The organism is Pedobacter sp. AC190 (assembly GCF_979258025.1).
Genome location: NZ_OZ409824.1, coordinates 1 through 57671, shown reverse-complemented (window position 1 = coordinate 57671; position 57671 = coordinate 1). Strand labels below are relative to the sequence as shown.

The window sequence follows — 57671 nt, the reverse complement described above, 5'->3', positions numbered from 1 at the left end:
TAATTCTGCTTGTTTTCTCTTCAATTACGCCTCGCATTACCTGCACTCCATAAAGCATAATAAACATAAACATAAGTACACCTGCAACAAATGCAATTATGGTGCTGGCGCCTGCACTACTGTTTTCTTCCTTACCAGTATCGCCTATTTTTTTAGTATCGATCTTAACATTGCTTTTTAGGTTATCTAAATCAGTTTGCGAAATGCCCGATTTTTTTAGTTTATAATCTCGAATTAAATCTTCAATCGAATCTGAAATTCTTCCATCTAAAGATAAGCCAGCTTGTTTCGTTCCAATTAGTTCGATGCCAGCTGGTTTATCAATATCAAAGTCGGGGAGATACAAAATGTAATCGTAATCGCTTTTCTTCAGGGTTTTCTTTAAGCTTTCGAAAGAATCATTAACATAAACATAAGTTACGTTTTTGTTCGAAGTTAGTTTTTCTGTTAAAGTTTTGTTTTGGTTTACAACAGCAACCTTGTCTGTTTTATCGTTAATCCCCTTAATCGAAAAATAGATAATTAAACCATAAAAGCCTGCAATAATTAAAGGTGTTAAAAAAGTCATAATAATGAACGATTTCTTTTTAACTCTCGATAAGTATTCTCTTCGTATAATTAGTAAAATTTTGTTCATAATTTATTTTTTTACACGCTCAATAAAAATATCATTCATACTCGGAATTACCTCAGCCAAGCGATTAATTCGAACTTTGGGTAGCATTTCGCTTAATACATCGTTAGCGGTATAACCTTCCTTAAGCTTAAATTTCAAGCATTTTCCGTCTTTTACATCGCTTGTTTCCAATACATCAAATAATGCATTATTCGTAAAGTCTGTGTCGCCAGCATATTCTATAACATACGTATTATTTCTGTACGATGCTTTAATGTCATCAACTGCACCATCCAAAATCTTTTTCGATTTATCGATCAATGCAATATTGTCGCAAAGTTCCTCAACACTTTCCATGCGGTGGGTAGAAAATATAAAAGTTGTGCCTTTAGCGTTTAACTCAAGAATTTCATTTTTGATTAAATCGGCATTTACAGGGTCAAAACCAGAGAAAGGCTCGTCCAAAATAATTAATTCGGGATTATGTAAAACTGTGGCAACAAATTGAACTTTTTGTTGCATCCCTTTACTTAAATCTTCAACCTTTTTATTCCACCAGGTTGCCATATCTAATTTTTCGAACCAAAATTTTATACGTTTTGTAGCTTCAGATGTGCTTAAGCCTTTTAATTTAGATAGATATAAAACTTGCTCACCAATTTCCATCTTTTTATATAAGCCACGTTCTTCGGGCAAATAACCAATTTGGTTAATGTGATTAGAGTTAAGTTTTTGTCCGTTAAAAATAACTTCTCCGCTATCTGGGGCAGTAATTTGAGTAATAATTCTTATTAACGATGTTTTACCAGCTCCATTCGGGCCTAATAACCCAAAAATTTTGCCCTGTTCAACTTCCAGGCTCACATCATCAAGCGCACGGTGGGTTGCATATTGTTTAACAATATTTTTTACACTCAGCATAGTTAAAGTCTTTAATCTATTAGTCGCAAAAAGTATCCAAAGGTTACAAAAGGTAAAATGTTTTTTGAAAAGCAAATACAGAAGCATTTTGGTTACGATAGTCCTGCTGTACATTTTGGCCTTCGTACCTCAGGGCCGCCATTTCCATCAGGTTTATTTAACCCCAAACATTGCTTTTTATTAAAAAAATAATGTAGTAGCCATTTCAGATTTTTAACTAACGAAACATTTTTGTAGAATTTATTTCGTGTAATAAAAAAATACACAATAATATTATAACTGCTTGATTTTTAATTGTTTAAATATTTTTGCTTTATTGTTAAATATCTGTTTGTCAGGTTTTTGTGTTCTTGGTTTTGTATTATATACATTATCATTTATTTTCATTTTATTAATTGGCTGGCAGAAACAGAAAAACTTCCATTTATCAAACAGGATATGCTATTTTTTGAATTATACTTAAAGTTTAAAAGATTTTAGCTCAATTAATTACAGCTTTTTTATCATAAAGTTATATATGCTGCAGAATGTAAATAATCTTAACCAGAATAGCATTGGCGGAACTTACACCATAGCCGACAGCTTTCGTATAAGCTACAACGCTTTAGTTAGTTTGATAATTCCTGGCAAGAATAGCTTTTTAAGAAAAATTTTTTCTCGTACTGAACAGGAACAACCTGCTAAAATTGTTTCTATGAAATACACCAACTTCTGTAAATCGGAACAAGAGTTGATTGAAAGATATGGGGGAATTGCTTTTGATAAACAAATTGATGTTGCAGAATTAATTGGTGCAAATAGCTGGAGTTTGGATATGATTAATTGTGAAATTAGTTTTGGAAATAACCTGGTTATTCCTTTTCAGATTTTAGGCTCATTTTCGCGTTCATCGCAAAGTTGGCTTTGGGCTTGGGCAAATACTAAAGCCGAAATGGCAACTGATTCTTTAAACCATGCACTAAAGCTTAAAAAGTATGGTGAAGATAATAATATCGACTTTTTAAAGATTGATCATTTTGAAGCTTCGAATATAGATTTACATTTAATTGGTTTAACAGCATCAGGAATGATGAAATCGAGTGGATATTACATTGCAGATTACGGTAAGGGTGCGATGGTTTTTACATTAAAAAGTGATGCAATTGATAAGATTGCTAAAAACGAGCATGAAAGAATTTTAAGTGTTTTTCCTCAGTTAATATCCGATTTTGATGTTAACCATAAAGCTGCATTTAAATATTATTTAGAAGAAAAAGGTTATAAAGTTTCAATAGAGAAGTATAAAATAACAGGTGTAAAGGGCATAAACCAAATTACCGCAGAGTTTGATAAAGATAGTATATTAACCAATTTGAACAGCTAAAAGCCCATATGAGAAACCAAAAAAACCGATGCTTTCGTATCGGTTTTTTTGGTTTAAATCATAATCTTCTAGAGTGGATATTCTCTAGCTAAATTTCTTATTCAAAATATTCTTTCATTCTATCGAAAAAGCTTTTTTCGTTTTTACCTGGCTGAGGTTTAAAGTTGGCAGAATCACGAAGTTTTTCTAAAATAGTGCGCTCTTCACTGCTTAAAGCCTTCGGTGTCCAAACATTAATATGAATAATTTCATCGCCTCTATGGTAAGAATTTACTTCTGGCAAACCTTTTCCTTTTAAGCGTAAAAGTTTTCCGCTTTGTGTACCTGGGTCTATTTTAATTTTTGCTTTACCATCAATTGTTGGTACTTCAATACTTATGCCTAAAGCAGCATCTGCAAAACTCAAGTGTAAATCGTAAACTATATTATTTCCTTCGCGTTTTAATGTATCGTGAGCAGTTTCTTCAATTAAAATAATTAAATCTCCAGGAACGCCACCATTAGGTGCTGCATTACCTTTACCACTCATACTTAATTGCATGCCTTCGCTTACCCCTGCAGGAATGTTAATTGTAATGGTTTCTTCCCCACGAACAACTCCATCGCCATGGCAAACATTACATTTTGCAGTAATTTGCTGGCCGCTACCATTACAAGTAGGGCAGGTAGATGCCGTTTGCATCTGGCCTAAAATTGTATTGGTAACTCTTCTAACCTGGCCACTACCTCCACAAGTACCACAAGTACTTACCGATGATTTATCTTTAGCTCCAGTTCCATCGCAAGTTTTGCAGGAAATAAGTTTGTTAACTTTTATTTTTTTCTCGGCTCCGTGAGCAATTTCTTCTAACGTTAATTTAACTTTTATACGAAGGTTAGAGCCTTTAGCTACACGGCGTCCGCCACGTTGCTGGCCACCACCGCCACCACCAAAAAAGCTTTCGAAAGGATTATGACCACCAAAAATATCTCCAAAATTACTGAAAATATCATCCATGTTCATGTTGCCGCCGCCATAACCTCCTGATGCACTGCTGCCAACACCTGCATGACCAAATTGATCATAACGTTGTTTTTTCTCAGGATTACTTAAAACTTCGTAAGCTTCTGCAGCTTCCTTAAACATATCTTCTGCAGCTTTATCTCCTGGGTTTTTATCAGGGTGATATTTGATAGCCATTTTACGATATGCCTTCTTAATTTCATCTGCAGGGGCGCTTTTGGTAACGCCTAATACATCATAATAGTCTCTTTTACTCATCTTTTTTATAAAATGATTGAATTTTGAATGGTAGTATTTAAGAATGTTTTCCCATTCCCTAATTCATTCCTTTCATTACTCAATAATTATTTTTATGCTCCAACTACAACTTTAGCAAAGCGGATAACATTATCATTTAACGTATAACCTTTTTCAACTTCATCAATTACTTTTCCTTTTAGCGCATCCGTAGGAGCAGGAATATTGGTAATTGCTTCGTGGAAATCAGTATCAAAATCTTTGTTAATGCTTTCTACATCTTTTAAGCCTTTTTGAGCTAATGTATTCTTTAATTTATGGCTAACCAATAAAATACCTTCTTTAACAGGTGCAACATCTGCAGCCGTTTCCATTGCTTTTAATGCACGATCGAAATCATCTAAAACTGGAAGAAGCGAAACGATTACATCTTTACCAGCAGTTTGTAATAATTCTACGCGTTCTTTTTGAGTACGACGTTTATAGTTGTCAAACTCGGCATATAAGCGTAAATATTTATCATTAAGTTGTTGAACTTCAGCTTGTAATTTTTCTTCGGCAGTTTGCTCTTCAACTTGCTCTACATTTTCTTGATTATCAGTGTTTTCTGGAGTTTGAGCCTCCAGATTTTCTGATGCATTTTCAGTATTCATTATATTTTCTTCTGTAACGTTATTTTTCTTCTTATTAAACATAATATTAGGCTGAATTTTTTGTGTTAATCGCAACTACTTTGCCATAAAGCGAAATCAGCCAAGCTGGCAGATTTATATAGATTTATCTGAACAGATTGGCTGATTGACTGACAATAAATTTACGATTGGAGATTTACGATTTTAGATTGGCATCTATAACTCGTAATTTGTTAATCTAAAATCGTAAATCCAATTAGGCTATTTGTGCATCTTCATGAACAACCCCGCTTTCGCATTTAATAATGCGTGATGGAAAAGTTCTGATAATGTGGTAATCGTGTGTAGCCATTAAAACAGCGGTTCCATTTAGGCTAATTTGTTTTAATAGGGTTACAATTTCTTCTGATGTTTCTGGATCTAAATTTCCTGTAGGTTCATCAGCAAGAATAATTTCTGGATCGTTTAGTAGTGCTCTGGCGATTACAATACGTTGCTGCTCACCACCCGAAATTTCGTGAGGCATTTTCTTAATTTTTGAACGCAAACCTACTTTATCCAATACATCTTTTATGCGCTCGTTAATAAGTTTTTCGTCTTTCCAACCTGTAGCTTTTAAAACAAATTCGAGGTTTTTTTCTATAGTACGATCGGTTAATAGTTGAAAATCCTGAAAAACAACACCTAATTTACGACGTAAGAAAGGTACTTGGCTTTCTTTCATGTCCTTTAAGTCGAAACCAGCGATATTTCCGTTTCCACTTCCAATATGTAAATCGCCATATAAAATTTTAAGCAAACTACTTTTACCCGAACCAGTTTGACCAATTAAGAAAACAAATTCGCCTTTTTCTATGTGTAAGTTTACGCTTGAAAGTACTAGGTGTTTTTGTTGAAATACATCAACATTGCTTAAATGAATTACGTTTTCTGCCATTTTATATTTCTAATTTAGCAATCTGCCCAAAAGGCAAATCTTTTACCATTTGCATAATATAGTCTAGTTTATCGCCTAAGCCTAATTTATCAAGAGATTTATCTGGCCTGTCTACCCTAAAATATGCAAGTAATGTAAACTTGTCATCTCTAAGCTGAACATAATCTGGAATTTTGGCGATGCCTTTTACTTTAATGATATACATTGAGTCCAAAAATAGCTATTTATGCTGAAAGCTGAAAGGCAAAAAATTAGCGAGTTAAGAAAATCCAGCCAGAGTAGGTTTCAAAATCCTCATTAAAATAAACGGTATAGTAGTAAACGGCAGACGGCAAATCTTTGCCTTCAAATTTACCATCCCACGGTTTATATACTCCGTTGCTTTGGTAAACTAAGTTGCCATAGCGATTTGTTATTTTCACTCGGGTATTGGTAAAAGCTTCGGTTGCGGGTATAGTCCAGTAATCGTTTATTCCATCGCCATTTGGCGAAAAAGAATTTGGTATAACTATTTTAGGGTAAACTTTTACTAAAACATCATCTGTACTATTTAAGCAACCTGCGTTCGATTGGGCATGTAAAGTGTAGGTAATATCGAATGGAGGGGTTGCTTTCGGATTAAGTTTTGTCGGGTCATCCAAATAATCGTTTGGAGTCCAAAAATAGCTTACATCATCTCCTGTTACTTTACCGTTTAATATTACAGAATAACCATTTAAAGCTTTTAAATCTGCTCCAGCATCAGCTACTGCATTTTTTAAAATTATAACCTTAACGGTTGCCGTTTCTGAACAAATACCATTTGAAGCTGTTACCGTATAGGTAGTAGTTTCTTTCGGATTAGCAATCGGGTTGGCAATTTCTGAAGAAGATAAACTTTCGCTTGGGAGCCATTTATAACTAATTCCACCAGAAGCAAATAATGTAATTGGATTATTTTCGCAAGTTTCAACAGAAGTAAAACTGGTGGTTAAGAAAGGTTCGAGAACCACCAATGTAGTTGTAGAGGTGCTTGCACAGCCATTTAAAGTTGCAGTTACAGTATAATCTCCAGCCATATCGAATTGTGTATTACTAATAATTGGATTTTTATCTGTAGATGTAAACCCATTTGGACCTGTCCATTTAAAAGTTGTACCCTCAGTAGCCGAGAGTTGAACGCTAGAGCCAATACAAGTTGGACTATTATTACTCGCAATTGTATTAAATTTTGCAGTAACGGTAATCGTTAAAGGATCAGAAGCTACACGGCAATTTACTGAATTGATATTTTGTCTTTCTGCGGTAATTAATCGATATTGATAAGATCCAATTGCTGCTCCAGTAAGATTAACAGTGGTTTGCGTAGTGTTTTGCCCTGGAATATCAGTCCAAATGTTACCAGTTAATGATTGCCATTGATAAACAGCATCGACATAAGTAGATGCAGTAATGTTTGCAGCTAAAGCATAGTTTCCTGAATTACCTTCACACACACTAATATTTGAAGGCACATTATTTACAGATGAGGTAATAATAGGACCGCAAGCTCTGAATGTTATATCATCTAAAGCGATATCATTTCCAATTCCACCAGGACCACTATTTGAAATTTTTAAAACTAAATCTGTTTGGTTGGTTGTTGTAAAAGTGGTTGCATATTGAATCCATTTTGGCGTTGGGCCATCTTCAATGTCATTTGTGTTATACTTGCCCACTGGTGCCCCTGCCGTAGTTTCAATAGTAAAAGTGATATTAGGTTTTTTGCCCGAATAATTTAACAGGTTAATAATCCATGCAGCAAATTCGTAAGTTGTTCCTGGGCAAAGACCTGATATATTTGTTTGATAAAAAATACCAGGGTTTTCAGAAGCATTTACAACCATCATATAGCCATTCGGATCGTTTGGTGTATGGTTAGGTATTTGATGCCAACCATTACCAATTTGATTATGCATACCATTGGTGCTTTTGGCTATGGTATATTCGCCATCATCAGGACTATCCTGAACATACAAATAATTTGTATTTGCCGTACTTAAAGGAGCTGCGAAATTAGATGTTCCAGAGCCAAAATTTATATTTATAACAGGGTCGCCTAGTGCGCCATTACAAACCTGTTGCGAAAATGTAATTGTTGAGAGAAATACCAGAAAACTCGAGAGTAAGACTTTGAGCAGATTACACATTTTGGGGAGCATTTTTATCACAATATCTTAATAAAAAATTAAAATGACCGCAACTGTCTTATTTATTGGTTATAAAACGTTTAAAAAATCAACAGTATTTACGTTATCGGCATAATCCCAAAGTTTTGGATGCTGGCTTTGGCCAAAGTCAAAAGTATTTATGCCTAAATTAGCTTTAGTAATAACGCACTGAATTTGCGCTGCTTTATCTTTCAATTTGTCTTCCACATCTGTAAGATTTTTATATTCTTCATAAAAAAGAGCAGCCAAGGGCGATGTCAAGCTTTCATCTTCTTTTAACAGCAAAAAGCCATTATCAAAGTGCTTAACCATATTAACCAGGTAAATAGATTTATTGTAATCGTAATTGTTGTTATACTTAAAATGATTGATTATTGGTTGATAGCTTTCTATTCCTTCATAAAATTTAGCAATATCGTAGCCTTCAGGGAAATAAATTTTTGATACATTTCTACAACCTAAGCCAAAGTAATCAAAAATATCTGCTCCTAAATTTTGAATATCTTCAAAACTTTCGTTTCCTGTTAAAACTGCAACACTATTTCTGTTTTTTCTGATAATGTTTGGAACCTTACTGAAATAGTAATCGAAATAACGAGATGAATTATTACTTCCAGTTGCAATAACCGCATCGAAGTCTTTAAGACGTTCTACATATTCAATATTATTTTGTAATGCAGGTTCTAAAATAATCAGCTCCGAAAGAATTGCTGTAATCAGTTTATCATCGGCCGATGAAAGTTTAATTAGAGCGATATTTCCTGTTGCTAAAACACTTAAAACATCATGCAAGCCAACCATTGGTATGTTGCCAGCTAGGATTAAACCAACTTTTTTGGGGGTTGAACTAAACTCTACTGATTGAAACCAAATATCGATATCTTCTTCATTTAACATCTCCGAAAAAGATAAAATTGATTTTTTTATATTCTCGGTAGTAAACCATGCATTACTACTTTCTGCTCCATGAAATGCATTTTCTAGTATGTCAGTAGGGTTGGTAAGGTTTTTGCCAAGCTTTTTAAAGGCAATTATTACTTTTTCTTGAGTTAATGCTGACATATTTAGAATTATTATTAATTGATTATATCTTATATTTGCAGCGCAAAGGTAAACTAAGCAAAAGAATTAGACGAAGACATGGCGATTAAAATAACAGATGAGTGTATAAATTGTGGGGCTTGCGAACCAGAATGCCCAAATAATGCAATTTATGATGCCGGTACTGCATGGCGTTTTTCTGATGGTACAAATTTAGAAGGCGTTATAGATTTTGGTAATCAACAAATTGAAGCTGATGCATCGCAAGAGGCAGTTTCTGATGAAGTTTATTACATCGTATCGGATAAGTGTACAGAATGCAAAGGATTTCATGACGAACCCCAATGTGCTGCGGTTTGCCCGGTAGATTGTTGCGTAGATGATGAAGACATTCGCGAAACTGAAGAAGAGTTATTAACTAAAAAAGCTTGGTTGCACCAGGAAGGTTAGTTATTTTCAGTTATGGATAACCATACTGAGCGGAATAAAGATTATATGTTAAAAAAGTTCTAATGAAAATTAGAACTTTTTTTTGGTATTAATTTAAATATTAACAAAGTTTTATCAAATAATTGGTTGCCTAACCAACTAGTCTAGCTCCGATTTGTTTGGAATAATTAAAACAGGGCAAGCCGACTTTCTGGCAACGTGTTCGGCAACGCTGCCCATTAAGAAATGATACAAGCCTGTTCTGCCATAGGTTCCAATTACAATTAAGTCTGAACCCCATTCATCAGATTGTTGAATAATTCCATGTGCAGCGCTATCAACAACGCTTAAATAATCAGTTTTAATACCGTTGCTGTATTTAGATTCTATTTCCTTTAATAAAATATGGCTGTTTTCTTCACTATTATCGTAAGTTTCTAAAAATACGGGCGCTAAGGTTAAATCAGGATTTACATTTGCAGGTATTGGCTCAACAATATTTACCAATGCCACTTCTGCACCAAATTTTTCGGCAATTTCGTAACCTGCCTTTGCGGCCTTTTCTGAACAGGTACTATTATCTACAGCTATTAATATTTTTTTTAAATTCATGTTGAGCAGATTTAAATGTGATCATCATAAAAATAACAAATTTGTGCGCAAAATGTTAGCGGGTAGATGTAATTTATTAGTTTTATGCAATAATTCAACTGAGCAAAAAATGGAAAATCAATATGGCATTTGCAGGGTAGCTATTGCACCGTTAAGAGCAGAAGCGTCTGATAAGGCTGAAATCGTATCTCAATTATTATTTGGAGACCATATAGAGGTAATTCAAAAAGAAGAGCGATGGTGGCTAATTCAAAATGGTTACGATGGTTACGAAGGCTGGATCGATTTCCGACAGCTGGCACCAATTTCTCAAAGCCAATTTGCTGATATGCACGATTGTAGATTGTTTGCTCCGAAAAACTACAATAACATTTTAAAAGCTGAAGATGGTAGTTTATACCATTTAAGCACGGGAAGTAATTTACCGTTTTACAAAGATGGTTATTGCTATGTTGGAGCAGAGAAATTCGAAGTTACTTTCGAACCTCATAACAGTACAAATGCCGATTTTAAAGCTGAAATTACCTCAACTAGTAAGTTTTTTCAAAACATACCTTATTTGTGGGGCGGTAGAAATATTTTTGGTCTAGATTGTTCTGGCTTTGTACAAACAGTTTTTAAACTGTTAAACATTAAGCTAAATCGCGATGCCTCGCAACAAGCAGAGCAAGGAAAATTGGTTGGGTTTTTGGCCGAATGTAAACCTGGCGATGTTGCCTTTTTCGATAATGCCGAAGGTAAAATTACCCATGTAGGTATTATGCTTAGTGCGAATGAAATTATACATTCATCGGGAAAGGTAAGGATAGATCCAATAGATGATGAAGGAATTTTTAATAAAGAATTAGGCAAGTACACACATAAATTGAGGATCATTAAACGTTTTGTGGAATAAGGCTTAATCTTCCATCTCCCAAAGCATCACTTGTCGGTCATCGCCTGTGCTAATTAAATATTTTCCATCATTGCTCCACATTAATTTATTAATGGAGTGTGTATGGCCAATGCCAGCTTTCTCTAAACTCAAAATTTTATAGAGCTTAAAGTTTTCTGCATCCCATAACTTAATGCTTTTGTCCTGACTGCTTGTTGCAAAATAGGGTAGAGTAGGATGAAACGCTATATCGTAAACCGTAAACATATGTGCTGGAATGGTTTGCAATAGTTCGTATGTTGGCAAATTCCAGATTTTTAATTGTGCATCTCTGCTCCCCGAAATTAAATATTTTCCTGTAGGATGATAGGTTAAGGAAGTAACCGGCAAAGAATGACTGTCTAAATTTTGTTTGATACTATAATCAGCAAGGTTATAAATTTTGATTAAATGATCTTTACAACCGAAAGCGATTTCCGTTTCATCTGGAGAAATAGCAATCGCCCTCACAGTATCGTAAGCAGCTTGAAAGCGATAAATCTCCGAAAAATCTTCAAGCGACCAAACGGCAACAGCGCCATCTTCTCCTGTGGTTAAAAGTTCGTTTTTACTTTTAACCACCTGAATACTAAAAATGGGTTTTGTGTGTGCACTAATTCTTGCGATTACCTTTTCTTCGTTTAAATCATAAACACTAAAAGCACCACTTCGTTCGCCAACAAAAAGTTTGTTGTTGTGGTAGTACAGGTAATAAACAGAACTTTGTACTGGCATTTTAACCTTTACAAAAGCCATCGTTTCCAACGACCATTCTACAACGCCTTTATCATTTCCAGCGCTAAAAAAAGTTTCCGCTTTATCTGAATTTGCTAAAGCGTAAACAGGGTTTTGGTGGCCTGAAAAAGTTTTTAAGTGTTTAATCATTTTATGTTTCTCTGTTCTTACTTTAAATTTAGATTTGACATTTTTTTGTTTTCTCTGTAAGCAATAACAAACTGAGCAATTATTAAAAGGTCAATAATCAGCTTTGTAATAATCAAATATTGGGGAGGACCAAACGCCGAGGCGTTTGCAAAATTCACTTGAAAAAGTATTTGAAGAGTAATTAGAATGGTAATGATTGAAAAAAGCACACTTAAAAATCCTAAATATAAATGCCATTTTTCAAACTTTTGGCTATTTTTTATAAAATGAAATAGTGTAACCCAATTGAAAAAAATAGATGGTATGATAAGGGCTAAATCAAGATAATTTTCACTGCTTTTGAATATCGCTATGAATATTATTCCTAAAAAAAGATTTAGATAACTAATGTATTTAAGCATGTGTAGGTTTGAAATTCTTTTATATTAATTTAAATTTTGGCTATGTAATGCTATTGTCAACTTGAAATCTATACCAAAGCCTATTGATGTCTTTTCTCTAAATTCTTTGCAATATCTTGAATAGATAAGCCTTTCTCTTTCAATAAAAATAATAGATGAAAGACTAAGTCTGATGCCTCCCCAATTAAATCTTCTTCAGTTTCTGCCAATGCAGCTATTACAGTTTCCACACCTTCTTCGCCAACTTTTTGAGCGATTTTGTTTAAGCCTTTGCTACGCATTTTGTTAATGTACGAGCCCTCGATAGGATTTTCATATCTATCGGTTATGATGTTTTCCAATTCAAAAATGAAGTTCTGATTAAATTCTGTTTTGAAACAGCTTCTACTTCCCGTGTGACAGGTTGGTCCATCGGGATTTGCTTTAATTAAGATCGTATCATTATCACAATCGATATGTATAGATTTCACGAAAAGGAAATTTCCACTTTCTTCTCCTTTGGTCCACAAACGGTTTTTAGAGCGAGAGTAAAAGGTCACTTTACCCTCAGCTTGTGTTTTCTCAAAAGCTTCGGCATTCATGTAGCCTAACATTAAAACCTCTAAAGTTTGTTCGTCTTGTATTACTACAGGGACCAAACCATCACTTTTATTAAAATCTATATTCATAGTATTCTCTTGTTCCGTCATTGCGAGGTACGAAGCAATCCTAAAGCGATGGGTTTTAACGCCTTCCTAAATAGTAAGATTGCTTCGTGCCTCGCAATGACGAGTTTATTTATATCCTAACAGGAACTCTGTTCCTTTTTAATTCTTGTTTTAAATCTGGGATTAAAATCTCCCCATAATGAAATACCGAAGCAGCAAGCGCCGCATCAACATTTGCTTTTTGGAAAACCTCTGTGAAATGTTCCATACTACCTGCACCCCCCGAAGCAATAATCGGAATGTTGATCATTTGATTTACTTTGAGTAGTAAATCGCAATCAAAACCCGCTTTTGTGCCATCATGGTCCATAGAAGTTAACAGAATTTCGCCTGCACCTAAATCTTCAGCCTGTTTAATCCAATTCTCAGTTTCCAATTCGGTAATTAATCGTCCACCGTTTAAATGGACCATATTTTTACCACCAACATATTTGGTGTCGACTGCTAAAACCACAAACTGAACTCCAAAAGCCTTTGCAAGCTCTTCAATTAGTTTAGGATTTCTAACCGCTGCCGAATTGATACTGATTTTATCGGCACCAGCATTTAACAGCGCCTCAGCATCTGCAAGTTCTGTAATTCCTCCGCCAATGGTAAATGGAATATTCAGCTGGCGGGCTACTGATTTAACCATCTCAATCATTGTTTTACGGCGTTCGTGAGTGGCTGTGATGTCCAGAAAAACCAGCTCATCGGCACCTTGCTGTGCATATTGTGCAGCCAATTCTACAGGATCTCCTGCATCGCGTAAATCAACAAAGTTTACGCCTTTTACTGTACGCCCGTCTTTAACGTCTAGGCAGGGAATTATTCTTTTTGAAAGCATTTTTTTATAGTTTCGTCATTGCGAGGTACGAAGCAATCTTAAAGCATATAGCTATAGTTGTAAGATTGCTTCGCGCCTCGCAATGACGGGTTTGACCTAGATCGAACTCAGCATCTTCAAATTCCACTCTTTAATCTGTTCTATGGTAATTCTATCCTCGTAAATCGCTTTACCAACCACTACACTTCTAATCGGGAATTTTGCTAAATCGTAAATATCTTCCATTGAGCTTACACCACCTGATGCAATTAACTTAATCATAGGCGAATGTTCCAACAGTTTTTTATACAAATCGATTGCTGCGCCACCCAATTTTCCATCCTTGCTAATATCTGTACACAAGAAACGGAAGAAGCCTAATGCCAAACATTTATCAACGTAATCCATTAATTTAATTGGCGAACTTTCCATCCAACCAGAATATTTAATCACTTCGTCTAAAACATCAATAGCAATAACAATACGGTTTGCATAATTGTCTTTTTTTGCAAATGCTTCGCTTAATTGTTGTAAAAAGTCTGGATTGGTAATGGCTTGTGTGCCCACAATAACACGATGGATTCCTGCATCAAGCAAGTTGGTTACTTGCTCAATCGTCCGGATTCCGCCACCGTATTGCACTTTCATCTCGGTTTTTTTAATGATTTCAAAAAGAGATTTCTGATTGCTGAAATCGCCTTTTGCACCATTTAAATCAATAATATGGATAAAATCTGTTCCGTTTGAACGGTATTTTTCTATCATTTCAGCGATAGAAACATCATATTCAGTTTTTTGGTTGTAATCGCCTTCACGTAGGCGAACAACTTTTCCATCCAAAATATCAATAGCAGGAATTATGTACATTTTTTTTAAGTTAAAAGTTGAAAGTGAAAAGTTATTTAAATATTAACTATTCCTCAGCTTAAGTTTGAAAAATTTTTTAATATCTGTTCGCCAGCTTTGCCCGATTTTTCAGGGTGGAACTGAACGCCGTAAAAGTTGTCTTTTTGCACCGCTGCCGAAAACTTTAGTCCGTAATTGGCAGAAGCGATGTCAAAAGTAGGGTTATATTCAATAAAGTACGAATGAACGAAGTAAAATTGTGCATTAACCTCAACACCCTCGAATAACGAATTGTTTTTATGCTGAACATCATTCCATCCCATGTGTGGGATTTTGATATTCAACGACTTATCGAATTTTTTGGTTTTAACAGGAACGATATCTAACAATGCCGCATCGCCCTCTTCAGAATGTTCGGTAATCAACTGCATGCCTACACAAATGCCTAAAACTGGTTTTTGTAAGGCTTTTATTGCTTTGATCAGGCCAGTGTGTTTTAGTTTTTCCATCGCAGCACCTGCATGTCCAACACCTGGAATAATGATGTGGCTATATTTTTCTAAATCACTTTCAGTATTTACCATGCCATACTGCAGGTTTAAACGCTCCAAAGCTGCGGTTAAAGAGAAAATATTGCCAGCGCCGTAGTTTACTATTCCAATCATAATTATTATCAATATTTAGTATCATGTATCAGAACAAGATACTTTTTTATAAAATTTGAAAACGAATGTCAGTTTTTCAAAGGTTCTGCAGTCCCGCTATTCGTTTCAAGTTTTTTTGCTTCTGTCATTCTGAGGCACAAAGAATCTGTTTCATAGGTTGCAGATGCTTCGTGCCTCAGCATGACAGTTTATTTAAGGTTAGTGCTAAGTAAAAAACTTTCCATTACTATCGGGTTTATTTAACAAAGTATGTGCACTAAAACCCTATACCTTGAACCTTTCAACCCTATACCTTACAAAAGCCCCTTTGTACTCGGTAAAACCATTTTCTCTGCATCACGCTTAATTGCCATTTTTATCGCCTTTGCGAAAGCCTTAAATATAGCCTCAATTTTATGATGCTCGTTATCTCCCTCAGCTTTTACGTTCAAATTGCATTTTGCAGCATCGCTGAACGATTTAAAAAAGTGATAGAACATTTCTGTAGGCATATCGCCAACTTTCTCACGTTTAAATTCAGCATCCCAAACAATCCAGTTACGGCCGCCGAAATCGATAGCAACCTGCGCTAAACAATCATCCATCGGTAAACAGAAACCATAACGCTCAATGCCAAGTTTGTTGCCTAAACCTTTAGCAAAAGCCTCTCCAAGGGCTATTCCGGTATCTTCAATGGTGTGGTGTTCATCGATATGTAAATCACCTTTGGCAATCACTTCCAAATCAACACTTCCATGTCTGGCAATTTGGTCAAGCATGTGGTCGAAAAAGTTTAAACCTGTTTCGATTTTCGCTTTTCCAGTACCATCTAAGTCTAAATTAATGGTAATATCAGTTTCGTTTGTCTTGCGAACGTGATTAATTTTTCTACTTCCAGCTTTTAACAGATTGTAAATATCTTCCCATTTCTGCGTTTCCAAAATGATGATGTCTAACAAAGTTTCATGTTTGTCTAAAGCCTCGGTAGAACCAAGAGCATCATTCTGGCGAAGAAAAATTGCTTTTGCTCCCAGATTTTTAGCCAACACTACATCGTTTAATCTATCGCCAATCACGTATGAGTTTTTCAAATCGTAATCGCCACTGAAATATTTTGTCAATAATGCGGTGCCTGGCTTGCGGGTAGGAGCGTTGTCTTTTGCAAAAGTTCTATCGATAACAATTTCGCTAAAATTAACCCCTTCGCCAGCAAAAGTATCAAGCATAAAATTATGAATTGGCCAGAAGTTTTCTTCGGGATTCGATAGTGTGCCCAAACCATCCTGATTCGTAACCATCACTAATTCATAATCCATTTCGGATGCAATTTTCGAAAGGTAATAAAGTGAGCGAGGATAAAATTTAAGCTTGGCAAAACTGTCTACTTGTTCATCATCGGGCTCGATATTTAAAGTTCCGTCTCTATCTATAAATAGTACTTTTTTCATCTTTTAGAAATTTTTCAGAATGGTTAACAGTTTATCGTTTTCTTCTTTTGTACCAACAGTAATTCTCAAACAACCTTCGCATAAAATAACTTTCGACCGATCGCGGACAATAATTCCTTGCTCTACTAAAGTGTCATAAATTTTTGTTGCATCTGTAACTTCAGTCAATATGAAATTCGCATCAGATGGGTAAACTTTTGTGACGATATTTAGTGCATTTAATTCGATAGAAAGTCGTTCTCTTTCGGTGACAGATTCTTTAATCCAGGTGTTAACTTGAGCGATGTTTTTTAAGGCTTCAAAAGCTAAGTCCTGAGTCGCCTGATTGATGTTGTAAGGTGGCTTTATTTTGTTCAAAACATCAATAACTTTTCGTGACGAAAATGCCATTCCTAAACGTAAAGCTGCAAGCCCCCAAGCCTTAGAAAAAGTTTGCAAAACAACCAGGTTTGCGTACTCGGTTAGCTCCTGAATAAATGTCTTTTGTCGGGCGTAATTTATGTACGCTTCATCAACCACAACGATCCCTTTAAAGTTGGTTAAAATCGTTTCAATATCTTCGCGGTTTATCGAATTTCCTGTTGGATTATTTGGAGAACAAATGAATATTATTTTGGTGTTTTTATCAATCGTTTCTGCAATCTTTTCCATGTCTAATTGGAAGTTCGATAGCAAGCTTACTTTGCGGATTTCCACATCGTTTATGTTGGCCGAAACTTCGTACATTCCATAAGTGGGAGGCAGAACAATTACGTTGTCATTTCCAGGGTTGCAAAAGGCACGGAATAATAAATCTATGGCCTCATCACTTCCATTGCCTAAAAATGTATTTTCAATAGGCACACCTTTAATTTTACTAATCGCATCCTTTAAATCCAACTGCAAAGGATCTGGGTAGCGATTGTAATTTGCAGGTAGGGGAGAACCGTAGCTGTTCTCATTTGCATCTAGAAAAACTGATGCCTGTCCTTTAAACTCGTCTCTAGCGGTAGAATACGGTTTAAGGTTTCTTATATTTTCTCTTACTAAATCGTTAATGTCCATTTTATTGGTTATTTAAGTTTTAGTTTTAGTTGTTTGGGTTGTTTACTTCAATTATGTCGAAACAGCCATTAACCAAAAACCAACCAACTATTTTAATCTAATTGTAATCGCATTCTTGTGTGCTTGTAATCCTTCAGCAGCTGCAAGTGTTTCAACGGTAGCTCCAATATTGTTTAATCCATTGATATTTAGATGCTGAAATGTTATCTTTTTAAGGAATGCATCAGTTGAAACGCCTGAATAAGATTTAGCAAAACCACTTGTTGGTAAAGTGTGGTTTGTTCCTGAAGCGTAGTCTCCTGCACTTTCTGGAGTAAGATTACCTAAAAATACCGAACCTGCATTGATTATCAAGGGAATAAGGCTTTCGAAATTTTCGGTGGCTAAAATTAAATGTTCAGGCGCATATTCGTTTGAAAAATCCATTCCAACAGTTATATTATCAACTAAAATTGCATAAGAATTTTCGATTACCTTAGCTGCTATTTCCTTTCTTGGTAGTATAGATAGTTGATTTTCAATCTCTAAAAGTGTTTTTTCTATTATTTCTTTTGAAGTAGAAACTAAAATTGCCTGACTATCAGTTCCGTGTTCAGCTTGTGCAAGTAAATCTGCAGCTACAAATGACGGGTTGGCAGTCTCATCTGCGATCACTAAAACCTCCGATGGACCAGCTGGCATATCAATCGCAACCTTATTTTGAACCATAGTTTTGGCGGTAGTAACATAACGGTTGCCTGGACCAAATATCTTATAAACTTGTGGTACGGTTTCCGTTCCGAAAGCCATAGCAGCCACCGCTTGCGCACCACCAATCAGGTAGATTTTTTTAATGCCTAATAGCACGGCACAGTAAGCAAGATAACAGTTTGTTTTTCCATCACTTTGTGGAGGAGAGCAAACTACTATTTCTTTACAGCCAGCGATAATTGCAGGTGTAGCGAGCATTAAAAATGTACTTGGTAAAACAGCAGTTCCGCCTGGAATGTACAGGCCAACCTTTTCTATTGCTCTCGATTCCCGCCAGCAAACCACACCTGGCATGGTTTCTATTTTGTCTTCCGTTTTTAACTGCGACTGATGAAAAACTTTGATATTATGATAAGCAGTTTCAATTGCCTCTTTAGCATCAACTGGAATAGTTGATGCAATGGCCTGTAATTCCTCTGCATCTAAATAAAGCTTTTCTAATTCTACTTTATCAAAGGCTTTAGCGAAATTAAATAGCGCTTTATCTCCATCATTTTTTACAGTTTTAATGATGTCTGAAACACGTTTTTCAACCAATTTATCGTCTTCAATTTGTCGCGAACACAGTTCTTCAATTTTTGATTTAGATAAATCTGTATAATTATAGACTTTCAATGTGTTATAATTTAAAATTAACTAATAGTTAATGCTTTTTTAGTCTGTTTTACGTGATGATTTTCTCAATTGGCATCACTAAAATACCTTCTGCGCCAGCTGCTTTTAAGCTGTTAATTTTATCCCAAAAATCTTCTTCTGCAATTACCGAATGTACGGCAACCCAGTTCGGTTCGAACAACGGAACTACCGTTGGACTTTTAACACCTGGTAACAAATCAACAACTTTTTGTAGGTTATCTTTTGAAACATTTAGTACAACATATTTGTTCGATTTTGCACTAAGCACCGAACGAATTCTTTGTAGTAATTCTGCAACTTCAGGGTTGTCAAGTATCGATTTATTTCCGATTAAAACAGCCTCCGATTGCATCACATCTGCGAAAGGTTTTAGTCCGTTGCTTTTTAAAGTTCCGCCTGTAGAAACGATGTCGAAAATGGCATCACTTAGTCCTAATCCTGGTCCAATTTCTACCGATCCAGAGATTGTTCTGATGTCTGATTTTATTCCTTTTTCTGTTAGGAATTTTTCGAGAATTACAGGGTAAGAAGTAGCAATTGCTTTGCCGTTTAAGTCTTCTAATTTCTGAATTTCACTACCTGTTTGAACAGCGATTTTTAGGGTGCATTTTCCAAAACCAAGGCGTTGTAAATACTCCACATTTGCCTTTGTTTCTGTGATTACATTTTCGCCAACAATTCCTAAATCGGCAATGCCATCCTGAACGTATTCTGGAATATCATCATCGCGAAGAAAGAGAATTTCTAAGGGAAAATTTTGAACGGTTGATATTAAAGAGCTTTTATAGTTTTCGAAAGAAAGACCACAATTTTTTAATATTTCTACAGATTTTTCGTTTAACCTACCCGATTTCTGGATAGCAATTTTTAGTGTTTTCAAAGTATTGAATATAGAGTGTGCAAGAAATTATTCTACGGAAAAAAAGTTTTGAAGTACAAAACAAACATATCATATCGCCTAACGGCGATGATGCAAATGTAAGTGATGGTTCAAAGTTAATTTCATATATTTATTTCTGCCAATATCAATGCTTTAGCTGATTAGCGATGGCAAATATAGTGTTTGAAATGGGAAATCAAAAAATAATGGCACTTAATTTGCCAATAATGTCTTTTAAAGAATTAAACTTATTTTTGAGCTAAATATTACGTGTTGAAGAACTTCCGCTTTCTAATTATTCCTTTTATTGTTTGTATCTCGGCCTGTAACTGGTTTAAATCACCTCCTGAGATCGGTAAGGTGTTGTCTGAACACTTTAAAAACAAGATATATAAAGATTTCGACACAGTAGCTTATGATAGCGTTTTTGTGAAAACGTTAGATAGCCTTTCGCACAGTTTTATTAATCCAAAGACTATTAAAGCCTTTTATGCTTCACATAATGGTGAGCCAAGACTGATTACAAAATTCTACACAAATGGGGAATTAGATTCTTTAAGCACTTATTTACAGAATAGTAAAATCCACGGATTTAATCCAGAGGTTTTTAAAACATCAGAAATAAAATCGCTTTTAAATGAGCTTGCGGCTAACAAATTTAAGAAAGTAGAAGATAGTTATATCGTAATTGCTCGATTGGAAGCCCTTTCGGCAAATGCATACTTAAATTATAATAATTTTTTAAAATATGGGGTTGTTAACCCACGGAATATTTTTTCCAGATACTACATTAAGGTTCTTCGTCCTGATAGTGTTGGAATGATGAAACTATTAGCTTCAGATGATCTTTTGGATACATTAAAAGCGGTTCAACCTAAATCTACACAGTATAAAGCCTTACAAGCTGCCTATTTAAACGCCAACAGTGAAAGTGAGAAAAGAATTTTACTGCTAAATATGGAGCGTTTCCGTTGGAAAATGCCAGAAATGGGTGATTATTATGTGCAAGTTAATATCCCGGATTTTAAATTAACTTGGTTTGATAAAGCTGATACCGTTATTAGTATGAAGGTTTGTGTTGGCGGTAAGCGTGAGAATGGATATGAAGATAAGTTAAAAGCGTTTGCAAAATCAGGCAATTTAGATGACAAACCGAAGAACCACGAAACTCCATTGTTGTATAGTAAAATCAACTCTATTCAAGCAAACCCAGTATGGAATATTCCTGTAAGTATTGCACAAAGTGAGATTTATTGGATGGCTAGAAAAGATCCTTATTATTTATCAAATAGTAACATAAAAGTTTATTATAAAGACAAGCTGATCGGTGAACCTGACACAATTAACTGGAACAAATATTCAAGAGATAAATTACCTTTTAAATTTAAACAAGGTTCGGGTGGTGGAAATGCTTTAGGCAAGTTCAAATTTATCTTTGATAATAGCTCTAGTATTTACCTACACGATACTAATAATAAGAACGGTTTTAACTTAGCTAACCGGGCAATAAGCCATGGTTGCGTACGTATAGAAAAACCTTTAGAATTTGCTGAAAAACTTGTGGGAGATAGTTACACCTATGATAAGTTAAGAGCTGAAGTGGATTTACCTCCAATTGATAGTACTCACGTAAAATGGTATAAAAAAAGACTGGCACAAAAGGCTGATACTACTAAGTCTTTTCAACTTAAGCCAGCATGGTTCGGCCCTAAGAAGCAGGTACCATTAATCATCACTTATTTTACAGCCTGGTCGCAAAACGATAAAATCCAATATCGCCCTGATGTTTACGAAATGGATGAAAAACTTTGGATTGCCATGAAGAAAACAAGATAAAACTACATTTAATGGCTTTAGAGGTTCATTCCTGGCATTTCTAAATAACCAATCTTAAAATTATACATCCCAAAATAAAATGATTACCAATTTTTTAGCGGATTTATATTTTGAAAACTTTTATTGCCATTTTTTTTCCAGCAGCTTTAGTCTATTTTTTCGTTGCCCATACATCTAAACCTTCTACTGGCGAGTTGCTTGCTAAAAGTTTGGGAAAAGACATTTATAAAAACTTTGATTCGATTAAATACGATTCTGTTTTTCTTAATGAATTCAATAGTCTATGTAAACAAAACCAAAATTTCTTAACCTTAAAAAAACATTTTGGAGACAAGGTTAGCCCTGATTTTACCATCCGCTTTTTCGGAGCTAAAGGTTTGGATACTTTAACCAATCATCTTGATCATAGCTTCGTACATGGTTTCAATTCAGATACTTTTTACACCAGCGAGCTGAAAGATTTGATTGTCGCTTTAAAGGCAGATCACATAACTAATATTGATGAAAGTTATTCGAAGCTGGCTCAATTGGAAATCCTTTCATCTTATGCTTTCTTAAAATATACCAGTTATTTAAAGTTTGGCGTTGTAAATCCAAAGAAAATCTATTTAAGGTATAATATCGATGTAAAGCAGGCCGATAGTTTATTTATACCACAGATGTTGGCATCGGTAAGTATTATCGATACTTTAAATAACATTCAAAATAAATCAAAGCAATACGTTGCATTACAGAAAGCTTATTTGAGCTTAAAGAACGATTCTTTGAAGAAAATTCTGGCCATAAACATGGAAAGATTAAGGTGGGTTTTACCAGTTAAAACAGGTAAATACATTCAGGTTAATATTCCAGATTTCCGTTTGGTTTATTTTAACGGGGATGATACCATTACCACGATGAAAGTTTGCGTTGGCGAAAAAAGAGATGCTGATTACGATAAGAAAATAAAAATTTACGAAAAAACACGAGACTTAGAAGATAAGCCCAATAATAGAGAAACTCCTCAACTGTTTAGTACTATTAAAACCATCTATTCGAACCCCGAATGGAATATTCCAGAGAGTATTGCGCAAACCGAGATATACACAATGGCAAAGCAAAATTCGAGTTATTTGCGCCGACACAATATTTTGGTTTACCACAAAAATAAACTGATCGAAAATCCATCTAACATAAGGTGGTATAAATACGATAGAAAAAAGCTGCCATTTCTGTTTGTTCAACAATCTGGTCAGGGCAATTCTTTAGGTAAATTAAAATTTATATTCCCGAATGCCAGCAGTGTTTATTTGCACGATACGAATATTAAAAGCGTATTTAAATTGCAGGATATAGCAATTAGTCATGGTTGCATTCGATTAGAAAAACCTTTACAGCTTGCCTGGCATATTATGGATAATGAAACTAGCTTTGAAAAAGTTAGAACAGAACTAGGTTTAAAACCATTAAAAGAAACTGCGGAAAAGAAAAATGTTATCATTAAACAAAAAAAAGCTGAAAAACCACAACTAAAACCCATGCGGTTTCTGCTCGATAATGAAACACCCTTACTTATTACCTACCACACTGCATGGGCAAAAAATGGTAAAATAGAATATCGAAAAGATGTTTATAAAATGGACGATAAACTTTGGATAGCAATGAAAAAAATAATTTAATTCTTAGTTTTGTGCATATTCAATACATTTCGTAGTTGATTATTTTTTAAAAAAAATGCAAGAAACCCCAACTTTTAACCATCAGGCCGATATTGTAAATAGCGCAATCAGATTTATCAACTCATGGTTTAAACAATCTAAATCTATTACCGAAGAAATGAGCGATTTCTTTATTCTTCCTGGTGGCAAGGTAATTGGCAAGGATGTAATTACTGCGAGGCTAAAAGGTATTTTTGGAAAATCGGATGAATATGTGGGCGGACGATATGATATTATTGATGCGAATTTCGATTTATTAGGCGATGGAAAAGGAATGGGTTTTGTAGAAGGAGTTGCAGGTTTTAGGGCGGTTCTTCAAAAGCAATCGAAAATTGTGAGCGGTCCTTTTAAATTATATTTTGCCTTACAAAATGGAAGCTGGAAAATTGTAAACATAGAATTTCCTGGATTTGCTTATTAGTACGAGTTTATTACAATAGTAATTCTCCACTTTCCGTATTTTTTCTATCTTTGGTTTTTAATGAATTTCCTTTATCCGGGCTTTCTTTTTGCACTATTATCGGTTGCTATCCCGGTCATCATTCATTTATTTAATTTCCGAAAATTTAAAAAGGTATATTTCTCTAATGTTCAGCTTTTAAAAGAGGTAGAACAACAAAACTCATCAAAAGAAAAGCTTAAAAATCTGCTTATTTTATTGTCGCGTATTCTGGCAATTATATTTCTTGTACTGGCATTTGCTCAGCCTTATATTCCTTTAAACAATCAAAAAACTACAGCAGTAAATAATTCGGTAAGTATTTACATTGATAACTCTTACAGTATGGAAGCCATTAATAAAGATGGTAGCCTACTTGACGAGGCGAAACGGAGAGCTAAAGAATTAATTAAAGGTTTTAGTATTAATGATCGCTTTCAACTTTTAACAAATGACTTTGAAGGCAAGCATCAGCGTTTGTTAAATAAAGAAGAATTTTTAAAAGCCTTAGATGATGTAAAAATTTCTGCCTCGAATAGAAATTTACAGCAAATTTTAAACCGCCAGGGAAATGTATTAACAAGTTCGGCTAATAAGTATAGCTTTCTCATTAGTGATTTTCAAAAAAATATCGCTTCAGTTAAAAAACTCGAAACCAAAACGGATATTCAATATTCGTTTTTGAAATTAAATGCTACAGCTTTACCAAATGTTGGAGTGGATAGCGTGTGGACATTATCGCCAAACCATCAACCTGGCGCAAATGAGAAGTTAGTTGTTCAGATTAAAAATTACTCGGAAGAAGAAGCGGTAAATATTCCATTAAAATTAGCCATAAACAACCAACAGAAAGGCTTAAGCTCGGTTACCATTCCTGCAGGGAAGACAATAAAAGATACTTTAAGCTTTTCGGGATTAAAATCGGGATGGAAAAAAGGTGTAATCAGCATAAAAGATTTTCCTGTAACTTTTGATGATTCGCTTTCTTTCAGCTTTAAAGTTGATGAAAGTTTACCTGTTTTAAGTATAAATGGACCGAATGCTGGCAGCTACATTAAAGCGCTTTTTGGAGCCGATAAGTATTACAAACTCACCGAAAATAGCGAGAGCAATATCAATTACAATAGCCTCTCTAATTTTGGTTTAATTGTGTTAAACGGGGTGAGTAATCCATCGAGTGGCTTGGCTCAGCAATTAAAAACTTATCTAACCAGCGGAGGTTCGGTTGTCATATTTCCAGATTTAGATTCGGATATTAAAGTTTACAATTCGTTTCTGGTCGCATTATCATTACCTCAAATTCAGAATTTAAATAAAACGGCTTCGAAAGTTGATCAAATAGATTTACAACATCCGATTTTTAAAACTGTTTTTGAAGAAATTCCTAAGAATTTAGATTTACCAACGGTGAATCGTTATTACGATTTTGCCGAAAACAATGCCTCAAATAAAGAGAATATAATGTCTTTACCTGGCGGTAAGTTATTCTTTTCGAAATATGGAATTGGTAGCGGACAGGTTTATTTATCGGCAACTGGCTTAAACGCAAATGATGGAAACTTTGCCCGTCATCCTGTATTTGTACCATTAATGTATCGATTAACTTTAAATAGTGGATTGGATGATGCATTGTATTATAATCTTGGCAATGATCGTGCCTTGGCGAGTAAACAGCTTACGTTGGGTAAAAATCAAACTTTAAAGCTCACCGCAAAAAACTTCGAAATTATTCCTGAAGTTAGACAAGCGGGAGGTAAAACACTAATTTACACCGCCGACCAAATAAAATTACCTGGTTTTTATAACCTAAATTTGGCCGATTCGCTTATCGGTGTTTACAGTTTTAATATAGGTAGAACCGAATCGGATATGCATTATCTGAGTAAAACTGAGTTGGATAAGCTTGCCGAGAAAAGTAACTTAAAAATATACGATACCGATAAAGATGCAGTGAAATTAATTGCTGGCTCAAATAAAATCGGACAAACATTATGGAAACTTTGCCTAATTTTGTCGCTGATTTTTATTGCAGCAGAAATTCTGCTCATCAGATTTTTTAACAACCCTAAAAAAACAATATGAATCTCCTTGTACAGCATGTAATTATTGCCGACCCGCAAAGTAAATTTAATAAACAACAATGCGATGTTAGGATAGAAGGTGGTAAAATTAAAAGCATAGGCAAGTTATCACCAGAAAAAAATGAAACAGTTTTTGATGCTGAAGGTGCTTTTTTATCGCCAGGTTTTTTCGATTTAAATTGCGTTGCCGGCGATCCAGGCTTTGAGACTAAAGAAGATATCGAAACTTTAACTGCTGCTGCAAAAGCGGGTGGTTTTACTGGCTTGGCTTTATTGCCGCAGGCCAGTCCAGTTGTGCAATCAAAATCGCAGGTAGAATATATTATAAATAAAGCTAAAAATAATCTGGTTGTTGTTTTGCCTGTGGGTGCAATCAGTCAGAATCGAGAAGCAAAAGAGCTTGCTGAGTTATTTGATATGCAAAGAGCTGGAGCCGTTGCATTTTCTGATGGCGATAGAGCAATTCAAGACGATGGTTTTATGAGCAGAGCCTTACAGTATGCAAAGGGATTCGATGCTTTGCTGATGGTTTATCCCGAAAACAAATCGATTGCAGGAAAAGCGCAAATAACAGAAAGTAAAAACTCGGTTCTTTTGGGAATGAAGGGTTTACCGCCATTAGCAGAAGAAATGCATATTGCCCGCGATATTTTCTTAGCAACCTACAATGAAACTAAAATCCACATCAGTAATATTTCAACGGCTGGTTCGGTTGCTTTAATTCGCAAAGCTAAAAAAGATGGCGTTCAAATTTCTTGTGATGTTACCGCGCATCATTTAGTTTTTACAGAAGAACTTTTAGTCGATTTTGATAGCAATTATAAAGTAAAGCCACCATTACGCAGCAAAGCTGATATTAAAGCACTGATTGTTGGTTTAAAAGATGGAACAATTGATGCTATTACGTCTCAGCATCGACCAGAAGAAATAGAATTTAAAAATGTGGAGTTTGAAATTGCTCACTATGGAATAATTGCATTACAAACCGTTCTTCCATTGTTGATAAAAGCTGGTTTAGATCTTAACCTAATTGTCGAGAAGTTAAGTATCAACCCAAGAAAATTACTAAATTTAAATAGCCCAATTATTGAAGAAGGTTTTGAAGCAAACTTTACCGTTTTTGCAACTGATAAAAAGTGGTTATATAATTCGAATACAAATTATTCAAAATCGGCAAATAACCCTCTTTTAGGCACTGAGCTTACAGGTAAGGTAATATTGGTTTATAATAATAATCAATACCAAGAAAACTAGAAGCTACACCAAGTTTTGATACGATATACTTGATACTATAAAATATGGATAATAGAGTAAAAAAAGCACTAAGTGCTTCAATAAATAAATACGCACAACTAGCTTCAGTAGATGCGGGTAGTTTTGAAAATGAATTAATTGCAGCTTTTGAGTTGGATATTAATTTTATGGATAAAGTAACAGCATTTGATGCTGTTTTTGATTCGAACAGTAAATTTGAAGAATTAAGAGAAGTTTACTTCGATTTATTGATGGTAAACTTTTTCAGTAGCGATGTACAGAAATTAGAAGAAGATTATCTGGAAAGTGAAGAATGGGCTAATATTGAAGAAGAAACCATCGACAGAGGAACCGAACTTTTAAACCTTTTACTTTACATCAAAGAATGCCATGATGAAGATTTAGATCCAGAATTGGGCGATTTCTTAAAAGAATTTTTATTGGTTGAAGATGATGAGTTTCAAGATGAATTTGAAATTTATGAAGAACTAATCAGCAACCAGCAACTTGCCGAAAGTAGTATCGAAGAGATTTGTAAAACATCTTCAACGCTAAACATCAGCGAAGAAATGAAAGAATTATTTGTTCCTTTTATGGCGTTTTTCCTCGATTCAGAAGGAAGTGCAACTACAACAAAAGAGTTGGAGCAATTTAGCAGTAACAAACCATTTGATACTGCATCTTATGTATTGATTACAACTATTAATAACTAAAACCAAACAAATTCATGGAAACACCAGAAACAGCAGTTAATTTAAAAACAGAAGCTTTGAAAAACGGCGCAATTTGGGGTGCTATAAACGTAATAATTTTTCTAATTACCTGGTATATAATGCCAAATATGATGAGTTCTTATGTTTACAGCGGCTTAAGTTTTGCAATCGGAATTGCACTTGCAGTTTTCTTTTGTATTGATATGAGAAAAAAAGCTGGCGGCTACTGGACTTTCGGAGAAGCTTTATTCAAAATATTTGTAATGTTCGTACTGTCAATGGCAATTATGTACATTTTCAATATTGTTTTTGGCAAGTTTATCGATACCAGTTATCCAAGTACAATGAAAGAAATGATTTTGACTAAAACTGAAGGCACATTTAAATCTTTGGGTATGGAAGGTGAAGCTATGGATAAGGCAATAGCAAGCACATCAGAAAGTTTAGATAAACAATTTACGCCAACTTTTAGCCAGGCAGTTGTTGGTTTCGGTATTGCAGCGGTGTTTTATTTTATTGGGGCAATAATTTTTTCGCTAATCTTTAAAAAGACTCGTCCAGTATTTTTAGCGGTAAACGAAGAATAATCAGTTCTGCACAAAAATTTAGAACGTGCAAGTTTTATCATTTAAATTGATGAAATTTGCACGTTTTTAATTTAAAAGAGTTTGTGGATAGATTTTAATCTGAATACTAAATACTCAAATCTTGATACTCATACATGGATATATCAGTAGTAGTACCTTTATATAACGAAGACGAATCTTTACCCGAATTAACGGGATGGATTGCTAAAGTGATGAACGAAAATAATTTCAGCTACGAAATTGTATTGGTTGATGATGGCAGTACCGATAAATCGTGGGAAGTTATAGAATCTTTGAAACTACAGAATGATGCGATTAAAGGCATTAAATTCCGTAGAAACTATGGTAAGTCTGCAGCTTTAAATGTTGGCTTTGAAGCCACTAAAGGTGATGTAATTATTACAATGGATGCCGATTTACAAGATAGTCCTGATGAAATTCCTGAACTTTACCGCCGAATTAAAGAAGAAAAACTTGATTTAATTTCTGGCTGGAAAAAGAAACGTTACGATCCAATTACTAAAACCATTCCGACCAAATTGTTTAATGCAGCCACTAGAAAAATGAGTGGAATTGAATTAAACGATTTTAACTGCGGCTTAAAAGCTTACAGAAGCGATGTGGTGAAAACAATTGAGGTTTATGGCGAAATGCATCGATACATACCTGTAATTGCGAAATGGGCAGGTTTTGGTAAAATTGCAGAGCAAGTTGTAGAGCACAGAGCTCGCAAATATGGTACCACCAAATTTGGTTTCAGCAGGTTTATAAATGGATTTTTAGATTTACTTTCTATATTTTTCGTTGGTAAATTTGGTAAGCGCCCGATGCACTTTTTTGGTTCTTTGGGGGTTTTGAGCTTTTTAATCGGAACGATTATGGCCTTGTGGATGATTGGCGTTAAACTTTATCACATTGCTGCCCATATTCCTTATAAACGTGAAATTACCGATCAGCCTTTGTTTTACATTGCACTGGTTGCTATAGTTGTAGGCTCGCAAATGTTTCTAACAGGTTTTGTTGCAGAATTGGTAACCCGAAATGCACCCGAAAGAAATCAATATTTAATTGAAAAAGAACTTAAATAAGCTACAAGACTAAGGCAAAAGTGCTTTGGTCTTTTAGCTTTTAGCTCCAGTACATGTTTTTCTCCATCATAATTCCGCTTTATAATCGCCCGCAAGAAATTAACGAGCTTTTAAAAACCTTAACTAAACAAACTTATTTACAGTTTGAAGTTTTGGTTATAGAAGATGGTTCTAAAAATGATGCAAAAGCAATTGTAGAAAGTTATGCAAATAAGCTTGATGTAAAATATTACTTTAAGGAAAATGCTGGACAAGGCTTTGCCCGTAATTTTGGGTTTGAAAAGGCGCAGGGCGATTATTTTGTAATCTTCGATTCTGATTGCCTTATTCCTGCAAATTACCTCGAAACGGTTAAAAATTATTTATACGAGCATCATTTAGATGCTTATGGCGGCCCCGATGCGGCGCACGAAAGCTTTACGCCAGTTCAAAAGGCAATTAGTTATTCTATGACCTCGCCCTTCACAACAGGTGGCATTCGTGGAAATAAAAAGCATGTTGGTCAGTTTCATCCACGTAGTTTCAATATGGGGGTTTCCCGGCAAGTATGGGAACAGGTAGGCGGCTTTATTTTAACCCGCTTGGGCGAAGATATAGAATACAGTATCCGCATTCATGAAAATGGTTTTAAGATTGGTTTAATTCCTGATGCAAAGGTTTACCATAAAAGAAGAACAAGCTTCATACAGTTTTACAAGCAACTGCACTTCTTTGGCAGGGCTAGAATTAATATTTATAAACACTTCCCAAAAGAGTTGAAATTGATTCATTTTTTTCCAGCAGTTGCAACCATTGGTATGATCACAACAGTGCTATTGAACATCTTTTATCCGCCTTTGGCGTATATTTTCGATTTTCTGGTATTATTATACTTTTTGTTAATATTTTTTCACTCCTGGTCTGTAAATAAAGCAGTAAAAGTTGCATTTTTGAGCATTATATCTTCATTTATCCAATTAACAGCTTATGGCTTAGGGTTTATACAAGATTTATTTAAAAGAGTGGTATTCAAACAACAATGATAAATTATCTAAAAGAAAGTACGTTTGCCGTTAACGATGTAATTCAAAAAGCCTGGGGCATTACTAAAAAACATTATTTCTCTATAGCTACGCTATGTTTTTTAATGTTTATTACAGCAAGTGCATCAAGTTTAATGGCTTTTTTTATTAAAGACGTAAGTCGTGTTTTAAGCTTTTTCATGGTCGTTATTTTTATCATGTTGTACTTTACCATTAACCTTTCTTTGTTTAAGTACATTTTTCATTTAATTGATAATGAAGACGAAGAGGTTACAATTGTAGGTACTTTGCCAACCAGACACCAGATTATAAGATTTTTAGTAGCAACGCTATATTTTGTTGGCTGTATCTTGTTTGTTGGAATGTTGTTGGTGCCTATACTTTGGATTTTAGATCCTGTTTTACGTTATCTGGTTAATATCGGTTGGGTAGAAGATTTTACTGCTACAGGTAAAACAATAACAAGCATTGCAATTGGTGTTGCCTTGGTAGCTATTTTTGTAACCTGGTTACGGATTTCCTTCTTTCCGTTTTTCATTTTAGATAAAGGTTCTGCACCTTTTGAATCGATTAAGTTAAGTTTAGCAACAACTAAAGGAAACTTCACTAAAATTCTATTATTGCTCATGATTTTGGGTGGAGGCTATTTGATATACCTTTTATTGAATTATCTGCAATTACCTTTCATTGCGTTTATTGTTAATATTTTGAGTTCATTTATCATTGTACCTTTATCGAGTGTTGCGCTAACGGTAGCGTATCGTAAAATATCAAGCGAATACAAAGGAGATGAACATCCTGATATTTTGCATAACATCGTTTAAATCCATTATAATAGCATGCTGATTATAATTAAAAAAATAAATATTAACGTTAGAAAGGAGAAGCCCTTTTAGGGCTTGGGGTACTATGGGGTTAAAAGCAGCATTAAGTAAACCCTTTGCAGCATTTGCAGTTTGGCAAATTAATAAATGGAAGCATAATGCCGTAGCCGCACAGGCCGAAATTTTATCGAAACTGGTAACAAGTGCCCGAGAAACAGCTTTTGGGAAAGATCATCATTTTGAGGAAATAAAAAACTATTCCGATTTTAAGAAAAATGTACCCGTACAGGATTACGAAGGTTTAAAAACTTACGTTGATCGGGTTGTAGCTGGCGAAGCGGATGTGCTTTGGAAAGGTAAACCCCTTTATTTTGCCAAAACATCAGGTACAACTTCTGGCGTAAAATATATTCCGCTTTCTAAAGAATCGATGCCAGAACATATAAAGGCGGCTCGAAATGCTATTCTTACATATATTAACGAAACTGGTAAAACTGATTTTGTTAATGGGAAAATGATTTTCCTTCAGGGAAGTCCTGTTTTAAATGTTAAAAACGGAATTAACGTAGGCAGATTGTCAGGCATTGTAGCGCATCATGTTCCTGCGTATCTGCAGAAAAATCGCTTGCCATCGTACGAAACTAATATTATAGAAGACTGGGAAGAAAAAGTTGATGCGATTGTTGAAGAAACCATCGCCGAAGACATGACGCTGATTTCTGGCATTCCACCATGGGTTCAAATGTACTTCGATAAGCTTTCAGAGCGGTCGGGAGGTAAAAAGATTGCTGATATTTTTAAAAATTTTAGCCTTTTTATTTATGGCGGCGTTAATTTCGAACCCTACAGAGCTAAGATTGAACAAAGCATCGGTAAGAAAATAGATGCTATAGAAACTTATCCCGCTTCAGAGGGTTTTATTGCTTATCAGGATTCTCAAAAAGATAAAGGTTTATTATTACTAGCTGATGCTGGTATTTTTTACGAGTTTATTCCTGCCGATCAGTATCACAATAATAATCCGACAAGATTGTCGCTTGGCGAAATTGAATTAGACACCAATTACGCCTTAATTTTAAATACTAATGCAGGTTTGTGGGGCTATAGCATTGGCGATACGGTTAAGTTTGTTTCAAAAAATCCATATAAAATTGTAGTTACAGGACGTATAAAGCATTTTATATCTGCCTTTGGCGAACACGTAATAGGGGAAGAAGTGGAGCACGCTTTGTTAAGTGTTGCAAACGAAGAAAAAGTAGAAATAACAGAATTTACGGTAGCACCACAGGTTAATCCAAACACAGGCGAGTTGCCTTACCACGAATGGTTTGTAGAGTTTTCTTCTGCCCCAAAAGATATGGTAGCCTTTAGCAAAAAGGTAGATGAGGCTTTGCAGATAAAAAACATTTACTATTTCGATTTGATTGAGGGAAACATTTTGCAACCGTTAATAATACGTACTTTGCAAAAAGATGCTTTTGTTAATTATATGAAAAGCGAAGGTAAATTAGGCGGGCAAAATAAGGTGCCAAGATTAAGTAATGATCGGAAGCTGGCGGATGAATTAGGTAGATACATTGTTTAATCAATCTCTCCCTATTGCTGGTTGATCCAAAAAGGCGAATTCGTTTGCTTTATAAACCCGATGGGAGTGAAAATACTTTTTTATTGCAGCAACCGTCAATAACTGTTATGCTGAGGAACGAAGCATTTGCAAGCGATGAAAATGATGCCTCGTTTATCCGCATGACAGCAGTTAAAAAAGATTGAAGCGGACAGCGGGGCTTTCGGAACCGATAAGCAATAACCTGCTTTTCAAAATAGAGCAAAAAAATAATTTTGAGCTTTATGGAAATATTAATTTAATACAGGGAAATAACAATTGAACAATATATCAATACAACAATCGCCTAAAGGAATTATAATATTAGGTTCTACAGGTAGCGTAGGTACGCAGGCGCTCGAAGTAATTCGGGATAACCCTGCAATCTTTAAAGTTTCAGTATTATCTGCATTAAAGAATTCAGAATTACTTATTCAACAGGCCAAAGAATTTAAGCCTGAGGCTGTGGTAATTTGTGATGAAAGCAAATATCTAGAGGTTAAAAGTGCTTTATCTTGTTTTGATATTAAAGTTTTAGCGGGTGAAGATGCTTTATCTGAAGTTGCAGTTTATCCACAAGGTGATATTGTACTTACCGCTTTAATGGGTTCAGTAGGTTTAAAACCAACAATGGCGGCAATTAACGCTGGTAAAAACATAGCTTTAGCCAATAAGGAAACCTTAGTTGTTGCGGGCGAATTAGTTACGCAACTAGCAATCGAAAATCAGGTTAAAATACTTCCTGTAGATTCCGAGCACTCGGCAATTTTTCAATGTTTGGTAGGCGAGGAGCAAAACGAAATCGAAAAAATTTATCTTACCGCATCGGGAGGCCCTTTTCTTGGTAAAAACAAAGATTTTTTAGCCACAGTTAAAAAAGAACAAGCTTTAAAGCACCCGAACTGGGTTATGGGCGCCAAAATTACCATAGATTCTGCTAGTTTAATGAATAAGGGTTTAGAGGTAATCGAGGCTAAGTGGCTGTTTGGTTTAGATGTAGCGCAAATTGATGTAATTGTTCATCCACAGTCGATCGTTCATTCTATAGTGCAGTTTACGGATGGTTCGATGAAAGCGCAAATGGGTGTACCAGATATGAAATTGCCGATTCAATATGCAATTAATTACCCCGATAGGCTAAAAAACAATTTTAAACGTTTTAACTTCTTGGATTACCCAAATTTTAGCTTTCAAAAAGCCGATATGGAAACGTTTAGAAATTTGGAATTAGCGTTTCAATCGTTAAGAAAAGGAGGGAATATGCCTTGTATTTTAAATGCTGCAAATGAAATTGTGGTAGAGGCATTTTTGAACGATAAGATTGGTTTCCTGGAAATGAGTGATGTAATTGAGCGCTGCATGGAGGAAATTAACTTTGTTGAAAACCCACAATTAGACGATTATTTAGAAACTGACAAACATAGCCGTATCTTAGCGGCCGAATTAGTAACAAAAAATATATTTTAACATCTAACATAAAATTTTATAATAGAATATGAATGGATTGATTATGGCGGGGCAACTGCTGCTCGGATTGTCTATATTGGTAATATTACACGAATTAGGGCATTTTCTGGCAGCCAGGGCATTTGGTATCAAGGTAGAAAAGTTTTATTTGTTTTTTGATGCATGGGGTTTTAAACTTTTTAGTTTCAAAAAAGGAGATGTAGAATATGGGGTGGGATGGTTGCCGCTAGGTGGTTATGTTAAGATTGCGGGAATGATCGATGAGAGTATGGACACCGAGCAAATGGCTCAACCAGCTCAACCTTGGGAGTTCCGCTCTAAACCAGCATGGCAGCGTTTAATTGTAATGCTCGGAGGGATTATCGTTAATGTTATTGTGGGTATCATTATTTTTTGGATGCTTACATTTAAATACGGAGAAACTTTTACGCCCAATAGTGCAGTTGTAAACGGTATTCAGGTAGGTAAAGTCGCTTCCGATATCGGCTTAAAAAATGGCGATAAAATTTTAGCAATAAACGGAAATAAGGTAATCCGTTTCGAAGAATTAAAAAGTTCGAAAGTTTTAATGGGAAATACCATGCTTACGGTTATTCGTGGCGATAAAACAATCGAAATTCAAGTTCCAGATGATTTCCTGAATAAAGTAGCTGATGGGAAAAGCTTGTTTGCTGAACCACGCTTAAAAAGCATTGTTGACAGCCTTATGAGTGGCTATGGCGCAGTAAAAGCTGGAATGAAGGTTGGCGATAGAATTACCGCTGTTGATGGTGTTCCTGTTACTTATCAGGATGAAGTGAAACCGCTGGTGTTGAAGAAAAAAGGTAAAACTGTAGCCGTTTCGATTGACAGAAACGGGCAACCATTGGAATTAAACGTTGCAGTTGATACTGCAGGAGCAATTGGTTTCTACGGTCACTTTAATGAAATTAAACGCAAAACCATTAACTATAGTTTGTTTGCTGCACTACCTATTGGCGCGAACATGGCCTGGAGTACGTTTATGGATAATGCCAAAGGCATTGGCAAAATGATAACGGGCAAAGTTAGTGCACGTAACATTAGCAGCCCGATTGGTATTGCAAAAGTTTATGGTGGTACATTTGATTGGGTTAAATTCTGGACCTTAACTGGTTTAATCTCTATGGCATTGGCTTTTATGAATTTATTGCCAATTCCAGGCTTAGATGGTGGTCATGTGGTATTTCTTTTAATTGAAATGGTACAGCGCAAACCTGTAAGCGAAAAAGTTTTGGAAAAAGCCCAAATTGCTGGTTTTGTGATATTGATTAGTTTAATGGTGTTTGCTTTTGGTAATGATATTTTAAAAATATTCGGTAAGTAAAACCAATTTTATATAATTGCCGCAGCTATTAGAATCTCGAATTCTTAATGGCTGCGGTTTTTTAATTTATACCCCATGAGTGAGCAAAAAAAACAACCTAATTATTTTGAGTTTTACGAATTACCGATTCAGTTTAATCCTGATTTAAATGCGGTGAAAGCAAAATTCTACGCTTTTAGTAAACAGTTTCACCCCGATTTTTATGCCAACGAAAGCGAAGAGAAGCAACAGGAAGTTTTAGATTTATCTACCTTGAATAACAAGGCCTATCAGGTTTTAAGCAATCCTAAAAAGAGTTTAAAATATGTTTTGGAATTAAAAGGCATTGTTGAAACCGATGAAGGCTATCAATTACCTCAGTCTTTTTTAATGGATATGATGGATGTAAATGAAGCCTTAATGGATCTGGAATTTGAGCCTGATGCGGAGAAATTAAAGGAGGTACGAAACAATGTTGATTCAATTGAGAAAGACCTGGAGCATGAATTAAATCAATTAATAAATCAGTTTGATCAAAATCCATTAGAATCTGAAATAATGCTGGTTTCAATAAAGGATATTTTTTACCGTCAAAAATATATTAACCGAATTAGGGAGAAACTTCCTAAAATATAGATGATTTGCAGTTGAAAACTATGTATGCATAATATATGCCTTAAAATGCAATCATCATGCCCTAGGACTGGGCTCAGCTACGGATGGACATCCGATCGATATGCAATGAGCTAAGCAATGTAAATAAATTAATTAGTTTACGTGTTACGATTGCGGGCATGTACATTAAAGCGCTATTGAAGTTTCAATAACAGCTGATTGTAAAATCATTTTTTTGTTTTTGTTAGTCAGCTTGTTTGCCTTACTTTCGAACAAACAATCAGATACATGAGTTCACTTTCCATTTTTAGAAAAGTTGCCGTTTTAGAAGGCATTTCTTACTTGCTGTTGCTATTTGTAGCCATGCCGTTAAAATATTATGCAGATATGCCTCTGGCAGTAAAATATACAGGCTGGGCACATGGTTTATTATTTGTGCTTTATGCTGCACTTTTGGTGTTAGCCTGGCAAGAGCAAAAATGGAAGTTTGGTAAGGCTGTTTTGATTTTCTTAGCTTCTTTATTACCGTTTATGCCTTTCGTTGTAGATCGGAAATTAAAAGATGAACGAGCATTGTAGTTGAATTACAGTAGATTAACATCTATTTTAAAATAATTTTGCGATTTAGGCTTTCGTTATATACATTTGCAGCCCCGCACATTAATGCCCAGTTGGCGGAATTGGTAGACGCGCTGGTCTCAAACACCTGTGGGAAACCGTGCCGGTTCGACTCCGGCACTGGGTACTAACCGGGCTCAGGCCCGAAAACTTGAAGGGTTGCTCGTTAAAAAGCAACCCTTTTTGCTTGACCTTCAGTATGTTATCATTGAACGTTGGGTCTATGAAAGCGGTTCTAAACATATCGTCACCCCATACCAGATTATCTTTGAACACCCCCCTCATCAGTGTATGCTTCTGGGTAATGTTGCCTTTTTGATATATCTCGTAGAGGTTAGTCAAATTCGGTAAAACTCTCTCTATTAAGTCATCTTCATTTCTAATCTTTGAAGGTTGATCTTTGTTCAATGAATATTCTAACAATGCTTTTTCTTCCTTGAACTTTTGAAACCAAGTCTGATAAGTTGAACTTTCTATTTCGTTATTCATCAGCCGCTCTTCAAGCTTGAAAATCTTTTCATTTAGCTCATGAAGTTTTCTAATTTTATTTTGGTGTTGCTCTTTCTTTAATTTCTGCGGCTCGACCAGCAAAGCCTTTGCGGTTTCTTTTATGAATTTTACCTGATGGACAGAAAAACTGAGCGCTTTCAAAACACCTTCAAGTGCACCATGCAGTTTATTGCCGGCAAGATTATAATTGGTATGCTCCGTGCAACGGTAGTACAGGTAGTAGTTGTTTCGGCCTTTGGTATATCCAGCTGTCATGCTTTTTCCACACCAGCATTTTAATATTCCTCTTAAAGGAAAATCTTCTGCAGGTTGGACGCGTGTTCTTCTTTTTGTACTGTTCAGCATATTCTGAACCAGCCAATATTCAGCCTCTGAAATTATCGGTAAGTGAATGGATTTTACAAACTTCTCTGGTAGGTCAGAATAGGCCGGTACTTTGATCAGTCCCGCATAAACGCAGTTCATAAGTATTTCCTGGATAGCTGATTTACTCGTTCTGGTAAAGCCCAAGGCCTTCGCATTTTTATAAATGATATATTGTGGAATACCCATTATAAATTCCTTAAATATGCGCTCGACGATTAATGCCTCACCTTTATGGATTCCTATCAGGTTCTTTTTGGTTCCATCAACGATATTCCTAAACCCATATGGCGCTCTCCCTAGGTAGCGGCCACTTTCCTTTGCATTTCTTATGCCCTGTTTGGTGCGTTTTCGGATATTAAACAGCTCTTTGTTTGCCATCATGTATTCGAAAGCACGTTTAATAAATACATCTGGGTCTGAGGTATCCAAATCAATTCTTTCATTTGTTGATAAAACCTTTACACCATATTTGGTTTCTAGCTCACCAATCTTCATAAGCGCTTCAGGAAGATTCCTGCTGAATCTGTCATGGTCAAGGACAATAATATAATTACACTGGCCTTTATAGTTTTTCAAATATTGTTCCAAGGCACGATAATCAGGCCTGTCGAATGTATAGCTCGATTCCCCGTTGTCTTTAAACAGCCCAATGATGTTTAAGCTGTTCCGTCTACAGTATTCTTTTATTGAAGACTCCTGATATTCCAGTGATTTTGATTGATCCTTACTGCTCAATCTCATGTAGCCTATTGCATTCATATTTCCTCCCTTAAAACAATTTCAGTAATTACATTTGCTATTAAAGTTAGTAAAATCTTTTCTTCTGAGGGGAATTCCTGATCTTTTTTCTTTAATTTTTCATACGATTTTGTGCCAAATCTTTTATGCAAATCATCTACTACTAAAATGGGTCTTTTATTAGGTGAAATTTTTTTAGGTTCATTTTTTCTAAACTCCATTAACAATGTTATCACCAACGGTGGTTAAATGATGTAACTCGGTTACGTAGTAACGTCTGATTTATCTGCTACTTTCTTCAAGCGATTTTTGATGTTTATGTTGGTGAAAATCGAACTATAATAATCAATAGGACGGCTTATAATATGCACGAAATTGGAAAACTCTAGTTTTACTTATGGATCAGTATCTTGCTGAAGATAAACATTTATTCACATCGTTAACTCTCACCAGGGGATTCTTTGTAAAGTGGCTACTTAATCATGCACCAAGTGATCATTTATTATGCTAAGATACCCTTTTGAAATGTTTTCGTCGGTTAATTTCTTGTAGTTTTAAATTATGCTCTTTGTCTGAAGCGGCACACCCATATAGTTTCACTCTTTAAAAACTCTTACAATGCTCTAAAATCGACTTAAAATGTCCGATCTTATATTTGTATATGATATTTAATGTGCTAGTTTTTCAAGAAAATCATATTCAAATCAATTTCATCACCAAAAGTGGGTAATAGGCCAATTAGTCAGTCCAGGAAATTTTACTGCATTCTTTTATTTTTCTATCAATGAATCCGATCTGCTATTCAATTTTGTTAAGAAACATTGACTTAAAACTTCATAAATATCTGATCGCCTACGCGAAATCTGCAGACAAATTACTTAATGGTGGATTGTTTAAAGTTTTCATTTCATAAAAACTTGGTATTTGTCATAAGTTGATCTTTTTATTGAAATGTTTCTAAGCTGATCTTTAGAAATTGGTAATGATTGATCCGTTTTCTGATCTTTGTCTAATGTTAGAAAATCTATAGGCGCACGTTTAATTACACTATATCCAGCAATATCTGCATTTTTTAGATATAAGATAATAGAGCGATCCTCCCATGAAATATTTAAACTGATTACTGAATCAAGATCATGTAGGTTACTAAGGTTAAGTTTATCGAGCGATTCATTGCTTGAATAGGTCTTAAGAATAACCAACTTATCCCACTCCTTAAATGGGATGAGTTCTACAAGATTTAAACTGTCATTCCCTTTTCTGCTATCAGCTAATGTATTAACATACTTTATTATATGATCTTGTAGATTAATAATCTTTATAACATTATGCTTAGACGTACAGTGACAAAATAATATGGATAAAACAATAATAATTTTCTTTTGATTTTTCATTTTATCTACTTGTTGGAGTTAGAACACCATTGACTAAATATACTAATTTACCAGCATTTAGGCCGTCTAAGACTTTTCCGCTAAAATAACCAGAAGGGTTGTCAGTAGGAATATATCCTTCAAACATGTTTCTACCAATGTCATTATTGAATAAATCCATTGATTTTTCAGACTCTGGATTTCCAAGATAATTTTCATGTGCATCTCCCAATAGCTTAGCCAGGTCTTTTCCTAAACTAATAGCATTTAGTACACTAAAATATGCATGTCTGAAAGCATCAGATTTGCTATTGTGCTGGGCATTAGAGGCGAATAATTTTTGGGAAGTGACTTCAAGAGTTTTGGCGTTTATTAAATAAGATAACTGATCCCTTCTATTCATCTGATGATAAATATTTTGCTCAATTGTACTCATTCGGGCTTTATAATCAATTTTAAAGGCTCTAATTTCATCTGTGTCTTCTGGTAATCGATCTACAGGAGGTTGAGGATTACAATGTGGATTTTCATGAACCATTAGCTTCAACCATGAAATTTTTCCCATAGTTTTCAACTGCTGCTTTCATTGACTCTACATAGTTACGTGGATAAATGGTGTCTGCATCTACCTGTAAAATTACAACGTTGTTGATGTCTGTACCGTTTTCACTGCAAATGGAAATCGCATGTTCATTTCCGCTTTTTCTTGCATTAACAAACCCTTTTTCGTTTTCAATAATAATAAAGACATGATTTTGAGGTGATGTGTTTTGAATTTTCTCAGCTACCTTCCCAGTAGAATCCGTGGAATTATTATCAACAATAATTAGAAACGATGAAAGATTATAACAAAACTCTCCGAGGCCAAAACCAAGAGAATTACAGGTTTCAAACATGCTTGATTCTTCATTTAAGCATGGCATTGCAATTATGATTTGAGAGTTCATCAATTTAGAGTTTGATTGAGTAAATTACAAAGGAAATTTCATAAATCAAATTATGAACGTGATTGGTTCATTTCAGAAGATAAGGTTTGATCTTGTTGCTTTTTGGATGGTATTGCAGGAATTAAGATCCCTCAATAAGTCCAAGTTTAAGTTATCTTTGTTAAATCTAAATTTATATTTATGCAAAATGACCAAGTAAATAACTCTAATGAAGAGCAGATAGCTCCACAATCCTCTCCTGAGGCGATTTATTTTGAGAAGGAAGAGGCTCGAAGAATCTACCAAGAGAAGCGTAAAGTGGCTATGGAAATGATTAAAGTTGGATTGAATGACGGGAATTCTGAAATAACTAAAGTATTTGTTGAAGCTAACGAATACTTTATTTACGAGATTAACACACAAAATATTGCCGAATCAATCAGAACCTATATTCATACAGAAGAAGATGAAGATTTAAATAAGATATTAGAAAAATACAATGCAATTAGAAGTTGCATTGCGGACGCCAAACGTGACATGTATAAAGCAATAGATCCTGTAGTGTACAAAGGAAGAGTTGCGCACCTTATTTCACAAGCTTTGAATGGTGATGTTGATGAGGCGAAAAAACAATTTGCAGAACTCGTTAAGGATGTAAACATAGAATATCGACATCAATTTCTTAGTCGTATTATATATCTTGTGAGCGCGTTAGCTCTGGTGATTATTGGAATTACTACAACTATACATATTTATATAAATAATGTATTTGCCATAAAAAACTTGCAGCAATTTATTTACATTGCGACAGCTGGATCAATTGGAGGATTTATATCGATAAGCAGAAGGTTGCCTGAAATGTCATTCGCAAGAGCACTCCCTCGTTATATTTTTATAATTTATGCAATGGAGAGGATTTTTATTTCCGTTGTTGGTGCATTAGCAGTATTTTTTATTGTTAAATCAAATTTAGCACTTGGTTTCTTGAATGTAAAAAATCAAAACCCTTTGTATGGTTACATTGTTTTTTCGATAGTCGCAGGATTTAGCGAAAGTTTTTTGCCTAACTTGCTAATTAAATTAGAAAATAAATCTTAACTTAGTACTATGGAAAAGATCATTGTAAGAGACTAGTCAAGAACTGGTATTTTAAGAATAATTTTAGCCCATAAATTCCTGGTAATAAATGGAATTTATGGGCTTTTTTTATGGTGCTCAAAATGAAGTTGAAATTAGATTTGCGCTTCAACTGAAGGGATGATCATTGGCAAATTAAGACGGCTAATTTGCGAAAAATATTAACATTGATTTCGTCTCACGGTAGCCAATTAAATTGCTACCATTGTTCCAAACAGAAACCGGTCTAAAACCTTACAAACTTGAGTTACCTACAGGAATACTTTAACCACTCGGGTGTTTTGCGAAAGCGCTGGGCTTCAGTAAAGAGCTTCAGGAAAAAATGGAAGAAAACATGAAGTCTAATCTTCCTGAGTTTATTTTAAAGGACCAGATTAATGGACATAAAGGTCACATTGATTTAAATCTTTATTTTAAACAATCCGGCCAGTCCGAAAATTACTATCTTAACAAATACGATGTGGCGCTCAATGAGGCCAAGCCCTTAGAGCCTGGCCAAAAGTACCTGGTCATTTCTCCGAGTGAAACCGCTGGCAAGAACAATGTCTTTAAAAGGGAAAATGTGGCCGAGGCCATTGAAGTCTTCAAGAAGCATACTGGCAATGCTGAACTGGCTGTGGGTAAGGATGCTGCCCACAAAACCAAGCTGGCCACCATGGAAGAAGGCAAAATCAATTATGTGGACAAGGATTTTGCTAGGACTTTCCGAAATCCACCATTGCCGCAAACCATCTGGGTAGAAAGAGGCAAAGGCTTTACAGCTTCGCAATCTGTGAATTTGATTGAAGGAAGAGCTGTATATCGCGAGGATATGCTCACTCAGGGTGGATTGCCGTACAAAGCATGGATGAAGCTTGACCTGGACGGGCCGAGAGACAGGCATATGAATTTTAACATGAATCAGTATCACGACCCTTCTTATGGATTCAATCTAAAAGAGGTTCTGGACAAATTCAATATTAAGGAACTCGAGAATCCAAAGGATAGAGAAAAACTGGAAGCCCAATTGAAAAATGGTGATCGTCCTGTTATCACTGTAGAAAAAAATGGCGAACAAGTGAAGTTACAAGTTGAAGCAGTGCCACGTTATTCTCAACTCAATATGTTTGCAGCCAACGGAAGAGCAGAAAAACGAGAGCAGTTTCTTAAAGAGAATTCCTTGAATAAGGCTGTAACAAAATCACAGGGAAAACAAGTTTCTGCCAGTCAGGGCTTGGGCATTTAGGCTGTTTTTGTATTTTAGCGGCTCGTTTTTTGTAAACAAATATTAAATTTTATAATCGCTGACCGTTTTGGTTAGCAAAAGAAACAATTATGGAAAAGTTTGAAAAAGTAAAAGAATTGGTATCAGCAATTGAAGCAGATGCTACTAAATTTTATGACGGTGGTAATGCTGCGGCTGGTACTCGTGTACGTAAAGCAATGCAAGACCTAAAGGTTTTAGCTTCTGATATTAGAAAAGAAGTGACGGAAAAGAAAAATAGCGCAAAATAAAAAGATCGCTGTTTTGGGAAATGATAAGTCCCGGCCATGGGTCGGGACTTTTTTTTTCTGTTTAGCTTGAAAACCATCGATTCTTTCCTGATGCTATTTTCTATTAAAGAATAAGTTATATGTTATTTTCATCACCAATTCTTTAGATTCAGGCATCGATATCCTTTGTATTGTCATAATGACCTGAATATAACGGCTTGATAACTAGGTATCATCATCAGTATTTAGCGGCAATAACAAATCGGGATCATTGTTGGGCTTCTTTAAGGTCGATACCGCATTGACCCTTTTACCAACTTTAGTCCGTTTCATTAGTTCTGCAGGAAAAGTATCGAGTACGGTCATTTTGCTTGAAATAGAGAGGGTTTTGCTTAACCAGATCTCCTCCTCCTGTTTTGTTAGGATTACTGGCATCCGTGGCTTGGTATGTATTTCAGCCACCAAGGAGTTAGCTTCAGTAGTTAAAATGCCATATGTTCTAAACTTTTCTTTCGTCTCGGGATCAACCCATTGCGACCACAAGCCTGCAAAACAAAACATTTTCCTGTCTTTAACAGTAAAACGGTATGGTTGCTTGTCGCCTTTACCCAGGTCTTTCCATTCATAAAATCCGTCTGCTATTATCAGGCACGTTTTATGATTGGTTAACAGCGGTCGCCATAAATTACTATCCATTGCAGTTTCGCTTTTGATGTTCCATGTATCCCGGGTTAGCTTAAGGCTTTCAGCAAAATGGGGCACAATACCGAAGCGCATCTGCTGAATAACATCGGGTTCATCAGCAGTGATCACTAAGCCCTTTTGAGTTATTGCTAAATTATAGTTGGGCGTCCATTCAGTTTGTATCTGATGCGGATGCGCTTTAAGAATTTCTTTTTCTTCTGCTGTTAAGGTATAACGTGCACACATAGTCAGGATGTTATATCCAGATATAACACCTACAAGCTAATCGTGTTTTACTTTTTATGCTTAGCCTTCGGCTTATCCTTGATCTGATTTAATATAGCTGCTTCTTTAAGAAGATAGCGTTTTATTAATTCAATTAATTCTTTCATATCATTTTACTTTTATAATATCGTTCCAGTTGGTTGTATAACTCGGCCGTAGAAATTCCCGTTTCATTGACCATCTCGGATTAATCCCTTCGCCAGCCATTCTTAATGTTCCTGCGCCATAATGTTGATTGAGTTTATCCAGTACCGTTGATACTTTATCATGTTTAACGCCCTTCCAATCACTAAATAAATTCAGTTGCACTTCTGATTCAGGCAGTAATCCTGTAGCGGTTACTTCGACCTTCTGAAACAGATATCCGCGCATATATATCTTCTTGAGTCCGAACAATGCGATCTTAACCAGGTCAATAGTATTGTTAACAGGATGTTCCAAAGGGATCGTGATTGAAGGAAAAGCTTGCGATGCTTCCGGGCTAAATTTATTTGTCAGAAGCCTGATGGATAAAACACTTGTACAAAGCTTTTCTCTCCTGAGTTTCACCGCTAACCTTGCAGCATAGCTTGAGGTTGCTTCTTTGAGTTCGTTATAATCTGTGGTTAACTTTCCGAATGCTCTGCTGGTGCACATTCCTTTTTTGGGTTCCAAAACGGATTTTAACGGTATGCAACTCTCTCCCCAAAGCTCCCGCCACATTCTCAAGCCCACGATGGTCATATTGCTTTGCACCCAGTCCATAGGTAATTCTCTGAACTGTGCTGCAGTTTCGATTCCGCCCTTTATAAGCTTATGGGCAAACTGTCTTCCGACTCCCCACAAATCTTCAACCGGATAATCCGCTAACGCATCGCTTATCTGCTCCTCGGTTTCCAGTACCATCATACCATTATGCTTTTTAGAGGTTTTGTTGGCCACTTTAGCCAGAACTTTAGTTGGTGCAATGCCGACGCTTATCGGGATACCTGTATTGTAAATTACGGTTTCCCTGATCTCCTTTGCATATGCGTTGAGATTGGCAAATCCATTTAGTCCCAAAAAGCACTCATCAATACTGTACACCTCAACATTAGGCGTGAACCTGGCTAGATTGGTCATTACCCTGGCGCTTATATCGCCATACAAGGTGTAATGGCTGCTGAATACGGCAATGTTATGGTTCTTAACTTCTTCTTTTATTTTAAAGTATGGTGCGCCCATAGCAATGCCGCATGCTTTTGCTTCATTACTTCTGGCAATTACGCAGCCATCATTATTACTCAGCACAATCACGGGGACACCGTTGTATTGCGGTTCAAATAGCCTGTGACAGCTTGCATAAAAATTATTACAATCTGCCAGTGCGAACATTGGTTTGCTTTGAATGTGGTAAACAAGTCCAGGTAACAGCTCCGAAAACAGTTATCTTCCTGCCTGTGATATTCAGGCAAGCATCCATACTGTCATTAATACATAAATAACTTTGCTCACCCTTGATCAGCAGTTTTCGGGTTAACCATTCATCATCGACGCAGCAAACAATCAGCATTCCGGATGATACTTTGATTGATTTATCAACGATAATAATGCTACCCTTCATTATGCCGAAGTACCTCATCTGTTCATCGTCCGCCTCGAAGTAGAAGGTATTTGTTGGATCGTTAACAATTTTCTGAGCAATATGCAACCGTCGCTGTTTGTAATCTTCGGCAGGAGATATAAAGCCTGTAACGCGCCCGGGATTATCTAAAGTGTCGATTAAATTATTCTTCGGGATTTCAAGTTCTCTGATCATATGCTTTGAATTAGACCGTAAAATTACTAAATAAATTAGTAATACGTAAAGCTATTATCCACATCGATGTTAATAACTTAGCTGAGGCTTTAACGCATTTTATAAATGTCAGGGTACTTAATCGTCGTTAAATTCACGTTTTAAGCCTTTTCTGCTTTCATCCATTTCGATCAATAAACAAACAAGTTGTGTTTAAAAATTCAATTTGCTAATATAATTAGTATTTACAATATTTGCTTTATGAAACTTGAAAGTGGTACTTATTAAACGATTCAGACGGATAATCATAATAAAGTCTTTACTCGATGGCTATAGTTGCTGAAACTAAGCGGTCAAATTGTTGGCTTTTTAATAAACGAAGTAACACCTGGTATTCCCATAAAAATTCCATGCTAAATATTCGAATCCAACCGATCTGAATTTTAATATTAGAAACTAATGAATTAGGGATTAGGGGAGAAGCATTTGCTCGGCGGGTACTTCAATACGATCAGGATAAGGCAAAAGATAAATTCAAGTAAAACATCTTGATTTAGAAACGGTTATATAGGTTAAAGACACATCCCATGTTTACACTAGATTTTGAAATGTACCACTGTAGTACAACCCAACCGGTTAAAGTCCATATCAATGTGGACGATGAATTTTATTTTACCTCTATCGATGGTAATTTCAAAGGCTCATTCATCCTGGATAAGGATGTCGAGTGGGGCTATAGTACCGAAGATCTAGAATTAAAGGAATATATGGAAGGTGTTTCGATGTATTTGAGGGATGCCGATGCAAAACACCTATTGGCCGATAAACTAATGAACAAGTATGGAGAGAATCTTATTAGCTTTCAGTTTACTAACGATGATATACTTGAATTAGTGGCGCATAACGATACGGATTTAGAAGACTTTGGAAGCTGCATTAAGGATCATGTTTATGATGATGTGAGCTTTGAATCTAAACTAAGTGTTGTTTTAAGCAAAGAGGGTGATGATCACACCGTAGATTTTGATATTAACTAGTAAAAGAAAAATATGGATAGGAGTAAAGTAGCGGCATTGAACGCAGAACTTGAAGCAAAGCAAAAGAAATTTGACGAAGCTGCCGTTGAATCGTTTTGGAGTGAAAATGGTGAGCTGATCTATGTGCTAAAGGAAGGTGCCGAATTGGTGGAGTATAGCAGCCTTTTAAAGTATATTCTTGAAACCAACGGTGTCTTTGAGCATTCAACCAATGTTAAGGTGACACACGCAGATCAAACTCATTTTCATGTTTTTAGCATAGGGGAAGATTCGATCCATCTGGATGGTGAGTTGAATGATGAACAAAGTGATATCGATTCCAATGCAATAAGCGAGTTTGAAGATTTCTTAACACACCCCGAAACACCTTCAAAGTTCAGTGCAGAGCGCAATCTGGAGTATATATTGCCTGAGGAAGTTAACTTCGAGGTGGTGGCCTCTGATATCGATAAATTCATTTCCAAAACGATTAAAAGAAATAAAGACTTTAGTATTACCCTGGTATGCGGCAAGGATAAGGTGCTGCTGGAATATTCTGCGATATTATAATGGTAACGTTAGATTATAAGTTAGACCAGGATCCCTTCCCGGTTTGCATCTATCGAATTGTGCAATTACGGTCTGGTGAACCTTATCAATTCTATAGTGGCAGCACAATCATCGGTTGTATAGACAAGGTGGATAATAAGTGGCAGCAAGTATCAGGCCGGGAGACTTTAGATTCAATCGTCGAATCAATGGGAAGATTTATTGAAGTAAATACGTAAATTAGATTATGGATGCAGCAAATACAACGCCTAACAGCCGTAGTTTTTATGGCAAACAATTAGCCAATAACCTTCAGGAAGCTTTACCCCAAGCCAAGGTTGAATATTTTGGTGGCAATATTTATGTTTATTTATCACAGGCGATTGGTGAAAAAGCTAGCTTAAAAGGTTGGCTTTATACCCTCCTGGAATCATTACCAGATATTGACCACCCGCTGGAAAGGATTCAGTTTGTGGTTTATGAAAACAATGCACTTAAGCTTATCAGCGTAATTAATCCGTCAAAGTTTGACGTTACAGCATTAGATAAGGCAATAGGGCGTGGTTTAGACTTTTCCGCACCACCTCCGGCTGCCTGGGAGCTTGAGCCACTTCCGTTAAATCATCCCTATTACACGGAGGAAGGTTGGCTGAAAAACCAGCAAACAAAATCTAAGAAGGATAAGCAAGTAACCTTTGATGATGTTAAAGATTTACCAAATGTTAAGCCGATCTTAGATCAGATCAGAAAAGATGGTATTGATTTCTAATCTGCTTTTAACCTTCTTGTATTAATGCTGTCACCAATTTATACGGTAATAAATTTATTGGTATATTAGTCTACTAAATTAGTAGATATGGCGAAGATACTGGTTGTAGAAAACAACGAAAGTAATGCAAATGTTATTGCTTTAATCCTCGAGTCAAATGATTTTACGGTAGATTGTATTGGCGACAGTTCGCTTCTGAGTGATAAACTTGCTTCATTTCGCCCGGATTTGATTTTGATGGACGTCCAACTCGACACGGATGATGGGAGGGTTTTGTGTGATTCAATCAAAAATCACTCAGACATTCCAATAGTTTTAGTTACAGCTTTGCCTCCTAAAGAAGTTTCAAAAGTACCATGTAAAGCCGATGATATCATTTATAAGCCATTTGAAATGGATGAGTTGATCGAAAAAGTTGAGCATCAGTTGTTTTAAAAGAATAAAATAAATTTTTTAATTAATGATTATTTTTAATGCATGCCACAGTCAGCATTAAACTTGCTTGCCGTGGATTTCCCTGAATACGCCAATCGGAATACTTAGTAAGCACCTCTGTCTAAAAACCATTCTGCCTGAGATCAAAATCGTTTCACCATTGGGTAGTTCTTTATCTGCAACTGTTCTTTATTTCAAAACATATTTATAGCTATTTATACAATCGCTGGCTCTCTACGTAGTAGGTTTTACGAGAGCCTTTCTGGTGGATCAATATGTCTTCACCTTTCTTTGTCGTTTTGGTCTTAGGCAGGTGTATCTTTAGGAAGTCCCTGTTCTCGCCTATGATTAAATCGTCACTGGCGTTAGTAAGGTTCTTTATCTCTGCGGTTAATACCTTATGAATGGATTTCGCTAAAGCTTCAACTTCACGAGCTGGAATAGCATTGGCAGCTGATAGGGGAGATATCCCTGCATCATAAAGAATTTCATCAGAATAGCTGTTGCCTATACCTCTGACAATCTTCTGGTCAAGCAATACTGTTTTAACATCGGTTTTCTTTTTAGCAAGAATACCTTTCAGCCACTCCGCATCTATGTCTAAGGCATCAGGTACCTTAGACTGCGCTGGGTTTAAAGTAGGGGTGGCCCGTTTTTGCCAGTCTGTTAGGAATAAGGTATCGTTTGTAAATGCTAACTCAAGAATCGGAAACTTAATTTCTTCATCCTTTTTCTTCAATCTAATCTCACCATGTAACATTAGGTGAATACCAAGCATATTCCCGCCTGCAAATTCGAAGCGCAATTCTTTACCTTCCCTGAAAACTGATTTTAACTGGTGACCGGCAAACGCAGTTGTTAATTCGCTTTGCGTGGCATTGCTTTTTCTATCAACATGAAGCTTAATGGCATTTAATTTATGATGGGCAAGCTTTTTATCTAGATGGCTTGCCATTACGGCTAAGTCTGGTAATTCTGGCATATTGGGTGTTTTTAGCGATCATGAATATACTTTAAAACCAAATTATGTTATGGTTGTTTTATCAACATGGATAATAAAACGAAACAAGACGGTCGTGATGATTCTAAGGTAGATTTAAACGACGTAAACGAAGTTGCTTATGCTGCAAAGCAGGCTGGCCTTACGGCAGGTGAATATAAAGAACTGGCTAAAGCAAGCGGAAGCTCCTCACGAACAGTTATTGCAGCGTATATCGCTAAGCACAAATCTTAGTTTAACCCATATCGGAAATATGGGAAGAAAAAAATGGCGGATGTAGCAGGAAAACCTGGTCGAGATTTTTGATCATTGGAGCGATTTGCTTTATAGTGGTACTTTATGTTGATCTGATTTCTTAATATTCTAAATCCAACAATTCCCGAGAGTAAAAGTACCCCATAAATATAATGGTCAAGGTCACACTGTACTGGACCTGATGCGGTGAATAATACATAATTATATTCATCGTGTTGCGTACCTAATACCACAAATTGGCATTTAGCCCCTGTTTTAGTTCCCAATTGGACTCTAGGACAGGCGGGTGGAGATGTTGGGTACTTAGGACCTAGCAGTTCATAAAAGCCGAATCCATTTTTCACCGAATAGAGCAAGCCATCGCTAGAGCGTAGGCATCCTATACCTGGTTGAGCTTTGGCAAGCATTATAAAACCAAAAAAAGGGTGAGTAGAATAACCTTTTTCATACCCAGATATAACGTCTAAAACCTTTAATTGGATTGTTTGATGTTGATAATGAATAAGTTGAACAAAATTCGAGTGTTCTGGACAGAAACAAAAAGGCCACTTGAATCTGGTTCAGGTGGCCTTCTTAACAAACAATTAATCGTTTAAATCTATCCAGATCTAATGAATCAATGCGAGTTTAAGACATATCAAATAAGATATTTGTTTTGTTTACTAGGCATTTATAGCGTGGAGTTGTTCTTATGGTCAAACGCAATGTAGTTTCTGTAAAATATCCAAATATTAAAGCGCTCCCGCTTGACCATCTTCCTGAATCTCCCATTTAAAAACCTTACTTTGAAAAACCGGTTTTGCCAATACACCTCGATGCTCGAATTAAGCCAATCGAAGTTAATATTTTACCTGTCCCAGTTTTTTCAACAACAAACGCTAAAAAATAAATTAATTTTTGAAATCCTTTTTAAACTTCTTTTTAAACTCTACTCGATATGCCACGCCATTTGCAATACCTTGATTAGTGATGGAAGTTGGAGCTTCTGGCCCGATTAATTGCCCCAAATTCGTTAGCAATACATTAATTACTTGGCAGGCTTATTTTATGATGATCTGCTTTCTCAATATTCTAAATCCAACAATTCCCGAGAAAAGAAGCATCCCATCACCTAATGGTCAAGGTCAAACTGTACCAAACCTGTCGCGGTAAATACTACATAATTATATTCATCGATTTTAAAGAGGTTTATCATATTCCAATATCTTTATCGGAATAAGGGATACTCATTGTAAATAGAAATCATAATGAAAATACAGCCAAATTATCCAGACGCAATGCAGTCCTGACTGTAGAGGAGAATTTAACGAGTGGTCAATTATTGAATAGTTCCACTAGAAATGGGGAAGCTAAGTTTGCAATGGATGATAATTGAAAAGCAATGAATTCAATCAAACCCATTTACCGAATCCCATTCCAATGATATTTTGAAGGTTATAAAAACGAAGAGATTGCAGAGGAATTGAATCTGCCGATCGGAACTGTTAAAAACTCTTATTCATCAGACCAGAATTGGCTTGAACAAAATACCTTCAGATGTATAGGAAATAAACAGCAGCGTTTTTTCGTAATGTAAAGTGCCTCATTATAATGATAACTGGCATATGTTTGCATCTAAAGTACCTTTGATTGATACATACTGTTTTTGATCTCTAATCAGATCCGGATTATTTTTAATTCTTGGAAAGAATAATACTCATTCGGCCATCTCGCTCCATATATATACAATCAATGTTATCTAGGTCATCGCTATGCATTACCTGTCGCACCTGCTCCAGTATTTCTGGTTTTCCAATCAATCCTTTTTTTAAGTTTTCGTTACGGAATTTACCATGCTGGTAAAGTATGATCTTCTTGCCAGAAATCCACTCGCCCAAAATTGGCTTAACACTCGTGAGCCAAGCCAAGAGCCTGTGTATGATAACGATCAGGGTGCTTGAAGCCAGCACTGGTAAAAAAGGAGATGCTCCAACAACTGCTCTGCTGAGTACTGCACCCAATAAAATCACAATAATATTGTCTAAGGGACTTCTCAAGGCGAATGAGCGTCTACCGGAAATGCGAATTAACAAATAAGCCAACAGGAATACGATTGCTGCCCGGCTACACATTCCTAAACAGGAAAGTTGCGTATTGGTTTCTAATAATAATTTGCTCCAGTTCATAACTTAATGTGAATTATCTCTCTTCAGCTTTTAACATTCTTGGTTCTTGTTGGTTTGTTCCTGTTAACATTTTTTGTAACAGAGATTGTTTTTTACCGCTTTTGTTTTTCGGAAGGGGGTTTAAACAGTAAGATAAATTCTAACAGATGGAACAAAAAAAATTAAAAATGCTAAAGCGAAATATCTAAAGCCATTTTTCCAAAAGCGGAATCCGCAATTGGCCAATCTTCTGATTAGTTACCTTAATAGCTTTAAGATGAAGATGCAAAAGCAATCGCCAGGCGTTTCTCTGGTTTAAGACCTTTATAATGTACTAACTTTCATTGTGCGTACAAGGATTTCTTTCTGATTCAATTCCTTTTCAAGCGCTGATTTCAGCGCTGACCAGAAAGGAATATCAAGATTGTCAACCATCGTTTCGATAATCATCGACTGATCAAATTCCGCTCGGCCTGCATCTTTCCAGATCCCCTTGACAGGATTGTGCGAATAGATGCTCGTTCCTCCGAATTCCTCGATCAAAGTTTTTTGCAACCTTTCCAGGGTCAAGGCGAATGCAGCATTAGAAGTGAGGGGCAAAAATATCTGGACGAGGAAATCCTTTTGGTTGTTTTTTTTCTTTCCTTCCTTTATACTTTTAAGGGCTGCTAGGGGACCAGCCACTTTCTTGATCTTAAACTCTTTCCCTGCAAGACGATTATAGGCGACAAAGAAATGTTCCATTTCAGCTATAAGTTCCTTGCCAAGATCGGCTATCGTTCTGGTCCCTTTAAACATATCGGAAATCTCTGGGACCGCTATGATTCGGTCATTTTCCATCTCCTCACCGTTCTTTTCCCTTTGAGAGGCCCTGAATACCCCGATGATTCTGCAATCCAGTGCGCAACCCGTGAAACTTCCAAATTCTGAGACCACCATAACATCCAGGGGATCGCCGTCCTCACCCAAAGTACCAGGAAGATAACCGAAGTCAAACGGAAAGACCAGTCCTGCTGGCATAACCTTAGTGAGCAGAAAAACATCCTGCATAGGTTCATAGTCAAATTTCTGGCTGCTGCCCTTAGGCGTTTCAATGATTACCCTGAACAACTTACCCTGCTTTTTCATCTCGATACTTTTTTAGTTGAATGATTAGGTTGATTTTCGAATGCTGCTTAGTCGATATTACGGTTGATCTGCTAAGCCTCGGAACTGACACATTTCTGAAAATAGCTGTGTTGCTTTCACTCATCGGCCTATCTTTCGTTAAAGACTTTTTTAGTCTCTTTTTTGCTGTTATTTTCCGTTGCCTCTTGAAGCCCAACATTTGGTGGTATTCCCCTGCTCTGGCGTTGTTGGTTAGTCACCTCTTTGATAATTTTATACCATGAAAAATTGCTTGCCCCATTGAAACTGGAATCAACGGATATGTGACCGATTGTATGGCATGGCGGTCAGGATGGTGATGCCATCTTTGGGCATAAGCACAATTGTCATGTTTTTTTATTTATTAGCTGATACTCTTTGTACCGGTATCCAGGTGTAACTAATCAGATCTGCAGCTCGATGAATATGTCGTCACTGCTTTCTCGCTCGAAAATTGAGAGTACTTTTTCCAAAACAAGTTGTTTTAGCGCAAGTTTCAGATCATCCAATTCCATTCCTACATCCTTTGAAGCCTGCGCTAGGCTGAACATTCCCCTGGTAGAATCCTTAAGTTCTTCCGTCAGATATTTTCTGACTACTTCTTTGTTGCTCATAGTGCGCATATTTATATAATCAATACCTATAATTTTTCTGCTTCCACTGATAACCAGTGAATTACTTACCTTTTTTCCACAGATTGAATTGATTCATTTGCCTGCTCAACCTCGACTTCTTTAATGGCAACTGCGTAATGGTTAGGATGGATCTCTGAACCATAAGCAATTGCATATGATTTAGTGAATTCCGCGCCAAAGTACAGTATGATGGAGGAATAATAGGTCCAAAGTAAAAGAACGATAAGTGAACCGGCAGCCCCATAAGTACTCCCGATATCACTTTTTGAGATATAAATTGATATGGCAAATTTACCAGCCATGAACAATACAGCGGTTATTAATGCCCCGGATAACACGTCCCGCCATTTGATTTCGGCGTCTGGAAGCACTTTAAATATAACGCCAAAAATCGAGGAAATTACCACTAGCGTGATGGCTGTATTGATGATATAGAAAACAATTACAGATACATCCTGGAACCTGCTTTGGAGCCTGTCACTAAATCCATCTAAAACGGCTGTTACCCCTAAAGAAACCAATAACAGAAATCCTAGTGAAATGATTACTGAAAAAGAAAGAAAACGATTCTGCAACATCTTCAACCAGCCTCTTTTAGGTTTGGGCTTTATCCCCCAAATGGTATTGATTGAATCCTTTATGTCTGCAAAAATGCTGGTGGCTCCAATAAGCAATGTTCCCAGGCCAATAATAAAAGCGATGGTACCCTTGTCTCCAAGGCCAGCACTCTTAATCATCTCCTGCAGCTGCATCGCAGTATCTGAACCCAGAAAACCTTTCAGCTGGTCAAATATCTTACCCTGCGCGGCTTCTTTTTTCATAAAAATCCCGCATAGGGCAATGATTACCACCAGCAGCGGTCCCATGGAGAAAACAGTATAATAAGCCAGAGAACCACTCATTTTCGTAACCTTATGATCTCCGAAACCAGCGAAAGAAGATTTTAGTACATTCCATATCCCTTTCAGGCTGAGCTTTTCTTTGTTGGCTGGTTTTTCACTTCCAGGTAACTCCGCGCCATCGTTATCTCTGATACTGTAAGCGAACTGCTTTGAGGCCGATGTAGCTAAGTTTGGAATAGCTATTACAGGGGATGGCTGCACGGTTTTAGGGCTAAGTGTTTTTTTAGTGACCTGTTTTGCTGCCAGTGATATTAGCCATCGATTGAGAAAACCAGTTTTTCTGAGTAGTGTTTTGCGAAGCAAGGAAGCCACAACATCTGGAATAAGTTGCCCTTTTGGATCTTTGAGCTGATCCAATTTTTTATCTAACCCAGTTTGGAGATTTTTTTTTACAAATGCTAGTGGACGATCGGCGGTCAGGCCTTTTATAAGTGATTTTATTTCTGATTCCCCTAAGGAAATTTCTCTTTGAAGTTCGGCATTGTAATCCTCCAGCTCTTCCAGGCTTCTAAAACTTTTATTTTTCTCGATCATTATCCAAATATTTGTGCATGAGTTTTCTAATGGACATATCGATCAACACCTTTTCAATGAAAGATATCCTTTTTGAAAATACGCCAATTGCTACGACCAGATAAAAACTGGTAAGACTGCCAAACCCCAGCGCATAGCTATTGAATAAATCAGAAAGGAAAAATCCCAATGTTATGGTGCTAAAGAGAAATGCAAGTAAAATGCAGACCGACATGATAATATTAGTTACCAGATTGGCCGCGAGTTCGGAAATGAAAATAATCGAACGGTATTTTAAAAGTTCCAGCCGCTGTTCGATATGAGGCGGACCGCATCTAGAACGCCTGAAATTTCACTAAATAAATCTCCCATAATAAAATTAAGCCTCGGTAGTTTTTTCAGATACTTCTTCTTTAACCTCGCCAAACTTGTCCTGGACTTTCTCTGCAAGCCCTTCGCTCGCGGCAGTTAGTTTTTCAATTCCCTGCATGGCGTTATCCACGATTTTGTCTTTTAAATCTGCCAGTGCATGTGATAACCTGTCTTGAGTTTGCTCACCTTTACCAGGAGCAAAAAGGATCCCAAGCGCGGCGCCCGCTGCAAGTCCGGCGATCAGTGCGGCTATTGTATTCGAATTGTTGTTCATCTTTCTGTGCTATTGTATTTTCATAACCCTAACTTCCTGGTTTTTGTTTTCTTTTTTGGCTAAAGCTATACACATTCGGCATTCAAGCCTGTTAAGCAAGTTCTATTGTATTTGAACGCTATTAATGTTCTTACAGAACTTTTGGCGATAATTCGTGTTGAATAAACAGAAATATTTGAAAAGTCAAATGAAAAAGAGTTCCACAAAACTGCGTAAACGATATATCATTACCGGCACCATTCTTTTAATCCTGGTGTTGATTCGCATTGCGCTACCGTATCTCGTTTTGAAATACGTGAATAAGAATTTGGCTGAAATGAAAGGATATTATGGACATGTTAGCGATATTGATATCCATTTATACCGGGGTGCCTATCAGATTGATGGATTGTATATTAATAAGGTAGATAGTAAGAATAAAAAGCAAACAGAGTTTATCCGCATTAAAAAAACAGATCTGTCTGTGGAATGGAAAGCCCTTCTAAATGGTGCATTTGTAGGAGAACTTGATATTTTTTCACCCAAACTCGTTTTTACAAAGAATAAGACCGAGATTGGCAAAGTAGCCAAGGATACCAATGATTTTAGAAAAGTGCTTAAGAGCCTCATGCCGCTTAAGGTGAACAGGTTTGAGGTGCATGAGGGCAGCATTCATTATGTTGATCCAGGATCTTCACCCAAGGTGGATGTCTCTGTCAAAGAGCTTCACATTATCGCCTCCAATCTGACTAATAGTAAAGATGAAAAATCAAAATTGCCCTCTGCGCTGCTGGCTGATGGTAAGGCGTATGATGGAACAATCACCATAAAGATGAAACTCGATGCTTTAGCCAAACAACCTACTTTTGATCTGACTGCAGATATAAAGGGAGCAAACCTGGTCAAGCTGAACAGTTTTTTAAAAGCATACGGAAAATTTGACGTCAGCAAAGGAACCTTCGGGCTTTATAGTGAATTCGCAGCAGAGAAAGGTAAATTCAAAGGCTACGTAAAACCCATCATAAAGGACCTGAAGGTTGTGGGGCCTGAAGATAAAAAGGATGGTTTCTTTCAGAAAGTAAAGGAAGCACTTATTGGATTAGCTGGTAATATTCTAAAAAATCCTAAAAAACAACAGGTTGCAACAAAAATTCCCATTGAGGGCACATTTAAGGATGCTTCGGTAGATAGCGGATCGGCAATTTGGGAAGTGCTAAAGAATGCATTTATCGAAGCACTTATGCCAAGTATTGACAATGAAATATCTATTGCCTCGGTAGGTGAAGTTGATGGGAAAGGCAAAAAGAAAACCTTTTTCGGCTTATTG

At 36.0% G+C, this 57671-nt stretch carries 60 protein-coding genes, 1 tRNA gene and 1 pseudogene (1 of these 62 running past the window's edge); 29 read left to right on the top strand and 33 right to left on the bottom strand.

What is annotated here, in order from left to right; genetic code table 11:
* Nucleotides 1-637, bottom strand: the 5' portion of a protein-coding gene (locus ACZZZI_RS00310) for an ABC transporter permease (protein WP_316763812.1). Its footprint begins 704 nt before the window's first position; 637 of the gene's 1341 nt are visible here — the first part of the coding sequence; it begins with the start codon at nucleotides 635-637; its stop codon lies beyond the left edge, outside the window.
* A gap of 3 nt (nucleotides 638-640) precedes the next feature.
* Entirely contained in the window at nucleotides 641-1537 is an 897-nt protein-coding gene (locus tag ACZZZI_RS00305) for an ABC transporter ATP-binding protein (RefSeq protein WP_463488287.1), read from the bottom strand.
* A gap of 517 nt (nucleotides 1538-2054) precedes the next feature.
* Here ACZZZI_RS00305 and ACZZZI_RS00300 point away from each other — a divergent pair.
* A complete protein-coding gene (locus tag ACZZZI_RS00300) occupies nucleotides 2055-2900 on the top strand; it encodes a DUF6882 domain-containing protein (RefSeq protein ID WP_463488286.1) in 846 nt (281 codons plus the stop codon).
* Nucleotides 2901-2997: 97 nt separating this feature from the next.
* Here ACZZZI_RS00300 and dnaJ read toward each other — a convergent pair whose 3' ends face one another.
* From dnaJ to ACZZZI_RS00270, 6 genes are all read right to left on the bottom strand, one after another.
* Nucleotides 2998-4161 carry a molecular chaperone DnaJ gene (gene dnaJ / locus ACZZZI_RS00295; protein ID WP_316763800.1) on the bottom strand — a complete coding sequence of 388 codons (1164 nt, stop codon included), beginning with the start codon at nucleotides 4159-4161 and terminating at the stop codon, nucleotides 2998-3000.
* Between the two features lie 92 nt (nucleotides 4162-4253).
* Entirely contained in the window at nucleotides 4254-4835 is a 582-nt protein-coding gene (locus ACZZZI_RS00290; protein ID WP_316763797.1) for a nucleotide exchange factor GrpE, read from the bottom strand.
* Between the two features lie 193 nt (nucleotides 4836-5028).
* A complete protein-coding gene (locus ACZZZI_RS00285) occupies nucleotides 5029-5709 on the bottom strand; it encodes a cell division ATP-binding protein FtsE (protein ID WP_316763794.1) in 681 nt (226 codons plus the stop codon).
* A gap of 1 nt (nucleotide 5710) precedes the next feature.
* Nucleotides 5711-5914, bottom strand: a complete 204-nt coding sequence (locus tag ACZZZI_RS00280) for a fructose-6-phosphate aldolase (protein WP_269415359.1) — start codon at nucleotides 5912-5914, stop codon at nucleotides 5711-5713.
* A 46-nt stretch (nucleotides 5915-5960) separates the two neighbouring features.
* The gene (locus tag ACZZZI_RS00275) at nucleotides 5961-7877 is read right to left on the bottom strand and encodes a T9SS type B sorting domain-containing protein (RefSeq protein WP_344766150.1); all 1917 of its coding nucleotides are present in this window, start codon (nucleotides 7875-7877) and stop codon (nucleotides 5961-5963) included.
* A 69-nt stretch (nucleotides 7878-7946) separates the two neighbouring features.
* Complete coding sequence (locus tag ACZZZI_RS00270) at nucleotides 7947-8960, bottom strand: acyl-CoA reductase (RefSeq protein ID WP_463488285.1); 1014 nt, start codon at nucleotides 8958-8960, stop codon at nucleotides 7947-7949.
* Between the two features lie 78 nt (nucleotides 8961-9038).
* Here ACZZZI_RS00270 and ACZZZI_RS00265 point away from each other — a divergent pair, with 78 nt between their 5' ends.
* Nucleotides 9039-9389, top strand: coding sequence for a 4Fe-4S dicluster domain-containing protein (locus tag ACZZZI_RS00265; protein WP_316763782.1), 351 nt, complete (start codon nucleotides 9039-9041; stop codon nucleotides 9387-9389).
* 138 nt (nucleotides 9390-9527) lie between these two features.
* On the opposite strand, the gene ACZZZI_RS00260 is transcribed toward ACZZZI_RS00265, so the two are convergent.
* Nucleotides 9528-9980, bottom strand: coding sequence for a universal stress protein (locus ACZZZI_RS00260; protein ID WP_463488284.1), 453 nt, complete (start codon nucleotides 9978-9980; stop codon nucleotides 9528-9530).
* A 109-nt stretch (nucleotides 9981-10089) separates the two neighbouring features.
* Here ACZZZI_RS00260 and ACZZZI_RS00255 point away from each other — a divergent pair, with 109 nt between their 5' ends.
* Nucleotides 10090-10875, top strand: coding sequence for a C40 family peptidase (locus tag ACZZZI_RS00255; RefSeq protein WP_463488283.1), 786 nt, complete (start codon nucleotides 10090-10092; stop codon nucleotides 10873-10875).
* A 3-nt stretch (nucleotides 10876-10878) separates the two neighbouring features.
* Here ACZZZI_RS00255 and ACZZZI_RS00250 read toward each other — a convergent pair whose 3' ends face one another.
* From ACZZZI_RS00250 to hisG, 10 genes are all read right to left on the bottom strand, one after another.
* Nucleotides 10879-11778 carry a WD40 repeat domain-containing protein gene (locus tag ACZZZI_RS00250; RefSeq protein ID WP_463488282.1) on the bottom strand — a complete coding sequence of 300 codons (900 nt, stop codon included), beginning with the start codon at nucleotides 11776-11778 and terminating at the stop codon, nucleotides 10879-10881.
* Nucleotides 11779-11795: 17 nt separating this feature from the next.
* A complete protein-coding gene (locus tag ACZZZI_RS00245) occupies nucleotides 11796-12179 on the bottom strand; it encodes a hypothetical protein (RefSeq protein WP_344766155.1) in 384 nt (127 codons plus the stop codon).
* Nucleotides 12180-12259: 80 nt separating this feature from the next.
* Nucleotides 12260-12868: a bifunctional phosphoribosyl-AMP cyclohydrolase/phosphoribosyl-ATP diphosphatase HisIE gene (hisIE, locus tag ACZZZI_RS00240; RefSeq protein WP_463488281.1), complete on the bottom strand. Its 609-nt coding sequence runs from the start codon at nucleotides 12866-12868 to the stop codon at nucleotides 12260-12262.
* An 88-nt stretch (nucleotides 12869-12956) separates the two neighbouring features.
* The gene (hisF, locus tag ACZZZI_RS00235; RefSeq protein WP_463488280.1) at nucleotides 12957-13712 is read right to left on the bottom strand and encodes an imidazole glycerol phosphate synthase subunit HisF; all 756 of its coding nucleotides are present in this window, start codon (nucleotides 13710-13712) and stop codon (nucleotides 12957-12959) included.
* A 96-nt stretch (nucleotides 13713-13808) separates the two neighbouring features.
* Nucleotides 13809-14558, bottom strand: a complete 750-nt coding sequence (gene hisA / locus ACZZZI_RS00230) for a 1-(5-phosphoribosyl)-5-[(5-phosphoribosylamino)methylideneamino]imidazole-4-carboxamide isomerase (RefSeq protein ID WP_316763760.1) — start codon at nucleotides 14556-14558, stop codon at nucleotides 13809-13811.
* A gap of 53 nt (nucleotides 14559-14611) precedes the next feature.
* Nucleotides 14612-15202, bottom strand: a complete 591-nt coding sequence (hisH, locus tag ACZZZI_RS00225) for an imidazole glycerol phosphate synthase subunit HisH (protein WP_424058342.1) — start codon at nucleotides 15200-15202, stop codon at nucleotides 14612-14614.
* A gap of 293 nt (nucleotides 15203-15495) precedes the next feature.
* Nucleotides 15496-16629 (bottom strand): bifunctional histidinol-phosphatase/imidazoleglycerol-phosphate dehydratase HisB, encoded by a 1134-nt coding sequence (gene hisB / locus ACZZZI_RS00220; RefSeq protein ID WP_424058343.1) that lies wholly within the window; start codon nucleotides 16627-16629, stop codon nucleotides 15496-15498.
* Nucleotides 16630-16632: 3 nt separating this feature from the next.
* On the bottom strand, nucleotides 16633-17673 hold the full coding sequence (gene hisC / locus ACZZZI_RS00215) for a histidinol-phosphate transaminase (protein ID WP_463488279.1): 1041 nt from the start codon (nucleotides 17671-17673) through the stop codon (nucleotides 16633-16635).
* A gap of 87 nt (nucleotides 17674-17760) precedes the next feature.
* Nucleotides 17761-19038: a histidinol dehydrogenase gene (gene hisD / locus ACZZZI_RS00210; RefSeq protein ID WP_463488278.1), complete on the bottom strand. Its 1278-nt coding sequence runs from the start codon at nucleotides 19036-19038 to the stop codon at nucleotides 17761-17763.
* Between the two features lie 49 nt (nucleotides 19039-19087).
* Nucleotides 19088-19939 (bottom strand): ATP phosphoribosyltransferase, encoded by an 852-nt coding sequence (gene hisG / locus ACZZZI_RS00205; protein ID WP_344766161.1) that lies wholly within the window; start codon nucleotides 19937-19939, stop codon nucleotides 19088-19090.
* A 273-nt stretch (nucleotides 19940-20212) separates the two neighbouring features.
* Between hisG and ACZZZI_RS00200 the strand changes: the two genes are divergently transcribed.
* The 16 genes from ACZZZI_RS00200 (at nucleotide 20213) to ACZZZI_RS00125 (ending at nucleotide 37234) form a co-directional block, all read left to right on the top strand.
* Nucleotides 20213-21775: a L,D-transpeptidase family protein gene (locus ACZZZI_RS00200; RefSeq protein ID WP_463488277.1), complete on the top strand. Its 1563-nt coding sequence runs from the start codon at nucleotides 20213-20215 to the stop codon at nucleotides 21773-21775.
* A gap of 110 nt (nucleotides 21776-21885) precedes the next feature.
* On the top strand, nucleotides 21886-23433 hold the full coding sequence (locus ACZZZI_RS00195) for a L,D-transpeptidase family protein (RefSeq protein WP_463488276.1): 1548 nt from the start codon (nucleotides 21886-21888) through the stop codon (nucleotides 23431-23433).
* Nucleotides 23434-23488: 55 nt separating this feature from the next.
* Entirely contained in the window at nucleotides 23489-23893 is a 405-nt protein-coding gene (locus ACZZZI_RS00190; RefSeq protein WP_316763738.1) for a hypothetical protein, read from the top strand.
* A gap of 60 nt (nucleotides 23894-23953) precedes the next feature.
* Nucleotides 23954-25993 carry a vWA domain-containing protein gene (locus ACZZZI_RS00185; protein WP_463488275.1) on the top strand — a complete coding sequence of 680 codons (2040 nt, stop codon included), beginning with the start codon at nucleotides 23954-23956 and terminating at the stop codon, nucleotides 25991-25993.
* Entirely contained in the window at nucleotides 25990-27246 is a 1257-nt protein-coding gene (locus tag ACZZZI_RS00180; protein WP_463488274.1) for a dihydroorotase, read from the top strand. The genes ACZZZI_RS00185 and ACZZZI_RS00180 overlap by 4 nt, the downstream gene beginning before the upstream one ends.
* A 44-nt stretch (nucleotides 27247-27290) precedes the next feature.
* On the top strand, nucleotides 27291-27959 hold the full coding sequence (locus ACZZZI_RS00175; protein WP_316763729.1) for a hypothetical protein: 669 nt from the start codon (nucleotides 27291-27293) through the stop codon (nucleotides 27957-27959).
* Nucleotides 27960-27973: 14 nt separating this feature from the next.
* Nucleotides 27974-28546 (top strand): DUF4199 domain-containing protein, encoded by a 573-nt coding sequence (locus ACZZZI_RS00170; RefSeq protein ID WP_316763726.1) that lies wholly within the window; start codon nucleotides 27974-27976, stop codon nucleotides 28544-28546.
* A 134-nt stretch (nucleotides 28547-28680) separates the two neighbouring features.
* Nucleotides 28681-29634: a glycosyltransferase family 2 protein gene (locus tag ACZZZI_RS00165; RefSeq protein ID WP_316763723.1), complete on the top strand. Its 954-nt coding sequence runs from the start codon at nucleotides 28681-28683 to the stop codon at nucleotides 29632-29634.
* Nucleotides 29635-29687: 53 nt separating this feature from the next.
* Nucleotides 29688-30656 carry a glycosyltransferase family 2 protein gene (locus ACZZZI_RS00160; RefSeq protein ID WP_316763720.1) on the top strand — a complete coding sequence of 323 codons (969 nt, stop codon included), beginning with the start codon at nucleotides 29688-29690 and terminating at the stop codon, nucleotides 30654-30656.
* Nucleotides 30653-31480 (top strand): hypothetical protein, encoded by an 828-nt coding sequence (locus ACZZZI_RS00155; RefSeq protein WP_316763717.1) that lies wholly within the window; start codon nucleotides 30653-30655, stop codon nucleotides 31478-31480. Before ACZZZI_RS00160 ends, ACZZZI_RS00155 begins: the two co-directional genes overlap by 4 nt.
* 85 nt (nucleotides 31481-31565) lie before the next feature.
* A complete protein-coding gene (locus ACZZZI_RS00150) occupies nucleotides 31566-33065 on the top strand; it encodes a GH3 auxin-responsive promoter family protein (RefSeq protein ID WP_463488273.1) in 1500 nt (499 codons plus the stop codon).
* Nucleotides 33066-33362: 297 nt separating this feature from the next.
* Nucleotides 33363-34550: a 1-deoxy-D-xylulose-5-phosphate reductoisomerase gene (locus ACZZZI_RS00145; RefSeq protein ID WP_463488272.1), complete on the top strand. Its 1188-nt coding sequence runs from the start codon at nucleotides 33363-33365 to the stop codon at nucleotides 34548-34550.
* A gap of 28 nt (nucleotides 34551-34578) precedes the next feature.
* The gene (gene rseP / locus ACZZZI_RS00140) at nucleotides 34579-35895 is read left to right on the top strand and encodes an RIP metalloprotease RseP (RefSeq protein WP_316763709.1); all 1317 of its coding nucleotides are present in this window, start codon (nucleotides 34579-34581) and stop codon (nucleotides 35893-35895) included.
* Nucleotides 35896-35970: 75 nt separating this feature from the next.
* The gene (locus ACZZZI_RS00135) at nucleotides 35971-36510 is read left to right on the top strand and encodes an iron-sulfur cluster co-chaperone HscB C-terminal domain-containing protein (protein WP_424057377.1); all 540 of its coding nucleotides are present in this window, start codon (nucleotides 35971-35973) and stop codon (nucleotides 36508-36510) included.
* A gap of 267 nt (nucleotides 36511-36777) precedes the next feature.
* Nucleotides 36778-37068, top strand: a complete 291-nt coding sequence (locus ACZZZI_RS00130) for a DUF3817 domain-containing protein (RefSeq protein WP_344766182.1) — start codon at nucleotides 36778-36780, stop codon at nucleotides 37066-37068.
* Between the two features lie 86 nt (nucleotides 37069-37154).
* Nucleotides 37155-37234, top strand: a tRNA-Leu gene (locus ACZZZI_RS00125).
* A gap of 731 nt (nucleotides 37235-37965) precedes the next feature.
* Here ACZZZI_RS00125 and ACZZZI_RS00120 read toward each other — a convergent pair.
* From ACZZZI_RS00120 to ACZZZI_RS00100, 5 genes and pseudogenes are all read right to left on the bottom strand, one after another.
* Nucleotides 37966-38724, bottom strand: a pseudogene (locus tag ACZZZI_RS00120) (recombinase family protein); the annotation flags it as partial.
* Between the two features lie 14 nt (nucleotides 38725-38738).
* Nucleotides 38739-38942, bottom strand: coding sequence for a hypothetical protein (locus ACZZZI_RS00115; protein ID WP_463488271.1), 204 nt, complete (start codon nucleotides 38940-38942; stop codon nucleotides 38739-38741).
* 681 nt (nucleotides 38943-39623) lie between these two features.
* Nucleotides 39624-40115: a hypothetical protein gene (locus ACZZZI_RS00110; RefSeq protein ID WP_463488270.1), complete on the bottom strand. Its 492-nt coding sequence runs from the start codon at nucleotides 40113-40115 to the stop codon at nucleotides 39624-39626.
* 1 nt (nucleotide 40116) lies between these two features.
* Nucleotides 40117-40659 (bottom strand): DUF6973 domain-containing protein, encoded by a 543-nt coding sequence (locus ACZZZI_RS00105; protein WP_463488269.1) that lies wholly within the window; start codon nucleotides 40657-40659, stop codon nucleotides 40117-40119.
* Nucleotides 40622-41041, bottom strand: a complete 420-nt coding sequence (locus ACZZZI_RS00100; protein ID WP_463488268.1) for a glycosyltransferase family 2 protein — start codon at nucleotides 41039-41041, stop codon at nucleotides 40622-40624. Before ACZZZI_RS00100 ends, ACZZZI_RS00105 begins: the two co-directional genes overlap by 38 nt.
* Nucleotides 41042-41221: 180 nt before the next feature.
* Between ACZZZI_RS00100 and ACZZZI_RS00095 the strand changes: the two genes are divergently transcribed.
* The 3 genes from ACZZZI_RS00095 (at nucleotide 41222) to ACZZZI_RS00085 (ending at nucleotide 43651) form a co-directional block, all read left to right on the top strand.
* Nucleotides 41222-42118 (top strand): hypothetical protein, encoded by an 897-nt coding sequence (locus ACZZZI_RS00095; RefSeq protein ID WP_463488267.1) that lies wholly within the window; start codon nucleotides 41222-41224, stop codon nucleotides 42116-42118.
* A gap of 361 nt (nucleotides 42119-42479) precedes the next feature.
* Nucleotides 42480-43382 (top strand): hypothetical protein, encoded by a 903-nt coding sequence (locus ACZZZI_RS00090; protein WP_463488266.1) that lies wholly within the window; start codon nucleotides 42480-42482, stop codon nucleotides 43380-43382.
* 89 nt (nucleotides 43383-43471) lie between these two features.
* The gene (locus ACZZZI_RS00085) at nucleotides 43472-43651 is read left to right on the top strand and encodes a histone H1 (RefSeq protein ID WP_463488265.1); all 180 of its coding nucleotides are present in this window, start codon (nucleotides 43472-43474) and stop codon (nucleotides 43649-43651) included.
* Nucleotides 43652-43855: 204 nt separating this feature from the next.
* On the opposite strand, the gene ACZZZI_RS00080 is transcribed toward ACZZZI_RS00085, so the two are convergent.
* The 3 genes from ACZZZI_RS00080 to ACZZZI_RS00070 form a co-directional block, all read right to left on the bottom strand.
* Nucleotides 43856-44560, bottom strand: coding sequence for an SOS response-associated peptidase (locus tag ACZZZI_RS00080; RefSeq protein WP_463488264.1), 705 nt, complete (start codon nucleotides 44558-44560; stop codon nucleotides 43856-43858).
* A 147-nt stretch (nucleotides 44561-44707) separates the two neighbouring features.
* Nucleotides 44708-45952 (bottom strand): Y-family DNA polymerase, encoded by a 1245-nt coding sequence (locus tag ACZZZI_RS00075; protein ID WP_463488263.1) that lies wholly within the window; start codon nucleotides 45950-45952, stop codon nucleotides 44708-44710.
* Nucleotides 45930-46376: a LexA family protein gene (locus ACZZZI_RS00070; protein WP_463488262.1), complete on the bottom strand. Its 447-nt coding sequence runs from the start codon at nucleotides 46374-46376 to the stop codon at nucleotides 45930-45932. Before ACZZZI_RS00070 ends, ACZZZI_RS00075 begins: the two co-directional genes overlap by 23 nt.
* A gap of 566 nt (nucleotides 46377-46942) precedes the next feature.
* On the opposite strand from ACZZZI_RS00070, the gene ACZZZI_RS00065 reads away from it, so the two are divergent.
* The 4 genes from ACZZZI_RS00065 (at nucleotide 46943) to ACZZZI_RS00050 (ending at nucleotide 49124) form a co-directional block, all read left to right on the top strand.
* The gene (locus ACZZZI_RS00065; RefSeq protein ID WP_463488261.1) at nucleotides 46943-47392 is read left to right on the top strand and encodes a hypothetical protein; all 450 of its coding nucleotides are present in this window, start codon (nucleotides 46943-46945) and stop codon (nucleotides 47390-47392) included.
* Between the two features lie 12 nt (nucleotides 47393-47404).
* On the top strand, nucleotides 47405-47941 hold the full coding sequence (locus ACZZZI_RS00060; RefSeq protein ID WP_463488260.1) for a hypothetical protein: 537 nt from the start codon (nucleotides 47405-47407) through the stop codon (nucleotides 47939-47941).
* Between the two features lie 226 nt (nucleotides 47942-48167).
* Entirely contained in the window at nucleotides 48168-48689 is a 522-nt protein-coding gene (locus ACZZZI_RS00055; protein WP_463488259.1) for a hypothetical protein, read from the top strand.
* An 87-nt stretch (nucleotides 48690-48776) separates the two neighbouring features.
* Nucleotides 48777-49124 (top strand): response regulator transcription factor, encoded by a 348-nt coding sequence (locus ACZZZI_RS00050; RefSeq protein WP_463488258.1) that lies wholly within the window; start codon nucleotides 48777-48779, stop codon nucleotides 49122-49124.
* A gap of 211 nt (nucleotides 49125-49335) precedes the next feature.
* On the opposite strand, the gene ACZZZI_RS00045 is transcribed toward ACZZZI_RS00050, so the two are convergent.
* Nucleotides 49336-50106: a DNA-formamidopyrimidine glycosylase family protein gene (locus tag ACZZZI_RS00045; RefSeq protein WP_463488257.1), complete on the bottom strand. Its 771-nt coding sequence runs from the start codon at nucleotides 50104-50106 to the stop codon at nucleotides 49336-49338.
* Nucleotides 50107-50172: 66 nt separating this feature from the next.
* Here ACZZZI_RS00045 and ACZZZI_RS00040 point away from each other — a divergent pair, with 66 nt between their 5' ends.
* Complete coding sequence (locus tag ACZZZI_RS00040) at nucleotides 50173-50358, top strand: DUF3606 domain-containing protein (RefSeq protein WP_463488256.1); 186 nt, start codon at nucleotides 50173-50175, stop codon at nucleotides 50356-50358.
* A 1471-nt stretch (nucleotides 50359-51829) separates the two neighbouring features.
* Nucleotides 51830-51955: a hypothetical protein gene (locus tag ACZZZI_RS00035; protein WP_463491750.1), complete on the top strand. Its 126-nt coding sequence runs from the start codon at nucleotides 51830-51832 to the stop codon at nucleotides 51953-51955.
* Nucleotides 51956-52052: 97 nt separating this feature from the next.
* On the opposite strand, the gene ACZZZI_RS00030 is transcribed toward ACZZZI_RS00035, so the two are convergent.
* From ACZZZI_RS00030 to ACZZZI_RS00010, 5 genes are all read right to left on the bottom strand, one after another.
* A complete protein-coding gene (locus ACZZZI_RS00030) occupies nucleotides 52053-52544 on the bottom strand; it encodes a DUF421 domain-containing protein (protein WP_463488255.1) in 492 nt (163 codons plus the stop codon).
* A 303-nt stretch (nucleotides 52545-52847) separates the two neighbouring features.
* Nucleotides 52848-53651 (bottom strand): inorganic diphosphatase, encoded by an 804-nt coding sequence (locus ACZZZI_RS00025; protein ID WP_463488254.1) that lies wholly within the window; start codon nucleotides 53649-53651, stop codon nucleotides 52848-52850.
* 422 nt (nucleotides 53652-54073) lie between these two features.
* The gene (locus tag ACZZZI_RS00020; protein ID WP_463488253.1) at nucleotides 54074-54283 is read right to left on the bottom strand and encodes a hypothetical protein; all 210 of its coding nucleotides are present in this window, start codon (nucleotides 54281-54283) and stop codon (nucleotides 54074-54076) included.
* Nucleotides 54284-54348: 65 nt separating this feature from the next.
* Nucleotides 54349-55740, bottom strand: coding sequence for a YihY/virulence factor BrkB family protein (locus tag ACZZZI_RS00015; RefSeq protein ID WP_463488252.1), 1392 nt, complete (start codon nucleotides 55738-55740; stop codon nucleotides 54349-54351).
* Between the two features lie 358 nt (nucleotides 55741-56098).
* Nucleotides 56099-56365, bottom strand: a complete 267-nt coding sequence (locus ACZZZI_RS00010) for a YtxH domain-containing protein (protein WP_463488251.1) — start codon at nucleotides 56363-56365, stop codon at nucleotides 56099-56101.
* 175 nt (nucleotides 56366-56540) lie between these two features.
* Between ACZZZI_RS00010 and ACZZZI_RS00005 the strand changes: the two genes are divergently transcribed.
* Nucleotides 56541-57671, top strand: a 1131-nt coding sequence (locus tag ACZZZI_RS00005) for a DUF748 domain-containing protein (protein ID WP_463488250.1), incomplete at its 3' end; no start/stop codon positions are given.

Coding starts and splice junctions, on each gene's coding strand:
- ACZZZI_RS00305 (WP_463488287.1), bottom strand. CDS start 1,537: ATGCTGAGTGTAAAAAATATTGTTAAACAATATGCAACCCACCGTGCG.
- ACZZZI_RS00300 (WP_463488286.1), top strand. CDS start 2,055: ATGCTGCAGAATGTAAATAATCTTAACCAGAATAGCATTGGCGGAACT.
- dnaJ (WP_316763800.1), bottom strand. CDS start 4,161: ATGAGTAAAAGAGACTATTATGATGTATTAGGCGTTACCAAAAGCGCC.
- ACZZZI_RS00290 (WP_316763797.1), bottom strand. CDS start 4,835: ATGTTTAATAAGAAGAAAAATAACGTTACAGAAGAAAATATAATGAAT.
- ACZZZI_RS00285 (WP_316763794.1), bottom strand. CDS start 5,709: ATGGCAGAAAACGTAATTCATTTAAGCAATGTTGATGTATTTCAACAA.
- ACZZZI_RS00280 (WP_269415359.1), bottom strand. CDS start 5,914: ATGTATATCATTAAAGTAAAAGGCATCGCCAAAATTCCAGATTATGTT.
- ACZZZI_RS00275 (WP_344766150.1), bottom strand. CDS start 7,877: ATGTGTAATCTGCTCAAAGTCTTACTCTCGAGTTTTCTGGTATTTCTC.
- ACZZZI_RS00270 (WP_463488285.1), bottom strand. CDS start 8,960: ATGTCAGCATTAACTCAAGAAAAAGTAATAATTGCCTTTAAAAAGCTT.
- ACZZZI_RS00265 (WP_316763782.1), top strand. CDS start 9,039: ATGGCGATTAAAATAACAGATGAGTGTATAAATTGTGGGGCTTGCGAA.
- ACZZZI_RS00260 (WP_463488284.1), bottom strand. CDS start 9,980: ATGAATTTAAAAAAAATATTAATAGCTGTAGATAATAGTACCTGTTCA.
- ACZZZI_RS00255 (WP_463488283.1), top strand. CDS start 10,090: ATGGAAAATCAATATGGCATTTGCAGGGTAGCTATTGCACCGTTAAGA.
- ACZZZI_RS00250 (WP_463488282.1), bottom strand. CDS start 11,778: ATGATTAAACACTTAAAAACTTTTTCAGGCCACCAAAACCCTGTTTAC.
- ACZZZI_RS00245 (WP_344766155.1), bottom strand. CDS start 12,179: ATGCTTAAATACATTAGTTATCTAAATCTTTTTTTAGGAATAATATTC.
- hisIE (WP_463488281.1), bottom strand. CDS start 12,868: ATGACGGAACAAGAGAATACTATGAATATAGATTTTAATAAAAGTGAT.
- hisF (WP_463488280.1), bottom strand. CDS start 13,712: ATGCTTTCAAAAAGAATAATTCCCTGCCTAGACGTTAAAGACGGGCGT.
- hisA (WP_316763760.1), bottom strand. CDS start 14,558: ATGTACATAATTCCTGCTATTGATATTTTGGATGGAAAAGTTGTTCGC.
- hisH (WP_424058342.1), bottom strand. CDS start 15,202: ATGATTGGAATAGTAAACTACGGCGCTGGCAATATTTTCTCTTTAACC.
- hisB (WP_424058343.1), bottom strand. CDS start 16,629: ATGAAAAAAGTACTATTTATAGATAGAGACGGAACTTTAAATATCGAG.
- hisC (WP_463488279.1), bottom strand. CDS start 17,673: ATGGACATTAACGATTTAGTAAGAGAAAATATAAGAAACCTTAAACCG.
- ACZZZI_RS00190 (WP_316763738.1), top strand. CDS start 23,489: ATGCAAGAAACCCCAACTTTTAACCATCAGGCCGATATTGTAAATAGC.
- ACZZZI_RS00185 (WP_463488275.1), top strand. CDS start 23,954: ATGAATTTCCTTTATCCGGGCTTTCTTTTTGCACTATTATCGGTTGCT.
- ACZZZI_RS00180 (WP_463488274.1), top strand. CDS start 25,990: ATGAATCTCCTTGTACAGCATGTAATTATTGCCGACCCGCAAAGTAAA.
- ACZZZI_RS00175 (WP_316763729.1), top strand. CDS start 27,291: ATGGATAATAGAGTAAAAAAAGCACTAAGTGCTTCAATAAATAAATAC.
- ACZZZI_RS00170 (WP_316763726.1), top strand. CDS start 27,974: ATGGAAACACCAGAAACAGCAGTTAATTTAAAAACAGAAGCTTTGAAA.
- ACZZZI_RS00165 (WP_316763723.1), top strand. CDS start 28,681: ATGGATATATCAGTAGTAGTACCTTTATATAACGAAGACGAATCTTTA.
- ACZZZI_RS00160 (WP_316763720.1), top strand. CDS start 29,688: ATGTTTTTCTCCATCATAATTCCGCTTTATAATCGCCCGCAAGAAATT.
- ACZZZI_RS00155 (WP_316763717.1), top strand. CDS start 30,653: ATGATAAATTATCTAAAAGAAAGTACGTTTGCCGTTAACGATGTAATT.
- ACZZZI_RS00150 (WP_463488273.1), top strand. CDS start 31,566: ATGGGGTTAAAAGCAGCATTAAGTAAACCCTTTGCAGCATTTGCAGTT.
- rseP (WP_316763709.1), top strand. CDS start 34,579: ATGAATGGATTGATTATGGCGGGGCAACTGCTGCTCGGATTGTCTATA.
- ACZZZI_RS00135 (WP_424057377.1), top strand. CDS start 35,971: ATGAGTGAGCAAAAAAAACAACCTAATTATTTTGAGTTTTACGAATTA.
- ACZZZI_RS00130 (WP_344766182.1), top strand. CDS start 36,778: ATGAGTTCACTTTCCATTTTTAGAAAAGTTGCCGTTTTAGAAGGCATT.
- ACZZZI_RS00115 (WP_463488271.1), bottom strand. CDS start 38,942: ATGGAGTTTAGAAAAAATGAACCTAAAAAAATTTCACCTAATAAAAGA.
- ACZZZI_RS00110 (WP_463488270.1), bottom strand. CDS start 40,115: ATGAAAAATCAAAAGAAAATTATTATTGTTTTATCCATATTATTTTGT.
- ACZZZI_RS00105 (WP_463488269.1), bottom strand. CDS start 40,659: ATGGGAAAAATTTCATGGTTGAAGCTAATGGTTCATGAAAATCCACAT.
- ACZZZI_RS00100 (WP_463488268.1), bottom strand. CDS start 41,041: ATGAACTCTCAAATCATAATTGCAATGCCATGCTTAAATGAAGAATCA.
- ACZZZI_RS00095 (WP_463488267.1), top strand. CDS start 41,222: ATGCAAAATGACCAAGTAAATAACTCTAATGAAGAGCAGATAGCTCCA.
- ACZZZI_RS00090 (WP_463488266.1), top strand. CDS start 42,480: ATGGAAGAAAACATGAAGTCTAATCTTCCTGAGTTTATTTTAAAGGAC.
- ACZZZI_RS00085 (WP_463488265.1), top strand. CDS start 43,472: ATGGAAAAGTTTGAAAAAGTAAAAGAATTGGTATCAGCAATTGAAGCA.
- ACZZZI_RS00080 (WP_463488264.1), bottom strand. CDS start 44,560: ATGTGTGCACGTTATACCTTAACAGCAGAAGAAAAAGAAATTCTTAAA.
- ACZZZI_RS00075 (WP_463488263.1), bottom strand. CDS start 45,952: ATGTTCGCACTGGCAGATTGTAATAATTTTTATGCAAGCTGTCACAGG.
- ACZZZI_RS00070 (WP_463488262.1), bottom strand. CDS start 46,376: ATGATCAGAGAACTTGAAATCCCGAAGAATAATTTAATCGACACTTTA.
- ACZZZI_RS00065 (WP_463488261.1), top strand. CDS start 46,943: ATGTTTACACTAGATTTTGAAATGTACCACTGTAGTACAACCCAACCG.
- ACZZZI_RS00060 (WP_463488260.1), top strand. CDS start 47,405: ATGGATAGGAGTAAAGTAGCGGCATTGAACGCAGAACTTGAAGCAAAG.
- ACZZZI_RS00055 (WP_463488259.1), top strand. CDS start 48,168: ATGGATGCAGCAAATACAACGCCTAACAGCCGTAGTTTTTATGGCAAA.
- ACZZZI_RS00050 (WP_463488258.1), top strand. CDS start 48,777: ATGGCGAAGATACTGGTTGTAGAAAACAACGAAAGTAATGCAAATGTT.
- ACZZZI_RS00045 (WP_463488257.1), bottom strand. CDS start 50,106: ATGCCAGAATTACCAGACTTAGCCGTAATGGCAAGCCATCTAGATAAA.
- ACZZZI_RS00040 (WP_463488256.1), top strand. CDS start 50,173: ATGGATAATAAAACGAAACAAGACGGTCGTGATGATTCTAAGGTAGAT.
- ACZZZI_RS00030 (WP_463488255.1), bottom strand. CDS start 52,544: ATGAACTGGAGCAAATTATTATTAGAAACCAATACGCAACTTTCCTGT.
- ACZZZI_RS00025 (WP_463488254.1), bottom strand. CDS start 53,651: ATGAAAAAGCAGGGTAAGTTGTTCAGGGTAATCATTGAAACGCCTAAG.
- ACZZZI_RS00020 (WP_463488253.1), bottom strand. CDS start 54,283: ATGAGCAACAAAGAAGTAGTCAGAAAATATCTGACGGAAGAACTTAAG.
- ACZZZI_RS00015 (WP_463488252.1), bottom strand. CDS start 55,740: ATGATCGAGAAAAATAAAAGTTTTAGAAGCCTGGAAGAGCTGGAGGAT.
- ACZZZI_RS00010 (WP_463488251.1), bottom strand. CDS start 56,365: ATGAACAACAATTCGAATACAATAGCCGCACTGATCGCCGGACTTGCA.